The organism is Amycolatopsis sp. NPDC005232 (assembly GCF_040607795.1).
Lineage (GTDB): Bacteria > Actinomycetota > Actinomycetes > Mycobacteriales > Pseudonocardiaceae > Amycolatopsis.
This window is the reverse complement of the sequence record NZ_JBEXHL010000015.1, coordinates 1-56,365: the sequence shown is the minus strand read 5'-3', so window position 1 is coordinate 56,365 and position 56,365 is coordinate 1. Positions and strand designations below refer to the sequence as shown.

General features: G+C 71.5%; 55 protein-coding genes and 1 pseudogene (1 of these 56 cut by a window edge). 33 read left to right on the top strand and 23 right to left on the bottom strand.

Annotated elements, in window-relative coordinates:
- On the top strand, positions 1-149 hold the 3' portion of the coding sequence (locus tag ABZU76_RS27070; RefSeq protein ID WP_354874319.1) for a glycoside hydrolase family 95 protein. It extends 2,305 nt beyond the left edge of the window; the window shows 149 of its 2,454 coding nt (coding positions 2,306-2,454); its start codon lies beyond the left edge, outside the window; it ends in the stop codon at positions 147-149.
- 13 nt (positions 150-162) lie between these two features.
- Here the strand turns inward: ABZU76_RS27070 and ABZU76_RS27065 are convergent, their stop codons facing one another.
- On the bottom strand, positions 163-1,227 hold the full coding sequence (locus ABZU76_RS27065) for an FCD domain-containing protein (protein WP_354874318.1): 1,065 nt from the start codon (positions 1,225-1,227) through the stop codon (positions 163-165).
- 160 nt (positions 1,228-1,387) lie between these two features.
- Here ABZU76_RS27065 and ABZU76_RS27060 point away from each other — a divergent pair, with 160 nt between their 5' ends.
- The 6 genes from ABZU76_RS27060 to ABZU76_RS27035 are packed head-to-tail and all read left to right on the top strand — an operon-like array spanning position 1,388 to position 9,125.
- On the top strand, positions 1,388-2,659 hold the full coding sequence (locus tag ABZU76_RS27060; protein WP_354874316.1) for an extracellular solute-binding protein: 1,272 nt from the start codon (positions 1,388-1,390) through the stop codon (positions 2,657-2,659).
- A complete protein-coding gene (locus tag ABZU76_RS27055) occupies positions 2,656-3,546 on the top strand; it encodes a sugar ABC transporter permease (RefSeq protein WP_354874314.1) in 891 nt (296 codons plus the stop codon). Before ABZU76_RS27060 ends, ABZU76_RS27055 begins: the two co-directional genes overlap by 4 nt.
- Complete coding sequence (locus ABZU76_RS27050; RefSeq protein WP_354874312.1) at positions 3,543-4,460, top strand: carbohydrate ABC transporter permease; 918 nt, start codon at positions 3,543-3,545, stop codon at positions 4,458-4,460. Before ABZU76_RS27055 ends, ABZU76_RS27050 begins: the two co-directional genes overlap by 4 nt.
- Before the next feature lie 25 nt (positions 4,461-4,485).
- Positions 4,486-6,405 carry a hypothetical protein gene (locus ABZU76_RS27045; RefSeq protein ID WP_354874310.1) on the top strand — a complete coding sequence of 640 codons (1,920 nt, stop codon included), beginning with the start codon at positions 4,486-4,488 and terminating at the stop codon, positions 6,403-6,405.
- Between the two features lie 11 nt (positions 6,406-6,416).
- Positions 6,417-7,202 carry a ribonuclease activity regulator RraA gene (locus tag ABZU76_RS27040; RefSeq protein ID WP_354874308.1) on the top strand — a complete coding sequence of 262 codons (786 nt, stop codon included), beginning with the start codon at positions 6,417-6,419 and terminating at the stop codon, positions 7,200-7,202.
- Positions 7,203-7,238: 36 nt separating this feature from the next.
- Positions 7,239-9,125 carry a right-handed parallel beta-helix repeat-containing protein gene (locus ABZU76_RS27035; protein ID WP_354874306.1) on the top strand — a complete coding sequence of 629 codons (1,887 nt, stop codon included), beginning with the start codon at positions 7,239-7,241 and terminating at the stop codon, positions 9,123-9,125.
- A 37-nt stretch (positions 9,126-9,162) separates the two neighbouring features.
- Here the strand turns inward: ABZU76_RS27035 and ABZU76_RS27030 are convergent, their stop codons facing one another.
- Positions 9,163-10,044 (bottom strand): fumarylacetoacetate hydrolase family protein, encoded by an 882-nt coding sequence (locus ABZU76_RS27030; RefSeq protein WP_354874304.1) that lies wholly within the window; start codon positions 10,042-10,044, stop codon positions 9,163-9,165.
- Between the two features lie 94 nt (positions 10,045-10,138).
- Between ABZU76_RS27030 and ABZU76_RS27025 the strand changes: the two genes are divergently transcribed.
- From ABZU76_RS27025 to ABZU76_RS26995, 7 genes are read left to right on the top strand one after another with little or no spacing between them, the layout of a single operon-like run.
- Positions 10,139-10,897 (top strand): enoyl-CoA hydratase-related protein, encoded by a 759-nt coding sequence (locus tag ABZU76_RS27025; protein ID WP_354874302.1) that lies wholly within the window; start codon positions 10,139-10,141, stop codon positions 10,895-10,897.
- Between the two features lie 2 nt (positions 10,898-10,899).
- Positions 10,900-12,087: a CoA transferase gene (locus tag ABZU76_RS27020; protein WP_354874300.1), complete on the top strand. Its 1,188-nt coding sequence runs from the start codon at positions 10,900-10,902 to the stop codon at positions 12,085-12,087.
- Positions 12,084-13,094: a hypothetical protein gene (locus ABZU76_RS27015; protein ID WP_354874298.1), complete on the top strand. Its 1,011-nt coding sequence runs from the start codon at positions 12,084-12,086 to the stop codon at positions 13,092-13,094. Before ABZU76_RS27020 ends, ABZU76_RS27015 begins: the two co-directional genes overlap by 4 nt.
- On the top strand, positions 13,091-13,819 hold the full coding sequence (locus ABZU76_RS27010; RefSeq protein WP_354874296.1) for an SDR family oxidoreductase: 729 nt from the start codon (positions 13,091-13,093) through the stop codon (positions 13,817-13,819). Before ABZU76_RS27015 ends, ABZU76_RS27010 begins: the two co-directional genes overlap by 4 nt.
- Positions 13,816-14,853 carry an aldose 1-epimerase family protein gene (locus ABZU76_RS27005; RefSeq protein WP_354874294.1) on the top strand — a complete coding sequence of 346 codons (1,038 nt, stop codon included), beginning with the start codon at positions 13,816-13,818 and terminating at the stop codon, positions 14,851-14,853. The genes ABZU76_RS27010 and ABZU76_RS27005 overlap by 4 nt, the downstream gene beginning before the upstream one ends.
- Positions 14,793-15,692, top strand: a complete 900-nt coding sequence (locus tag ABZU76_RS27000; protein WP_354874292.1) for an amidohydrolase family protein — start codon at positions 14,793-14,795, stop codon at positions 15,690-15,692. The genes ABZU76_RS27005 and ABZU76_RS27000 overlap by 61 nt, the downstream gene beginning before the upstream one ends.
- Complete coding sequence (locus ABZU76_RS26995) at positions 15,689-16,486, top strand: methyltransferase domain-containing protein (protein WP_354874290.1); 798 nt, start codon at positions 15,689-15,691, stop codon at positions 16,484-16,486. Before ABZU76_RS27000 ends, ABZU76_RS26995 begins: the two co-directional genes overlap by 4 nt.
- Positions 16,487-16,490: 4 nt before the next feature.
- On the opposite strand, the gene ABZU76_RS26990 is transcribed toward ABZU76_RS26995, so the two are convergent.
- Positions 16,491-16,628 carry a hypothetical protein gene (locus ABZU76_RS26990; protein WP_354874288.1) on the bottom strand — a complete coding sequence of 46 codons (138 nt, stop codon included), beginning with the start codon at positions 16,626-16,628 and terminating at the stop codon, positions 16,491-16,493.
- 230 nt (positions 16,629-16,858) lie between these two features.
- Between ABZU76_RS26990 and ABZU76_RS26985 the strand changes: the two genes are divergently transcribed.
- The 7 genes from ABZU76_RS26985 to ABZU76_RS26955 all read left to right on the top strand — a co-directional run bounded on the left by ABZU76_RS26985 (position 16,859) and on the right by ABZU76_RS26955 (position 25,199).
- On the top strand, positions 16,859-17,752 hold the full coding sequence (locus tag ABZU76_RS26985) for an FAD binding domain-containing protein (protein ID WP_354874286.1): 894 nt from the start codon (positions 16,859-16,861) through the stop codon (positions 17,750-17,752).
- The gene (locus ABZU76_RS26980) at positions 17,745-18,251 is read left to right on the top strand and encodes a (2Fe-2S)-binding protein (RefSeq protein ID WP_354874284.1); all 507 of its coding nucleotides are present in this window, start codon (positions 17,745-17,747) and stop codon (positions 18,249-18,251) included. Before ABZU76_RS26985 ends, ABZU76_RS26980 begins: the two co-directional genes overlap by 8 nt.
- The gene (locus tag ABZU76_RS26975; protein ID WP_354874282.1) at positions 18,248-20,683 is read left to right on the top strand and encodes a xanthine dehydrogenase family protein molybdopterin-binding subunit; all 2,436 of its coding nucleotides are present in this window, start codon (positions 18,248-18,250) and stop codon (positions 20,681-20,683) included. Before ABZU76_RS26980 ends, ABZU76_RS26975 begins: the two co-directional genes overlap by 4 nt.
- A gap of 5 nt (positions 20,684-20,688) precedes the next feature.
- Positions 20,689-22,167: a CoA-acylating methylmalonate-semialdehyde dehydrogenase gene (locus tag ABZU76_RS26970; protein ID WP_354874707.1), complete on the top strand. Its 1,479-nt coding sequence runs from the start codon at positions 20,689-20,691 to the stop codon at positions 22,165-22,167.
- Positions 22,168-22,176: 9 nt separating this feature from the next.
- The gene (locus ABZU76_RS26965) at positions 22,177-22,950 is read left to right on the top strand and encodes an SRPBCC family protein (protein ID WP_354874280.1); all 774 of its coding nucleotides are present in this window, start codon (positions 22,177-22,179) and stop codon (positions 22,948-22,950) included.
- A 14-nt stretch (positions 22,951-22,964) separates the two neighbouring features.
- Positions 22,965-23,741, top strand: a complete 777-nt coding sequence (locus tag ABZU76_RS26960; RefSeq protein WP_354874278.1) for an IclR family transcriptional regulator — start codon at positions 22,965-22,967, stop codon at positions 23,739-23,741.
- A gap of 477 nt (positions 23,742-24,218) precedes the next feature.
- On the top strand, positions 24,219-25,199 hold the full coding sequence (locus tag ABZU76_RS26955) for a HEAT repeat domain-containing protein (protein ID WP_354874276.1): 981 nt from the start codon (positions 24,219-24,221) through the stop codon (positions 25,197-25,199).
- Positions 25,200-25,289: 90 nt separating this feature from the next.
- On the opposite strand, the gene ABZU76_RS26950 is transcribed toward ABZU76_RS26955, so the two are convergent.
- From ABZU76_RS26950 to ABZU76_RS26905, 10 genes are all read right to left on the bottom strand, one after another.
- Positions 25,290-26,717, bottom strand: a complete 1,428-nt coding sequence (locus ABZU76_RS26950; RefSeq protein ID WP_220239523.1) for a UbiD family decarboxylase — start codon at positions 26,715-26,717, stop codon at positions 25,290-25,292.
- An 82-nt stretch (positions 26,718-26,799) separates the two neighbouring features.
- Positions 26,800-28,068, bottom strand: coding sequence for a YeeE/YedE family protein (locus tag ABZU76_RS26945; protein ID WP_354874274.1), 1,269 nt, complete (start codon positions 28,066-28,068; stop codon positions 26,800-26,802).
- A 62-nt stretch (positions 28,069-28,130) separates the two neighbouring features.
- Complete coding sequence (locus tag ABZU76_RS26940) at positions 28,131-28,370, bottom strand: hypothetical protein (RefSeq protein ID WP_354874272.1); 240 nt, start codon at positions 28,368-28,370, stop codon at positions 28,131-28,133.
- Between the two features lie 25 nt (positions 28,371-28,395).
- Positions 28,396-28,584 (bottom strand): hypothetical protein, encoded by a 189-nt coding sequence (locus ABZU76_RS26935; RefSeq protein WP_354874270.1) that lies wholly within the window; start codon positions 28,582-28,584, stop codon positions 28,396-28,398.
- Positions 28,585-28,618: 34 nt separating this feature from the next.
- On the bottom strand, positions 28,619-30,349 hold the full coding sequence (locus tag ABZU76_RS26930; protein WP_354874268.1) for a hypothetical protein: 1,731 nt from the start codon (positions 30,347-30,349) through the stop codon (positions 28,619-28,621).
- Positions 30,350-30,408: 59 nt separating this feature from the next.
- Entirely contained in the window at positions 30,409-32,199 is a 1,791-nt protein-coding gene (locus ABZU76_RS26925; RefSeq protein ID WP_354874705.1) for a hypothetical protein, read from the bottom strand.
- Between the two features lie 360 nt (positions 32,200-32,559).
- Positions 32,560-34,302 carry a thiamine pyrophosphate-dependent enzyme gene (locus tag ABZU76_RS26920; RefSeq protein ID WP_354874266.1) on the bottom strand — a complete coding sequence of 581 codons (1,743 nt, stop codon included), beginning with the start codon at positions 34,300-34,302 and terminating at the stop codon, positions 32,560-32,562.
- A 10-nt stretch (positions 34,303-34,312) separates the two neighbouring features.
- Entirely contained in the window at positions 34,313-35,026 is a 714-nt protein-coding gene (locus ABZU76_RS26915; RefSeq protein ID WP_354874264.1) for a flavodoxin family protein, read from the bottom strand.
- 128 nt (positions 35,027-35,154) lie between these two features.
- The gene (locus tag ABZU76_RS26910) at positions 35,155-35,421 is read right to left on the bottom strand and encodes a hypothetical protein (protein ID WP_354874263.1); all 267 of its coding nucleotides are present in this window, start codon (positions 35,419-35,421) and stop codon (positions 35,155-35,157) included.
- Between the two features lie 121 nt (positions 35,422-35,542).
- Positions 35,543-36,760, bottom strand: coding sequence for a GAF domain-containing SpoIIE family protein phosphatase (locus ABZU76_RS26905; protein WP_354874261.1), 1,218 nt, complete (start codon positions 36,758-36,760; stop codon positions 35,543-35,545).
- Positions 36,761-36,860: 100 nt separating this feature from the next.
- Between ABZU76_RS26905 and ABZU76_RS26900 the strand changes: the two genes are divergently transcribed.
- From ABZU76_RS26900 to ABZU76_RS26875, 6 genes are all read left to right on the top strand, one after another.
- Entirely contained in the window at positions 36,861-37,313 is a 453-nt protein-coding gene (locus tag ABZU76_RS26900) for an SRPBCC domain-containing protein (RefSeq protein ID WP_354874259.1), read from the top strand.
- Positions 37,310-37,660, top strand: coding sequence for a metalloregulator ArsR/SmtB family transcription factor (locus ABZU76_RS26895; RefSeq protein WP_354874257.1), 351 nt, complete (start codon positions 37,310-37,312; stop codon positions 37,658-37,660). Before ABZU76_RS26900 ends, ABZU76_RS26895 begins: the two co-directional genes overlap by 4 nt.
- Positions 37,657-38,106 carry an SRPBCC domain-containing protein gene (locus ABZU76_RS26890; RefSeq protein WP_354874255.1) on the top strand — a complete coding sequence of 150 codons (450 nt, stop codon included), beginning with the start codon at positions 37,657-37,659 and terminating at the stop codon, positions 38,104-38,106. The genes ABZU76_RS26895 and ABZU76_RS26890 overlap by 4 nt, the downstream gene beginning before the upstream one ends.
- 92 nt (positions 38,107-38,198) lie before the next feature.
- Entirely contained in the window at positions 38,199-39,701 is a 1,503-nt protein-coding gene (locus ABZU76_RS26885) for a carboxylesterase family protein (RefSeq protein ID WP_354874253.1), read from the top strand.
- 51 nt (positions 39,702-39,752) lie between these two features.
- Positions 39,753-41,114 carry an MFS transporter gene (locus ABZU76_RS26880; protein ID WP_354874251.1) on the top strand — a complete coding sequence of 454 codons (1,362 nt, stop codon included), beginning with the start codon at positions 39,753-39,755 and terminating at the stop codon, positions 41,112-41,114.
- A 52-nt stretch (positions 41,115-41,166) separates the two neighbouring features.
- Complete coding sequence (locus ABZU76_RS26875) at positions 41,167-41,406, top strand: hypothetical protein (RefSeq protein WP_354874249.1); 240 nt, start codon at positions 41,167-41,169, stop codon at positions 41,404-41,406.
- A gap of 42 nt (positions 41,407-41,448) precedes the next feature.
- Here ABZU76_RS26875 and ABZU76_RS26870 read toward each other — a convergent pair whose 3' ends face one another.
- Entirely contained in the window at positions 41,449-42,291 is an 843-nt protein-coding gene (locus ABZU76_RS26870) for an SDR family oxidoreductase (RefSeq protein WP_354874247.1), read from the bottom strand.
- Between the two features lie 79 nt (positions 42,292-42,370).
- Here ABZU76_RS26870 and ABZU76_RS26865 point away from each other — a divergent pair, with 79 nt between their 5' ends.
- Together ABZU76_RS26865 and cynS are read left to right on the top strand one after the other, a co-directional pair.
- Positions 42,371-43,294, top strand: a complete 924-nt coding sequence (locus tag ABZU76_RS26865) for a LysR substrate-binding domain-containing protein (RefSeq protein WP_354874245.1) — start codon at positions 42,371-42,373, stop codon at positions 43,292-43,294.
- 120 nt (positions 43,295-43,414) lie between these two features.
- On the top strand, positions 43,415-43,861 hold the full coding sequence (gene cynS, locus ABZU76_RS26860) for a cyanase (protein ID WP_354874243.1): 447 nt from the start codon (positions 43,415-43,417) through the stop codon (positions 43,859-43,861).
- 64 nt (positions 43,862-43,925) lie between these two features.
- On the opposite strand, the gene ABZU76_RS26855 is transcribed toward cynS, so the two are convergent.
- Together ABZU76_RS26855 and ABZU76_RS26850 are read right to left on the bottom strand one after the other, a co-directional pair.
- On the bottom strand, positions 43,926-44,288 hold the full coding sequence (locus ABZU76_RS26855) for a VOC family protein (RefSeq protein WP_354874241.1): 363 nt from the start codon (positions 44,286-44,288) through the stop codon (positions 43,926-43,928).
- Positions 44,289-44,352: 64 nt separating this feature from the next.
- Positions 44,353-44,919, bottom strand: a complete 567-nt coding sequence (locus ABZU76_RS26850) for a dihydrofolate reductase family protein (RefSeq protein WP_354874240.1) — start codon at positions 44,917-44,919, stop codon at positions 44,353-44,355.
- A gap of 131 nt (positions 44,920-45,050) precedes the next feature.
- Between ABZU76_RS26850 and ABZU76_RS26845 the strand changes: the two genes are divergently transcribed.
- On the top strand, positions 45,051-46,076 hold the full coding sequence (locus ABZU76_RS26845) for a sigma-70 family RNA polymerase sigma factor (RefSeq protein WP_354874238.1): 1,026 nt from the start codon (positions 45,051-45,053) through the stop codon (positions 46,074-46,076).
- A 763-nt stretch (positions 46,077-46,839) separates the two neighbouring features.
- On the opposite strand, the gene ABZU76_RS26840 is transcribed toward ABZU76_RS26845, so the two are convergent.
- The 6 genes from ABZU76_RS26840 to ABZU76_RS26815 form a co-directional block, all read right to left on the bottom strand.
- The gene (locus ABZU76_RS26840; RefSeq protein WP_354874236.1) at positions 46,840-48,021 is read right to left on the bottom strand and encodes a hypothetical protein; all 1,182 of its coding nucleotides are present in this window, start codon (positions 48,019-48,021) and stop codon (positions 46,840-46,842) included.
- Between the two features lie 179 nt (positions 48,022-48,200).
- On the bottom strand, positions 48,201-48,590 hold the full coding sequence (locus tag ABZU76_RS26835; protein ID WP_354874234.1) for a hypothetical protein: 390 nt from the start codon (positions 48,588-48,590) through the stop codon (positions 48,201-48,203).
- Complete coding sequence (locus tag ABZU76_RS26830) at positions 48,587-49,114, bottom strand: SigE family RNA polymerase sigma factor (RefSeq protein ID WP_354874232.1); 528 nt, start codon at positions 49,112-49,114, stop codon at positions 48,587-48,589. Before ABZU76_RS26830 ends, ABZU76_RS26835 begins: the two co-directional genes overlap by 4 nt.
- A 180-nt stretch (positions 49,115-49,294) precedes the next feature.
- The gene (locus ABZU76_RS26825; protein ID WP_354874230.1) at positions 49,295-51,025 is read right to left on the bottom strand and encodes a ricin-type beta-trefoil lectin domain protein; all 1,731 of its coding nucleotides are present in this window, start codon (positions 51,023-51,025) and stop codon (positions 49,295-49,297) included.
- A gap of 220 nt (positions 51,026-51,245) precedes the next feature.
- Entirely contained in the window at positions 51,246-52,124 is an 879-nt protein-coding gene (locus ABZU76_RS26820) for an alpha/beta fold hydrolase (RefSeq protein WP_354874228.1), read from the bottom strand.
- A 306-nt stretch (positions 52,125-52,430) separates the two neighbouring features.
- Entirely contained in the window at positions 52,431-52,895 is a 465-nt protein-coding gene (locus ABZU76_RS26815; RefSeq protein WP_220239549.1) for a MarR family transcriptional regulator, read from the bottom strand.
- 206 nt (positions 52,896-53,101) lie between these two features.
- Between ABZU76_RS26815 and ABZU76_RS26810 the strand changes: the two genes are divergently transcribed.
- The 3 genes from ABZU76_RS26810 (at position 53,102) to ABZU76_RS26800 (ending at position 55,942) form a co-directional block, all read left to right on the top strand.
- The gene (locus ABZU76_RS26810) at positions 53,102-54,484 is read left to right on the top strand and encodes an FAD-dependent oxidoreductase (RefSeq protein WP_354874226.1); all 1,383 of its coding nucleotides are present in this window, start codon (positions 53,102-53,104) and stop codon (positions 54,482-54,484) included.
- Between the two features lie 147 nt (positions 54,485-54,631).
- Complete coding sequence (locus ABZU76_RS26805) at positions 54,632-55,525, top strand: SAM-dependent methyltransferase (protein ID WP_354874224.1); 894 nt, start codon at positions 54,632-54,634, stop codon at positions 55,523-55,525.
- Positions 55,526-55,648: 123 nt separating this feature from the next.
- A complete protein-coding gene (locus tag ABZU76_RS26800) occupies positions 55,649-55,942 on the top strand; it encodes a cyclic nucleotide-binding domain-containing protein (protein WP_354874703.1) in 294 nt (97 codons plus the stop codon).
- 190 nt (positions 55,943-56,132) lie between these two features.
- Here the strand turns inward: ABZU76_RS26800 and ABZU76_RS26795 are convergent.
- Positions 56,133-56,252 (bottom strand): annotated as a pseudogene (locus tag ABZU76_RS26795) (metal ABC transporter permease); the annotation flags it as partial.
- Between the last annotated feature and the right edge of the window lie 113 nt (positions 56,253-56,365).

The window sequence follows — 56,365 nt, the reverse complement described above, 5'->3', positions numbered from 1 at the left end:
GTGGCGACCTGAGGCTGCGCACCGCGTCTCTGGGCGGCGGGGCACGCGTCCACGCTGTCGGCGGCCCGACGCCGCACCACACGACGCACGCCGGCGAACTCGCGATGCCGACCCGCCGGGGCGCCACCTACACCGTCACCCCGGCGTGAGCCCGACTCCGCCTCAGCTCAGGCTCGCCCGGCCGCGGGCGTGGGCGGCGAACAGGCGGGCGGCCTCGTCAGGGTCGCCGGCGGCCAGGGCCGTGACGAGGTCGGCGTGGCGTTCGGCCATGGCGGACCAGTCGCCGTCGTAGAGGGGGTTGCTGACGACGTGCAGGCCCCACAGGTTGGGCTCCATCGTGCGCCACAGGCGGGCCAGGAAGGAGTTGCCGCTGGCGGCGCAGACGTCGCGGTGGAAGGTGATGTCGGCTTCGCGGAAGGCGCCGATGTCGCCTGCGGTCGCGGCGGTGCGCATGCGGTCCACGGACTCTTCGAGCAGCCGCAGGGTCCGCGGCTGCACGCGCACCGTCGCCTCGCGGGCGGCGAACTCCTCCAGCACCACGCGCACGGCACGGACCTCACGGGCCTGCTCGGCGGAGATCTCGGCGACGTAGTTGCCGCGGTGGGGCAGTGAGCTGACGAGACCCTCGTGCACGAGCCGCTTGATGGCCTCGCGCGCCGGGGCCTGGCTGGTGCCGAGCTGGCGCGCGATGGCCGACTCGACGAGCCGCAGACCGGGCCGCAGTTCGCCGTCGATGATCTGCTGGCGCAGCACCTGGTGCACCTGGTCGGACAGCAGGCCCTGGCCGCCACGGTCCGGAGTGGACAGTCGCGTCGGGGCCGGTTCCGGGGTGCGGTGCTCGCGCCAGATGCGTGACACCGTGGACTGCGAGAGGCCGACCGTGCGGGCCAGTGACCGCGTGGTCGGCACCTCGCCGCCGCGGCGGGCCTCGGCGATCGCGGACAGCACGAGCCGCTCGGCTTCCGCGCGGTCCGGGCTGCGGGGCCGGCCCGGCCGGGGTGCGTCCGCGAGCCCGTCGGGGCCGCGGCGCAGGAACCGGTCGCGCCACTTCGCGGCCGTCGCCTCGCTCACGCCGAGGCGCCGCGCGACCTCGGGCACGTCGAGGCCGTCCGCACAGCTCAGCACGATCCGGCTGCGCAGCCCGAGTGGGCCCGCGTCCTGGCTCGCCCACCCCAGCAGTGTCGATCTCTCGGCGTCGGTCAGCCGCACCGTGGCGTCCTCCGTCATGGCGCAAAGGATACACACTTATGACTCGCCAGTCGGACTTCTGGTTGATTCTGCGCGTTGACAAGGTGATTTGCCGAGAAGTACAAATCACTCAGCAGTCGTTAGCTGAACCAAAATCCCAACTCCACCCTTCCACGCGGTTTCTCAATGAGGAGGAGCGATGCGTCCATCACGTACCCGCGGGGGCATCGCCGTTCTCGGCACCCTGCTCTCGCTCACGCTCGCCGGTTGCGGCGGCGGCGGGTTCGCGGACTCCGGCGCCGCGGGCGGCGGCACCGGCTCGATCCGGATGCTCGTCAACGTCACTCCGAACCTCACCCAGGACTTCTGGGACCGCCTGGTCGCGCCGTTCGAGAAGGCGAACCCGGGCGTCGACGTCGTGATCGAAGCCCCGTCCGGCAAGGGCGTCTCCGACACCCTGCAGCAGCAGCTCGCCGCCGGTGACCCGCCCGACGTCGTCGAGACGCTGATGGCCGACCCCACGCTCGCGCCCCAGCTCGTGGACCTGACCGGCGAAGACTGGGTGAAGAACACCCCGCTCGCCCAGGAGGCCTCGCTCGGCGGCAAGATCTACAACGTCGGCGTCGGCGAGCAGGCGCAGTCCCTGGTGTTCTACAACAAGACCGCCTTCACCAAGGCCGGCATCCCCACACCACCGTCCACACTGGACGAGATGACGCAGGACCTCGGCAAGCTCAAGACCGCGGGCTACCTGCCGCTGCAGACGTCGGGCGACTTCGCCACCGGCTTGCAGCTGCTGCAGCTCACGGACCCGGCCCTCGCCGCGGCCACCCCGGCCTTCTACCAGGACGTGCGCGCCGGCAAGACCACCGTCGGCAAGGCGATGCTGCCGTACCTGAAGCTGTACCAGTCGTGGCTCGACCAGGGCTATGTCGACAAGAACGCGCTGGGCCTGAAGTACCCCGACGCGGAAACGGCCTTCCTGCAAGGCAAAGCGGGCATGTTCGTGATGGGCAGCTGGTTCACCGCCTCGGAGGCCAAGGCCAAGAAGGACTTCGAGGTCGGCGTTTTCGCCGCTCCCGTGTCGAGCGGTCAGAAGAGCCCCGGCGCGCAGGGCGCCACGATGGCCGCGCCGTACCTGATCATGAAGTCGACCCAGCACCGCGACCTCGCGACGAAGCTGGTGCACTGGCTCGTGACCGACCAGCAGGCTGTGGTCGCGCAGCTCAAGCAGGACGGCAACTTCCGCACCGGCGTGCAGCGTGAGTTCACGCCGCTGGAGCAGCAGGTGCAGAAGATCCTCGACGCCGCACCGGCCAAGGTCGCCCAGGGCGAGGGCTACGGCGACTCGACCTTGCCGCGCGGGTTCAACTCCGCGTGGAACACCGAGGTCCAGGGCCTCTACATCGGGCACTCCCCGGAGACGGTCGCCGACGCCGTCGACCGCTGGGTGTCGGCGCACGCGAAATGAGGCCGCCGGGAAGACGCCGCGACGGCGGCGTCGCCACCGCGGTGATGGTGCTGCCCGCGACCGTGCTCTACACCGTGATGCTGATCGTCCCGGTGGGGCTCGCGATCTACCTGAGCCTCACCGACTGGGACGGCTACAGCGCGGCCCCGGCGTTCGTCGGCGGCAGCAACTACGGCGAGGTGCTCAGCGACCCGGAGTTCCGGCGGGCCGCGTTCGTCACCCTGCTCGCGGCGGTGGTCGGCACGGTCGGCATGAACGTGCTGGGCCTCGGCTTCGGGATGCTGGTGAGCCGCACGACACGGGTGAGCTCGATCCTGCGGACGATCCTGTTCTACCCGCACGTGCTCTCCGCGCTCGTCGTCGGCTTCCTGTGGAGCGCGATCCTCGGCACCAACGGCGCGGTCAACAGCTTCCTCACCAGCCACGGCGCGAAGCTGCTGCCGTTCCTGTCCGATCCGGACTGGGCGACGGCCACGCTCATCGCGGTGCTCGTGTGGGCCCAGTTCGGCGTCTCCACTGTGCTCTACGTCGCCGGTCTGCAGACCGTGCCGCAGAACCTCCTGGAGGCGGCGCGGATCGACGGTGCGACGAAGTGGCAGACCTTCCGCCACGTCACGCTGCCGGCGATCGCGCCGGTGGTGACGGTGAACCTGGTGCTGAGCCTGGTCACGCTGCTCAAGACCTACGACCTGGTCGTGTCGCTCACCTCGGGCGGTCCGGCGGGCCAGACGCAGACGCTGGCCTACCTCATCCTGTGGAACTCCTTCCACGACGGCCGCCTCGGGTTCGGCTCCGCGCAGTCGGTGGTCCTCATGATCGTGACCGCCGGGCTCGCGCTCGTCGTCACCCGGCTGCGCCGCCGCGCCGACCAGGGAGCGCACGCATGACCACCGCCACCCGTACCGTCGCGTCGGCGGACCTGGACTCGCCCCCGCCTCCGGCCGCGCCGGCCCCGCCGAAACGCGCCGGGCGTGACCCTCTGCGGCTCGTCCTGCGGTCGCTGGTCCTGCTGGTCGTCGCCGTCGTGATGCTGGTGCCGCTGTACCTGTTGCTGGTCAACGCGTTCAAGGACCAGCAGGACATTCTGGCCGACCCGTTCGGCCTGTCCGGCGGTCTCACGCTCGACCACCTCGGTGCGGCACTGCAGAACCCGCGGTTCTCGATCGTCAAGGGCTACGCGATCACCGTGCTGTTCGTGGTGCTGGTGAACGTGTTCTCGGTGCTGCTCGCCGGCCCCGCCGCGTACGTGATCGCCCGCAGCACCAAACGCCTGTTCCGCGTGCTGATGGTGTTCTTCCTGGCCGGCACGTTCATCCCCAGCCAGGTGCTGGTGATCCCGGTCGTCTACGTGCTCAAGACGCTCGGTCTCATGGGGACGATCCCCGGTTACGTGCTGTTCGAGACCACGCTGACGCTGCCGTTCTCGATCTTCCTCTACGCCGGGTTCATCCGCACCGTGCCGCGCGACCTCGACCAGGCCGCGGCGCTCGACGGGTGCGGGCGGATCCGCACGTTCTGGCGGATCATCTTCCCGCTGATGCGCCCGGCCGTGGCCACCATGGTCATCCTCAACACGTTCTCGGTGTGGAACGACTTCGTGAACCCGCAGACGATCCTCGGTCCCAGCAGCGGTCTCTACACCGTGACCACCGGGATCTACGCGGCGGTCGGGCAGTACCAGACCGACTACACCGTGGTGTTCCCGACGCTGCTGCTCGCCATCGCCCCGCTGCTCGTGTTCTTCGTGATCATGCAGCGCCACATCATCTCAGGCCTCACGGCCGGTTCGACCAAGGGCTGAATCCCAGCCGCTCAGAAAGGCAGTCATGACCACCACCCCGACGGTGGCGGCGACCGTTCCGCTCGGCGCGCCACCGAGCTGGGCCGTGCTCGAACGCCGCCTGTTCGACGTGCTCGACACGGCGTGGCGCACGTTCGCCGCCCGCTACTGCGAACCCGACGGCCGCCTGATCTTCCGCGGCACCGGCGAAAGCCGTGACGGCGCCGACGACTTCTACGAGGCGTTCTTCAACTGGCCCGTGCTCTACCAACTCGGCGGCGCCGACGACCTGCTGGCGGCCGCCAAACACCACTGGACCGGCGTCACGGAGCAGCTCACCGAGGCCGGGTATCTCGTCGACGAGTTCGAACGTGGCTACGACTGGTTCCACCAGGGCGAATCGCTGCTGCTGTTCTACGGCATCTGCGCCGCGGACCCGAGGGACGCGGCGTTCCGCGACCGCGCCTGCCGCTTCGCCGACCTCTACCTGCCGGGTTCGCCGGCGGGCAACTACGACCCGGCCACGCGCACGATCCGCGCGCCGCACAACGGTGCCGGCGGCCCGCGCTACGGCATCAGCGACGAGTGGCAGTCCTACCACGCGGACCTGAAGTCGATGCGGCCCTTCGGTTTGCCACTGCCCGACGTGGCGGGTGTGCGGGAGTGGGCCGATCTCGCCGACCCGGCCAAGGCCCGCGCGATGGGCTCCGCGATGGACGAGCGGATCGGCCGCGGCGACACGGCCGTGAACCTCGCGGCGACCGGGCTCGCGGCCAATGCCTGGCTCTACGGCCACGAGGACCGCTACCGCGACTGGGTGCTCGAGTATGTCGACGCGTGGCGCGAGCGCGCCGCGGCGAACGACGGTGTGCTGCCGGACAACGTCGGGCCGCACGGCGTGGTCGGCGAGCTGCACGGCGGGCGCTGGTACGGCGGCAACTACGGCTGGGCGTGGCCCCACGGCGTCTACAGCGTCGGCGCGGCCGCGGTCATCGCCGCCCTCCACACGGTGCTGGTCACCGGGTCCGCCGACCGGCTCGACCTCGCACGCGGTCCCCTCGACGCCGTCGAGGCGCACGGGATCCGCGGCACGGTCGCGGGTTCCGACGCGAGCATCCGCGACCGCTGGGAAGCCGAGCTCGACGTCGAAGCCGAGACGCTGCTCGTGCCCAACCGGTACCGCGACGGGGGCTGGTTCGACTTCCAGCCACCGCAGCTCGGGCTGTCGGCATGGCTGTGGCAGGCCGCGGGGCAGCCGGCCGACCGCGACCGGCTCGACCGCCTGCGCAAGGCGAGCGGCTACGACTGGGCCGACGTCCGGGAGTTCCGCAACAAGGAAGAGGCCGGGCACGAGGCACCGTGGCTGGAGTTCCTCCGCGGCGCCAACCCCGGCTACCCGGAAGCGATGCTGCGAACCGCGCTCGGCCAGGTCGCCCGGCGGCTTGCACTCATCGAAGCGGACACCTCGGACCCCGCGGCCGTGCACGTGCACCACTGGCAGCGGCACAACCCGGTGCTCACCGAAGCGTTGCTGCAACTGGTCACCGGCACGCCGCAGGTGCTCTACAACGGTGGCCTGCTGCCGAGCCGGCTCGCGTACTTCGACGCCGGCAAGCAGCGGCCGGGACTTCCGCCCGATGTCGCCGCGCTGGTGGACCTCGCGACCGACGACCACGTGCGCGTCGAACTGGTCCACATCGGACTGTCGGACGAGCGCCGCGTGCTCGTGCAGGCGGGCGGGTTCGGCGAGCACCGCATCGACCGCGTCGCCTACACCGCCGCGGCGCAGGGCTACCCGGGTGACCCGCGCGCTTACACCGCACCGGATTCGCCGGCCTCGACGCGGACGGCCGACGTCGGCGGACCCCGCCTGGAGGTCGTGCTGCCGCCGGGGCACGGCGTCCGGCTGGACCTGTTCCTGACCCCGCGCGCCTATCCGGCCGCGCACCACAGTTTCGACGAGTGAGGAGCCGACCAGTGGAACGCAACGGCGACACAGCGCCGGCACCGGTGTGGGAGCTCCCGGTCCGCGGCGCGGACCCGGGCCCGGCCGATCCCGCGCTGGTGCGCGGGCTCGAGGCCGTCAGCTCCGCCACCGCGTGCGCCAAGCTGCACCAGCAGGGCATCCGCCGCACGTTCGTGGAGGGGCCGCGGCCGCTCACGACCGGGCACAAAGTGGCCGGCCGGGCCGTGACCCTGCAGTTCATGCCACAGCGCGAGGACGTCGCTTCCGGCGTCGCGCAGGAGTACGTGGAGCGCAGCACCGCGCTGTGGGCGGTGCTGGAGGAAATCCAGCCCGGTGACGTGCTCGTGGTGCAGGCCTACGGAAGCGCTTTCACCGGCTGTTTCGGCGACATGCTCGTGCGCTACTTCAAGCGCAAGGGCGGGGCCGGGATCGTCGTCGACGGCCGGATCCGCGACTCGCCCCGCGTGGAGCAGCTCGGCGTGCCGATCTGGTGCACCGGCACGACCCCGCACTACGCGTCGCAGGCCGAGCTCTTCCCGTGGGCCTACCACGTGCCCGTCGCGTGCGGCGGCGTGCTCGTGCTGCCCGGTGACCTCGTCGTCGCCGACGACGACGGCGCCGTGGTCGTGCCCAAGCTCAAGGCCCCGCACGTGATGGAGGCGGCCCGTGACCACGAGGAGTGGGAACGCTTCAGCCGGTCCCGGCTGGAAGAGGGCGCCCGCCTCTCCGACTACTACCCGCTGACCCCGGACTCGCGCGCCGAGTTCGAGGCCTGGCGGGACCGCCGCCACCAGTAGAGAGATCCGTTGCCCACCCCCCGCGAAGGAGATCGCATGTTCGGTGGAACGCGCAAGAAACTGATGAGAGTCTCGGTGGGGGTGGTGTTGCTGGCGGCGTTCGTCTCCGTCCAGTCCGCCTCCGCCGACGTCCAGGGGCACGGTTCGTGCACGCCGAAGGAGCTCTACGTCTCGACGCAGGGCAACGACAAGGCGGACGGCTCGGCCAAGCACCCGTGGAAGACCGTGCAGCACGCGCGCGACGAGATCAGCGGCCACGGCTGGAACTCGGACAAGCAGATGCGCTGCGACATCCACGTCAACCTGGCCGCCGGCGACTACCCGGTGACGCAGACGATTTCGTTCGACGAAGGCGATTCCGGCGCCAACGGCCACCAGGTCGTGTACCGCAGCGCCGACGGCCCGGGCAAGGCGCGCCTGCTGGGCGGCGCGCCGATCACGGGCTGGCAGCCGTACCAGGGCAACGTCTACAAGGCGGCCTTCGACAAGACGAAGCCGTTCTACACGATGTTCGAGAACGGCGAGCGCGCCACCGTGGCCCGCTACCCGAACCGGGCGACGCCCGACACGTGGGCGCCGTACCTGACCTCGGCGCTGCCGGACATCTCCAAGGAGGCCGTGCACAACTGGCTGTGGTCCAACCCCGGCGACTGGGACCCGAGCTGGGACCTCTCGCAGGCCTCGCTGACGATCTGGTCGGGCGGCAGCTGGAGCTGGTTCACCGACACCGTGCCGATCCTCGACGTCAACTTCACCAAGAACCAGCTGACGATGAAGTACAACACGCGCTACGCGCTGCACAACAGCGGCGGCGGCTCGCGGTACTTCCTGCAGAACTCGCTCGACTTCCTCGACCAGCCCGGCGAGTTCTACGTGGACTACAAGAACGGCGAGGTCTACTACTGGCCGAAGAACGGCGAGAAGCCCACCGACAGCTCGGTGATCCGCCCGACCGTGCAGACCGTGGTGAACGTGGCCGGTAGCTCACCCGAGCACCGCGCGCACGACCTCACCTTCGACGGGCTCGGCGTGCAGTACTCCGACTACGTCGACTGGTACCGCAACGGCTGGATCAACGACGGCGACTCGGGTGACATCCACCAGTACCCGCAGTACGACCGCCAGGTCGAGATGCCGCGCGACCGCTTCGGCGCGGTGCGGGTGACCAACACCTCGCACGTCACGCTCAAGAACGCGCACATCTCCGAGACCGGGTTCACAGCCGTGTACGCGCTCTTCGCCAACGACCACTTCTCGGTGACCGACAGCCTCATCGACCACATCGGCGCCGACGGGATCAAGGTGGAAGGCGGTTATCCCGGCGAAGGCGACATCTCCAACTACCACCTGTTCACCGACAACTACATCCACCACTTCGGCGAGCTGGTGCCCGGCGACGCGTCCGGCGTCGAGCTCATGGACACCGGGCACAACGAGGTCAGCTACAGCGTGATCGACCACAGCGCGCGGTACGCGGTGAGCCTCGAGGCGCGCCCGGAGGTGCAGGCGGCCGACGACTACGCGCAGAACAACACGTTCAAGTACCTCAACCTGCAGGAAGCCGGGCTCGACAGCGGCGACATGGGTGCGTTCTACACCTACGGCGTCGACAACTTCGAGCCGCACACACTGGACAACTACGTGTCCCAGGTGGTGATCGGCGACGTCCTCCCCGACGCGTCGATGCCCGACAGCGGCACCCGCGGCGTGCACATGGACGCGGGCGGCTGCGGGTTCTCGTTCACCGACATCGAGGTCGGCAAGGTCACCGACGACAAGTACCAGAGCTACCAGTGCAACACGGTGACCAACGCCAACTGGGCCACCGGGTTCGACCCGTCGCGGATGCAGTACGACAAGATCGGTGTGACCGCGGCGTTCCCGTACCCGCGGCCGCCGGCCACGGTGTCACCCACGAAGTGACCCCGCTGGGGGCCGGGCGATCCCGGCCCCCACGGGCTCACCGGGCTTCGAGCAGCTTGGCCACTTCGTCCTTTCCGGACACCACGGTGCTCGTCAGGGTGCCGATCTCGCCGACGGTGATCGCGACCCGGTCGCCGGCGGCGAGGGTGAACGGCAGGTCCGGCACCAGCGCGGTGCCGGTGGCGAGCACCACGCCGTCGGGGAATACGTCGGCGCGGAAGAGGTACTCCACCAGCTCCTCGAACGTGCGGCGCAGCAACGAGGTGCTGGTGGCGCCGGACCACACGAGGGCGCCGGCGCGGTGGATCTCCAGCTCGATCGGGAGGTTCGTCGCGTCGGCCACCTCCCAGGCCGGCCGGATTCCGGGGCCGACAGCGCAGCCGCCCAGGTAGATCTTGGCCTGGGGGAGGTAGAGCGGGTTGACGCCTTCGATGCTGCGCGAGCTCATGTCGTTGACGATCGTGTACCCGACGACCTCGGCGCGGGAGTTGACCACGAGCCCGAGCTCCGGCTCCGGCACGTCGATGCCGGAGTCGGTGCGGATGGCCACGGACTCGCCGTCGCCGGTCACGCGCCAGGCGGCGGACTTGAAGAACAGCTCGGGTCGCGGGGCCTCGTACACGAGGTCGTAGACGTCGGCGGCGCGCTCGCTTTCGGTGATCCGCGCCTCGCGCGAGCGCTGGTAGGTGACGCCCGCCGCCCAGATCTCGGTGCGCCGGTCGACGGGCGGCAGGAACCGGACGTCGGCGGCGTCGTGCGACGCGCCGTCCGCGCCGGCGCACAGGTCCTGCAGCTCGGGCAGCGGCAGGGCGAGCAGCTCGCCGATGGACGTCACCGGCAGCTCGAGGACGGTGTCCGCGGTGCGGACGCCGACGGCCGGGTGGGTTCCGCCCGGGGAAAGGAAACGAACGATGAGCACGGCTGACCTCGATCCTCGTGGGGATTCTGCGGCCCGTTCCGGGGCCGAAGGGGAACCTAGACACGGCAGCGGGTCCGGCGCAAGTGTGTCCGAAGTGGACTGTACGGTCACGCGCCGGGTCGCGGTGCTGACGCTGAACCGGCCGGCGAAGCGCAACGCGATCACTCCAGAGATGGCGGCCGCCCTGCGCACCCACGCCGCCGCGCTGGACGCGGACCCGGGCGTGCGGGCGATCGTGCTGACCGGCGCGGGCGACAAGGCGTTCTGCGCGGGCAGCGACGTCGGTGAGCTGGACCGCTACGCCACGCCGTGGGAGTTCCGCAACCGCGAGGACTACGGCGACACGATCCGCGCCCTGCGCACGCCGGTGATCGCGGCCGTCAACGGGTTCGCCTTCGGGGGTGGGCTCGAGCTGGCCTTGGCGTGTGACATCCGGCTCGCCGCCTCGACCGCGACCTTCGCCGCACCCGAGATCAAGCTCGGCTGGATCGGCGGCAGCGGTCAGTCGGCCCTGCTCGCGCACAGCATCGGACCGGGCAACGCGGCGACGATGCTGCTCACGGGTGACCCGATCTCCGCGGCGCAGGCGCTGGCGTGGGGCCTCCTCACCGAGGTGACCGAACCCGCCGATCTGCCGGCGAAAGCGTTTGCGCTCGCCGAGCGGATCGCGGCCCGGGCCCCGATCGCCGCGCAGACGGCCAAGGCCAATCTGCGCGCGGCGTACTCGATGCCGTTGGAGCAGGCCATCCGCTACGAGCGGGACCTGCAGACGGTGTGTCTGTCCACAGCGGACGCGGCCGAGGGCCGGGTGGCCTTCGCGCAGCGCCGCGAACCGCGGTTCACAGGGGAGTGACGATGGGAGTGCTGGACGGGTACCGCGTGGTCGACGTGTCGATCGCGATGGCCGGGCCGCTGGCCGCGATGCGGCTGGGCGACCTCGGCGCGGACGTGGTGAAGGTCGAGCCGCCGGGCGGCGAGTGGCAGCGCCACGCCCCGGCGGGCGGGGCGACCGGGGTGGCGGTGAACCCGTCGTTCCTGTCGCTGAACCGCAACAAGCGCAGCCTCGCGGTGGACCTCAAGGCGCCGGCCGGGCGCCGCGCCGTGCACGACCTGATCGCGACCGCGGACGTCGTGCTGCAGAACTACCGGCCGGGCGTGGCCCAGCGGCTCGGGCTGGACTACGAGACGGTGCGCGAGATCAACCCCGGCGTCGTGTACGTGTCGATCTCCGGCTACGGCGAGAGCGGGCCGTATGCGCGGCGGCCGGGGCAGGACCTGCTGCTGCAGGCCATGAGCGGCGCGATGTACAGCGTCGGGCGCGCTGTCGATCCGCCGCTGCCGGCGGGTACATACGCGATCGACGCGATCACGGCCTACAGCGCGTTCGAGGGTGCGCTGGCCGCGCTGCTGCACCGTGAGCGGACCGGTGAGGGCCAGTTGGTGACGGTGAACATGCTGGACGCGGCGATCGCGGTGCAGATGCAGGAGCTGTCGGTGTTCACCGTCGGCGGCGTGCCGCAGCGGCGGGGGAGCGAGGCGCACGGGCACACCTACATCAGGGCGCCGTACGGGGTCTTCGAGACGGCCGACGGGCACCTCGCGTTGGCGATGCCGCCGCTGCCCGCGCTGGCGGTCGCGCTGGACCTGCCCGAACTGTCCACGATGGACACCGAGGTGGACGGGCACGCGAAGCGCGATGAGATCACGGCGCTCGTGCGGGCGCGGCTGCCGCAGCGCTCGACCGACGACTGGCTCGCGCGGCTGCACGAGGCCGGGATCTGGGCCGGGCCGGTGTACTCCTACGCCGATCTGCTCGAAGATCCGCAGGTCGTCCACAACGGCTCGTTCGTGCGCTACGAGCACGCCACCGAGGGGCCGGTGACCACGCCGGGCTTTCCGTACGGGTTCAGCGCGACGCCGCCGTCGGTGCGCCGGGGCGCGCCGGTGACGGGGGAGCACAGCGGCGAGATCCTGCGCGAGCTGGGGTACGCGCCGGAGCGGATCGCCGGACTGGTGGACGACAAGGTGGTGCTCGCGCCGTGAAGGGGCTGACCTGGGACCACCCCCGCGGGTACGGCCCGCTGGACGAGCTGGCCCGCCGAGAGGGCGGTGTCGAGTGGGATCGCCAGCCGTTGGAGGGGTTCGAGTCCACGCCGATCGCGGCGCTGGCGGAGGAGTACGACCTGCTGGTGGTCGACCACCCGGGGCTCGGCGCGGCGGCCGGCCACCTCGTGCCGATGGAGGAGCTGCTGGACGCGGCCGAGCTGGCCGCGTGGCGGGCGGGGACGATCGGGGCGAGCTACGACTCCTACGTGCTCGACGGGCGGACGTGGGCGTTGCCGATCGACGCCGCCGCGCAGGTGTCGGTGGCGACGTTCGCCGACCAGCCGAAGACCTGGGACGACGTGCTTTCGCTGGCGCGCGAAGGCGGGGTCACGCCGTGCCTCGGCGGGCCGCACGCGTTGCTGATGTTCTTCTCGCTGTGTGTGGCCTACGGTGCGGAGCCGTTCACCAACGCGTCGGTGGGGGAGCGGGCGGTCGAGGTAATGGCCGAGCTGGTTGCGTCGGCGGATTCTTCGTTGTGGGGGCGGAACCCGATCGGAGTGCTCGCGGCGATGACCGACGGCCCCGTCCGGTACTGCCCTCTGGTGTACGGCTACACCGGCTATCCGCTGTTGTCGTTTCACGACGCCCCGGCCGGTCCGGCGGGGATCGGCAGCGTGCTCGGTGGCACCGGGATCGCCGTGTCCAGCCAGGCGCCTCCGGATGAGGCACGGGCGGTGGTGCGCCGGCTCATCGCGCCGGACGTGCAGACCGAAGTGTTTTCCGCACACGGTGGTCAGCCGGCCGACTGTCGCGTGTGGACTCGCCCCGGGTTCCACCACGACACGGCCGAGACTGTGGCGCGGGCGTGGGTGCGGCCCCGGGAACCGGGCTACGTCGGGTTCCAGACCGAGGCGTCACGGATTCTGCGCGACGGAATCGCCGGTCGTGAACCACGGGTCCACGACCGCGTCGTAGCCCGTTACCAGGAATGGAGGAAGGCATGACCACCGCACTTGTCACCGGCGCCGGCGGTGCGCTCGGCCGCGCCACCGTGCTGCGGCTGGCTTCCCAGGGCGAGTCCGTCGCCGCGCTCGACCGGGACGCCGACGCGCTGGCCGAGACGGCGCGCCTGGCCGGGTCGAAGGTGCTGCCGCTCGCCGTGGACCTGCGCGACGCCGACGCGCTGCGGGCCGCCGTCGAGCGGACGGCGGTCGAGCTCGGACCCGTCGGGGTGCTGGTCAACAACGCGGCCGTGTACCCGAGCCGGCCGTTCGTCGAGGTGGAGCTCGCCGAGTACGACGAGGTCCACGCCGTGAACCAGCGGGCGTACTGGGTCGCCGCGCAGGCCGTGGTGCCCGGAATGGTGGCCGCGGGTGGCGGCGCGATCGTGAACATCGCGTCGATCACGATGCACGGCGGCTGGCCCGACCTCGCCGCGTATGTGGCGACGAAGGGCGCGGCGGCCGCGTTGACGAAGGCGCTCGCGCGGGAGCTGGGGCCGCACGAGATCCGCGTGAACTGCGTGTCGCCGGGCGCGTTTCCCACTGCGGCGGAGGAGATCCACGAAAACCCGGAGGCGTACCGGGCGTTCGTGCTGGAGCGGCAAGCGCTCAAACGGCGGGGCCGGCCCGAGGAGCTGGCCGCGGTGGTGGCGTTCCTGACGGGCCCGGACGCGTCGTTCGTGACCGGGCAGACGATCGAGGTCAACGGTGGCTGGGTGATGACATGACCGACCTTTACGGACAAATGCACGACCGGCGCGAGCTGGCGGCTCGCGGTGGTGCGGGCGGAGTGCGGCTGGTGACGCTCGCGGACGGCGCCGAGCGCGGCGTGCGGGCGCTGGAGTTCCGCACGGGCAGCGGGCTGGCGTTCGAGGTGCTCGTCGACCGGGCGATGGACCTCGGCGCGGCCGAGCACGCGGGGCGCGCGTTCGGCTGGAACTCGCCCACCGGCGTGCGCCACCCCGGCCTGCACGAGCACGCCGACGAGGACGGCTTGTCGTGGCTGCGGTCGTTCACCGGATTGCTGGTCACGGGCGGCCTCGACCACACGCTGTTCGGCGGCTCGGTCGATTCGGCGGGCTACCGCTACCCGCCGCGCGAGACCGTGCGGCACGGGTTGCACGGCCGCGTCGCCAACATTCCGGCCCGTCTGCGCGGCTACGGCTCGACGTGGGAGGGCGACCGCTGCGTGCTGTGGGCCGAGGGGGAGGTGCGGCAGGCTGCGGTGTTCGGCGAGAACCTCACGCTGACGCGGCGGATCGAGGCCGACCTGGGCGGCAACGAGATCCGGCTGGTCGACACGGTGCACAACCCGGCGTTCGAGCCGATGCCGCACATGTTCCTTTACCACATCAACCTCGGCTGGCCGCTGCTCGACGAGGGCGCGCGGTTCGTCGCGCCGGTCGAGCGCACGGTGTGGCATTCGGACAGCGTGGCTTCGCAGGGGGTCGACCACCTGGTGTTCCCCGCGCCGATCCCCGGGTTCGTGGAGCAGGTGTACGAACACGAGCTGACGAGCGGCACCGCGGCGATCGTCAACGAGCGGCTCGGCCTCGCGGTGAGCGTGCACTGGTCTCAAGACGAGTTCCCGTGCTTCTTCGAGTGGCTCAACCTGCGGGCCGGCAACTACGCGGTGGGGCTGGAACCGTCGACGCACCACGTGGGCGGCGACGCGGCCGCGCGGGCGGACGGCAGCATGACGTGGCTGCAGCCGGGGGAGTCGCGCACCTACCGCACGGCTTTCCGCGTGGAGGAGCTCTGAACCACGTCGACGCCCACCACCACCTGTGGCACCCGGCGGCGCACCCGCAGCCGTGGCTCGACCAGCCCTCGCTCGCGCCGATCCGCCGCCCGTTCACTGTGCGCGACCTGCGCCTGGCGACGCTCGGCACCCGGGTCACGCGCACGGTGCTCGTGCAGGCCCTCGGCTCGGCGGTGGAGACGGAGCAGCTGCTGGCGCTGTCGGATCCGCTGGTGGCCGGCGTCGTCGGGTGGGCCGACCTGACGACGCCGGAGCTCGACTTGACCCGCTTCCGCGGCACGCGGCTGGTCGGCTTCCGCCACGGCGTGCAGTCCGAACCGGACCCGCGGTGGCTGTGCCGGCCGGACGTCCGCGCCGGCCTGCGCACCGCCGCCGCCGCGGGCCTGACGTTCGACCTGCTGATCCGTCCGGTCCAGTTCGACGCGGCGCTCGAAACCGTGCGGGCCGTGCCGGAGCTGATCTTCGTGCTCGACCACCTGGGCAAGCCGCCGATCGCGTCGGGGGAGGTGGAGCCGTGGGCTTCCCGGCTGCGCTTGCTGGCCCGTGAACCGAACGTCGTGGCCAAACTCTCAGGCCTGGTCACGGAAGCTTCGTGGCCACAGTGGACAGTCGCGGATCTGCGCCCGTACGCCGACGTCGCGCTGTCCTCGTTCGGCCCGTCGCGGCTGATGTACGGCTCGGACTGGCCGGTGTGCCTGCTCGCGGGCACCTACAGCCAGGTCCATTCCGCCGCCGACGCCCTCACCTCGCACCTGACGGCGGCCGAACGCTCTTGGGTGTTCGGTGGCACGGCGGAACGGGTCTACGCCCTGTCGCGTGTTGCACAATCACCGCCATGACCTCCCCGGACGAGGGCTACCTCCTCGACAACGCCCAACCGGAAGCGGGCTCGCGCTTCGACGCGCTCAGCTCGCTGTTCGACGCGTCGACGTTCCGGCACTTCGACGATCTCGGCGTCGCCCCGGGCTGGCGGTGCTGGGAAGTCGGCGCCGGCGGCCCCTCGGTGGTGACCTGGCTCGCCGACCGCGTCGGCCCCGGCGGCCACGTGCTCGCCACCGACCTCGACACCTCCTGGGCCGCCACCACCGCGAGCGACGTCGTGGAGATCCGCCGCCACGACATCGGCCTCGACGCACCCCCGCCCGGCGGCTTCGACCTCGTCCACGCCCGCCTGGTCCTGGTCCACGTGCCCGACCGCGAACGCGCCCTGCGCACCATGGTCGCCGCCCTGCGCCCCGGCGGCCGCCTGCTGCTCGAAGACGCCGACCCGACCCTGCAACCCCTGATCTGCCTCGACGAACACGGCCCGGACGAGGCGCTGGCCAACCGCCTCCGCCGGGCCTTCCGCGAGCTGCTCGCCTCGCGCGGCGCCGACCTCGCCTACGGCCGCACCCTCCCGCGCGTCCTGCGCGAAGCCGGCCTCACCGACGTCACCGCCGACGCGTACTTCCCGATCACCTCCCCGGCCTGCACCGCCCTGGAAGCCGCGACGGTCCGCCAGGTCCGCGACAGCCTGCTCACCGCCGGCCTGGCCACGGCCGCCGACATCGACCGCCACCTCGCCAACGTCACCTCGGGGCGCCTCGACCTGGCGACTTCCCCGATGATCTCGGCGTCGGGCCGGAAGCCGTAGGTCCTCAGCAGGAGCCACCCAGCGCCGCGACCAGATCCCGCAGGGCACGGTCGTAGTCGGGGCGGGCGAAGGTGAGCGTGCCGAAGCCGCGGTAGTCGTGGGCCGGGCGGTGGGATTGTTCGAAACCGGCCCAGGTGACCACGTCGTCGGCAACGGTGACGGCGGTCAGAAGCGGCCGGCAACCCCGGTGGCCGCCGGGGTGGCGCCCCCGCCCGAACCCGCCTGATCCTGGTCCGGCGACACGGGGCGTGGGGCGCGGCATCGACCGTGTCCGACTTGACATCCGTCCCAGGTCTTCAGAGACTCGTTCTGGAAATCGAACAGTGTTCAGCATTTCGAACACTGGCCAGAGCGAGCAAGAGGGGTGAATCGGTGAAACTGCCTGCTTTCGGCTACCACCGGGCCGAATCGCTGGGCGACGCGGTGGCGGTGCTGGCCGAGCACGGGCCGGACGCGCGGGTGCTCGGCGGTGGGCAGAGCCTCCTCCCGGTGATGGCGCTGCGCATGTCGAACCCTTCGGTACTCGTCGACATCACCACGGCGAAAGACCTGCAGGGCCACGCTTTCCGCGACACCGACGGCCTCGTCGTGTCGGCCGCGGTCACCACGCGCGCGCTCGAGACCGACCCCGAGACGCGCCGCCGCCACCCGCTGGTCGCCGAAAGCCTCGCGCAGGTCGGGCACCCCGAGATCCGCAACCGCGGCACGGTCTGCGGCTCGCTCGCCCACGCCGACCCCGCGGCTGAGCTGCCCGCGTTGCTGCTCGCGCTCGGCGGGTCCGTGCGCGTCGCCGGCGCCGGGCGGCGGCGCAGGATCGCCGCGCGCGACTTCTTCCTCGGCCCCTACCTGACCGCGCTGGACGACGGTGAGGTCGTCGCCGGAGCCGAACTGCCGCTCGTGCCCGCGACGGCCGGCTGGTCGATCCGCGAGATCACCCGCCGCAGCGGCGACTTCGCCCTCGTCGGCGTGATCTCCGTGCTGGACACCGATTCCGCCGGGCGCTGCACCGACGCGCGGATCGCCCTGTTCGGCATCGCCGGCGCGCCGCGCCGCGCCGGCGCCGCCGAGAAGATCCTGACCGGCGAGGTCCTCGACGACGCCGTGCTCGCCGAAGCCGCGGCGCGGGCGTTCGACGAGATCGACGTCGTCGGCGACATCCACGGTTCCGTGACCTACCGCCGCCGCGCGGGCACCCGGCTCGTCGCCCGCTCGCTCGCCGAAGCCGCCGCCCGTTGCCAGTCCGAAGTGGAGAGTGCCCGTGCTTGACGCCCACGAGCCGACGCAGGTTTCCCTCACGGTGAACGGGAAACCCGAGTCGGCGCGCACCACGCCGCGGACCACGCTCGCCGATTTCCTGCGCCACGACCTGGGCCTCACCGGCACGCACCTCGGCTGCGAGCACGGCGTCTGCGGCGCCTGCACCGTCCGGCTCGACGGCACGGCCGTGCGCAGCTGCCTCACCCTCGCCGTGCAGGCGCACGGATCCACAGTGGACACCGTCGAAGGCCTGGGCGAGACGGCCGGCGCCGAGGACGTGCTGCACCCGCTGCAGCAGAAGTTCTGGGAGCACCAGGCGCTGCAGTGCGGTTTCTGCACGCCGGGTTTCCTGATGGCCGCCGTCACCGCCGTCGAGGAGAACCCGGACCTCTCCCGCGACGAGATCCGCGAGCGGCTGTCCGGGAACCTGTGCCGCTGCACCGGCTACGCGCCGATCGTGACCGCGATCGCCGAATACGCCGAGCAGGTGCGGGAGGCGCGGGCGTGAGCATCACCGAAGGCTGGGTCGGCCGCCGCGTCAAGCGTGTCGAGGACCCGAAGATCCTGCTCGGCCGCGGCCGCTACGCCGACGACGTCACCCCGGCCCGCTGCCTGCACGCCGCGTTCGTCCGCGCCCCGGTCGCGCACGCGCTGATCACGGCGATCGACGTCGAGGCCGCTCGGCAGGCGCCGGGCGTGGTCGCCGTGTTCACCGCGGACGACTTCAACCCGATGTGCCGCTCGTGGAAGGGCCTGCTCGACTGGCCGGGCCTGGTCGGTGGCGACCAGCGGCCCCTGGCCACCGGCAAGATGCACTACGTCGGGGAGCCCGTGGTGATGGTCGTGGCCGAAAGCCGCGCCGTCGCGGAGGACGCGCTGGAGCTGATCACCCTCGACTACGAGGAGCTCGACCCGGTCGTCGACTCCATCGCCGCCCTCGACGCGTCGGCGGCGAAGGTGCACGACGAGCTGCCGTCCAACCTCGCCTTCGAAGGCACCTTCGGCACCGGCGACGTCGAAGCGGCCTTCGCCGAGGCCGCCGTGATCGTGGAGACCGGCATCAGCACCGCGCGTCACACGGCTGTCGCGCTGGAGCCCCGCGGCGTCGTCGCCGAGTTCGACCCGTCGGCGAAGTCGCTCACCGTGCGCCTGTCCACGCAGGCGCCGCACATGCTGCAGTCGGTGTTCGCCGAGCTGCTCGGCCTGCGCGAGAGCAACATCCGCGTGCTCACCGACGAGGTCGGCGGCGCGTTCGGGATGAAGGCGCACGTGTACTCCGACGAGGTCGCCACGTGCGCGGCCAGCATCCTGCTGCGCCGCCCGGTGAAGTGGATCCAGGACCGCGTCGAATCGCTGCAGTCGGACACACAGGCGCGCGACGAGCGGGTGTCCGCCGCGCTGGCCGTCGCGGCCGACGGCCGGATCCTCGGCCTGCGTTCGGAGGTCGTGAGCGACGGCGGCGCCTACTCCGTCTACCCGCGCAGCATGGTCACCGAAGGCATCCAGGTCGCCACGATCATGCCCGGCCCCTACCGGATCCCCGTCTACTCGGGACACTTGCGCGTCGCCATCACCAACAAAGCTCCGCTCGCGGTGTACCGCGGCGTCGGGCACCCCGTCGCCATCCTCGCGATGGAGACGCTGCTCGACGAGACCGCGCGCCGGCTCGGGCTCGACCCGGCGGAACTGCGCCGCCGCAACCTGATCGCGCCCGAGGAACTGCCTTACACCTCCGTGACCGGCCAGGTCTACGACAGCGGCTCCCACCAGGAGTCGCTGGAGAAGCTTCTCGCCATGCTCCCCTCGGGGCCGGACCTCGACAAGCGCAAGGCCGAAGCGCGCGAACGCGGGCGGCTGCTCGGTGTCGGGCTCGCGTGTTTCGTCGAGGTCACCGCGCCCGGCGTGATGTTCTACGGCAAGCGCGGCGCCCCGATCACCGCGCACGACCAGGTCGAGGTGCGGGTGGAGGCCGACGGTTCGGTCACCGTGCTGCTCGGCACGCCCGGCCAGGGCCAGGGCCTGCAGACGACGGCCGCGCAGGTCGTGGCCGACCACCTCGGGGTCTCGTTCGACCGCATCAGTGTGGTCAGCGGCGACACGGCGGTGGTGCCGCACGGCACGGGGGTGTGGGCCAGCCGTTCGGCCGTGGTCAGCAGTGGTGCCGCGGCTTCGGCCGCCCGCGAGGTGAAGGAACGGCTGCTCGCGATCGCCGGGCACCTGCTCGAGGTCGACCCGGCCGACCTCGAGATCGCCAACGGCGTGGTCCAGGTCGCGGGCGCGCCGAACGTCCACTTGGGAGTGGAAGAGCTCGCCGAGGTCGCGCACTTCCGCACCCACCGCCTGCCGCCGGAGCTGAGGATCGGGCTGTCGGTGGTGGGGGAGTACAGCGGTCCCAACGTCACCTTCAACAACGGCGCCCACGCCGCGGTCGTCGAGATCGAAGAGGACAGCGGGCTCGTGCACATCGTCGACTACGCGTGCGTCGAGGACTGCGGGGTGCTCATCAACCCCGAGATCGTGGACGGGCAGATCCGCGGCGGCGTCGCGCAGGGCATCGGCGGGGCGTTGTTCGAGCGGCTGTACTACGACGAGAACGGCCAGCTGCTCACCTCGACCCTGCTCGACTACCTCATGCCGACCGGCCCGGAGCTGCCGGACGTACGCATCACCCACCTCGAGACGCCGAGCCCGATCACCATGCTGGGCGTGAAAGGCGCTGGTGAAGCCGGGGCCGCCGGCGCGCCCGCGGCGGTGCACAACGCCGTGAACGACGCGCTCGCCCCGCTGGGCGCGCGGGTGTGGCACGAGCCGATCACCCCCGAACGCGTTGTGCGGGCCGTTGACGAAGCCGCCGGCCACCGCTGGCCCGAACCACCCGACACCCCACCCGTACCGGCCCTCCCGCACCTCGGCTCGACTGTCGAGAAAGGACACTTGTGAACACCATCCAGCACTTCGTCGGCGGCGCCTTCGTCCAGGACGAACCGCCCGCGTGGGCCGACGTGCACGACCCCGCCCGGGGCAGCGTCGCGGGCCGGGTCGCGCTCGGCGACGCCGGTGCCGTGGACCACGCCGTGAAGGTCGCACTCGACGCGCAGTCCGCTTGGGCCGAGGAGTCCCTCGGCGTGCGCCAGCAGGTTTTGCTGGAGTTCATCCGGCTGGTCGAGCGCTCGCGTGACGAGCTGGCCGAGCTCGTGACCGGCGAACACGGCAAGACGCTCGCCGACGCCCGTGCGGAGGTCAACGCGGGCCTGGACGTCGCGAAGTTCGCCGCCGGGATCCCGCACCTGCTCAAGGGGGACTTCAGCGAGAACGTCTCCCGCGGTGTCGACACGTACTCGATCCGCCAGCCGCTCGGGGTCGTCGCCGGCATCACGCCGTTCAACTTCCCCGTGATGGTTCCCATGTGGATGTTCCCGATCGCCGTCGCGTGCGGGAACGCCTTTGTGCTCAAGCCGAGCGAGAAGGACCCCTCGGCGTCGAACCGCCTGGCCGAGCTGGCGCTCGAGGCCGGGCTGCCTGCCGGCGTGCTCAACGTCGTGCACGGCAGCGCCCCGGCCGTCGACGCGCTGCTGGCCCACCCGGACGTCGCCGCGGTGAGCTTCGTCGGGTCGACGCCGGTGGCCCGGCACGTCTACGAGACCGCGGCCAAGCACGGCAAGCGGGTGCAGGCCCTCGGCGGCGCGAAGAACCACCTCGTGGTGCTGCCGGACGCCGACCTCGACGCGGCCGCCGACGCCCTCGTCTCCGCCGCCTACGGTTCGGCGGGGGAGCGGTGCATGGCGATCTCGGTCGCGGTGGCCGTCGGCGGGGTCGGTGACGCGCTGCGCGATCGTCTGGTGGAACGCATCGGCCGGCTGTCCACTGCGGACGGTCACGACGAGGGCGCCGACATGGGCCCGCTCGTCACCGCCGACCACCTGTGCCGCGTGACCGGATACGTGCAGGCCGGCGCCGACGCGGGCGCGGACCTCGTGGTCGACGGCCGCGACGTGCGTGTTCCGGGGCGGGAGAACGGGTTCTTCCTCGCGCCGACGCTGCTCGACCACGTGCGCCCGGACATGACCGTGTACACCGACGAGATTTTCGGCCCGGTGCTGTCGATGCTGCGCGTCGACACTCTGGAGGAGGCCGTCGGGCTGATCAACGGCGGCGAGTACGGCAACGGCGTCTCCCTGTTCACCCGCGACGGCGTCGCCGCGCGCAAGTTCCAGCACACCGTGCAGGCCGGCATGGTCGGGCTCAACGTGCCCATTCCCGTGCCGATCCCGTACTTCCCGTTCGGTGGCTGGAAGCACTCGCTCTTCGGCGACTCGGGCCAGTACGGCGAGGACGGCATCCGATTCTTCACACGCCGCAAGGTCGTCACGAGCCGGTGGGCGCCTTCGGCGGGTTCCCGTGTCGACATGCGGTTCCCGGCCTAGGGGGCGTTCGTGCGACTGGAGAACACCTTCACCGTCGGCCTGCCGCCCGCGCAGGCGTGGGTTGTGCTCACCGATCCGCGGCGGGTCGCGCCGTGCATGCCCGGCGTGCACTTGGACGAGGTCGACGGCGACGACGTTCGCGGCGGCCTGCGCGTGAAGGTCGGGCCGATCGCCGCCGAGTACTCCGGCTTGGCGCAGTTCCGCGAACGCGACGAGGACGCGGGGGTCGTGGTCGTGGCGGCGTCGGGGCGTGAGGTGCGCGGCCGCGGTTCGGCTTCGGCGACGGTGACGCTGCGGCTGGTGCCGGCCCCGGAAGGCACGCGGGTCGACCTGGCCACGGAGCTCGCGCTGACGGGACGGCTGGCGCAGTTCGGGCGTGGTGTGCTGGGCGAGGTCACGGGGCGGCTGGTCGACGAGTTCGCGCGGGCGCTGGCGGACGAGGTGGCCGGATCGCGGGCTCAGGCTGCGGAAGTGCCTCAGGCCGCGGTGTCGGGCGTGGCAGCGGTGCCGGCAGCCGAGCCGGTGGTGGAGGTCGTCGATCTGGCGGCCCAGGAGTGGCCGGACGACGAACCGGTGGGCGCTGCTCGGTCGGCAGAGCCCGCCGGTGAGGCTCCGGTCGTGAGTGTCGGCGGTGGCCGGCCGAGCCCGGAGGACCGGCCGCACACTCGCAACGCGGACACCGTCGTCCTGCGGGCCATCGCCATTCCGGTTGTCAAGCGCGTGGTCCCGGCAGTGGCCGCCGTCATCGCCGCGATCGTGCTCGCCCGCCGGTGGCGCCGATGACAGAATCTCCCGCGATGACCAGTTCCCCTTCCTCGGCGGGCTTGCCGGTTCCTTCGGTCGCCCGCGCCGCGTACGTGCTCGACGCGCTCGCGGCCGCCCCCGACGGGCTGCCGCTCAGCGAGCTCGCGCGGGCCATCGGCGCGCCCAAGAGCAGCTGCCTCGCCGTGTGCACGACACTGGTCACCACCGGGCTGCTCACGCGCACCCCGGGTGGGCACTACCGGCTCGGCTGGAAGGTCGTCCCGCTCGGGCGGGCCTACCTCGCGAAGTCCGGGTTCGTGCTGGAGTTCCGGCGCGTCGACCAGGAACTGGGCCTGCTGCCCGAGGACACGATCGTGCTGTCGCTGCTGGACGGACGCCACGTCGTCTACGTCGAGACGCGGCCGGGATTGCGGACGCTCGCGATGTCCTACGAGATCGGCCTGCGCCTGCCCGCCCACTGCACGGCGAGCGGCAAGTCGCTGCTCGCGTCGCTGGCCGACGACGAGATCGCCGGCCGCTACGCCGACGGCCGCTTCGAAACCCTGACCCCGCACAGCATTTCGCGGATGCCGCAGCTGATGGCGGAGATCGAGAGCACCCGCGCGCACGGTTACGCCGTCGACGACGAGGAGACCGCGCCGGGCATGATGTGCGTGGGCGCAGCCGTCGCCGGGCGCGGCGGGCAGCCCGTCGGCGCGCTGTCGGTGAGCATGGTCAAGTCCACTGTGGACGACGAGCGGCTGAAGCAGTCGACGTCCGCGATCCTCCGCCTGAGCACCGCCATCACCGAGCGTCTCGGCGGGCTGTAATGATTGCCCCGGCTCCGCCGGGGCGTGCGAGATCGCCTTTGAGCCGGCTTCTGGAGTGAGCGGTGCGATCTCGCCCTTGGGTGGCACGATGGCGCCGGAGAGGGGGGACGATGGCGACGGAAGAAGAACTGGACGCGCTCGCCGCCGGCGACTCGCGCGAGTGGCTGGCGTTCGACGAGTCCGAGCGACGCTGGTCCTGACGCCACGGCGAGGACCACCGGCGGGCCTTGCCGTGGCGTCAGCTGAGTCGTGTCCAGCTCGCCGAGGCGGTCTGCCACGCCGTCGGGTACGTCCGGGAGCCGGGCGTGCGCCGGCTGCGGAGCAGTGACGACCCGGAAGCGTTGCCCTGCTGCTGGTGCGCTGCGTCGACTGGGTGCCCCAGGTTCGGGAGATCGCCCGCGCGGCGGTGCTCGACTTGTTCTCGCAGGCGGACCTGGCACCCTGCTGCCGCTGGTCGTCGCACTGAGCCGGCGGGCCGTGGACGGCTGGGTGGACGAGCACCTGCTGCAGCCGACGCTGCGCTCGCCCGAGCTCCTCGACCTCGCGCTCGCGTCGCCGGACCTGCGGACCCGCCGGACGGTCCACGAGTCGGCCCTGCACGCCGGGCTGCTCTCCGACGAGCGGCCGGCTTCGATCGCGGTCCACGACCACGACGACGTGATCCGCACCCGTTTCGGCCACCTCCTGCTCGACCGCGGCGACCCCCGGTACGTGCTGCACCTGCTCGACGGCGGCGCACCCAAGGTGCGCGTGCGGGCGTTGCAGCTGCTGGGAGTGGAGACCGCCCGGGAACGGCTGGCGGAGAGCTCGTCGCTGGTGCGGTCCATGGCGCAGGCCTTGGTGCTGCGCTCGGGCGGCGACCCGGCGGCGTACTACCGGGACGCGCTGCGGTCGGGTGCCGTCACGCGAGCGACCGTGGCCGGCCTCGGCCAGACGGGCACGCCCGACGACGTCGACCTGCTGCGGGCGCAGTTCGCCGACGACCGGCCCCGGGTACGCGTCGCCGCGGTTCGTGGCCTGCGCCGGCTGCTGGCGAACCCCTCGGATCCGCGAGCCGCTCTCTACGGCCGCGAGCCGCTTGCCGACCCTTCGCCCGGCGTGGTCCGCGAGGCGGCCGCGCTGCTCGACGGCCGCCTTGGCCAGGCGGACCTCCCGCTCCTGCTCGACCTGGCGGACGCGTCGCACCCCCTCCACGTCCGCCGCGGGGCGCTCACTTTGCTGCGTGGGTTGAGCCGGTGGTCCCGGCTCGCGACCGACCTGGGGCTGCTCAGCGTCCCCGGCGAGCCGTTGGCCGACGCAGCCCGCCGCGACCTGGACGAGTGGCGCCAGGACGGCTCCAGCGCGTTCACCCGGCCGTCGCCCGACCTGGCGGCGCGGATCGGCGAGCTGCTGGCCGAGCTGGAGCCCCAGCTCGGCCCTGCGGTGACCGGGGAACTGCGGAACCGCGCCCAGGTGTGACGGCTGTCCGTCCGAAGTGGACAGCCGGCACGTCCGGCCACACAAGCCCGTCACGGCTGAGGCGCGTCGCCTACCTGTCACGCCCAGCCGTCACACCCACCCGGGCAGGTCGCTCACGGCCGTGATCGTCTCGACGGCGTCCACGTCCACCGCCTGCATCGCTTCTTCCGGCACTCGCGCGCGAGCCGGGAAGACGACCGGCGGGGCGGGTTTGGTGGCGTCGACGATCACGGCGGAGGAGCGTTGCGGGGTGCGCCCGCCCGCTTCGTCGTAGGACCAGTTGGTGGGCAGCAGGCCGCCGGGTCCGTTCCAGCGGGGGATGATCTGCAGGTCCTGCGACGCGTCGAAGCGGGTGCCGATGGCCCAGGCGACTTCGCGTTCGTCGTAGACGTCGATGTCGTCGTCGACGATGACGATGGCGCGCAGGTTCTCCGGCTCGGTGTTGAGGGCGGCGAAGGCGGCGCGCGTCGGGTCGGTGTCGGAGTTCTTGCGGATCGACAGGTAGCAGTGCATGCGGGCGTGCAGCGGGATGTTGACCGCGCGCAGGCCCGGCACCTTCTGCTGCACGGCCTCGTGGATGCTGGCGATGCGAGGCAGTGCGCCCATGAGCCGGTGTTCGCGGCCGGAGGCCTGGATGTCCTGGAAGATCGCGTCGCGGCGCATGGTGATGGCGTCGACCTCGATGACGGGTTTGCGGCCGCCGCCGACGTAGTGGCCGGGCCATTCGGCGAACGGGCCTTCCTCCTCGAGCTCGTCGGGCAGGATGTGGCCCTCGATGACGATCTCGGCGTGCGCGGGCACGGGGATTCCGGACGTCACAGTGGGGACGGTGGCGACCGATTCGCCCAGGTAGGCGCCGGCGGCGTCGTACTCGCCGCCGATGCCCGGGACCCGCGACACCGCGCCCATGAGGAACGCCGGGTGGTGCCCGATCACCAGCGCGATCGGGGTGGGCTCGCCGCGTTCGGCGTAGCGGCGGTGGATGGTGCCGCCGTCGTGGGAGCCGAAGAACCACACCCCGAGGCGCCGCGGGCCGTAGATGTGGTGGCGGTAGATGCCGGCGTTGATCGCGCCCGACTCCGGGTCGCGCGTCACGCCGACGGCGGCGGTGAGGAACGGGCCGCCGTCCAGCTCGTTGTGGGTGGGGATCGGCAGGCGGGTGAGGTCGGCGTCCGCACCGCGCCACACCACCTCCTGCACCGGCGCCGCGCCCTCGAACTCGACCGGCGGGTGCGCGGCCCGGCCCTGGCCCGCGACCGACGAACGCACGAGCGTCTCGGCCTCGACCCCGAGGGCCAATGCCATCCGCTCGTGTGTCGCGACGAGGTTGGTCAGGCACCGCAGCTCGCTGCCGGCGACGTCGCTGAACAGCAACGCCGGGTAGTCGCCGCGCTTGTCGTACCACGCTCCGTAGGCGGTGACACCGAACCGCGGGTCCACCTGCTTCGACACGTGCTTGACCTCGCCCGCACCGGTCGAGACCACCTCCGCGAGAAACGACCGCAGATCCTTCGTCACCGTGAGCCTCCCAAAAGACGTCAGACGTCTGACGCACTATAGGAAGACAGCTCCGGCCTCGACAAGGTGTCCCACCACCTGGTCAGCAGATGCTGTCGCTCGGCCGCGGGTTGACCAGCCCGAACAACGGCCGCAGCCGCAGGCCGACCCAGGTGCCGCCCAGGGCGAACAGGCCCCACAGCCAGCCGTGCAGGCTGCCGGTGGAGATGCCGGCGAGGTACGCGCCGATGTTGCACCCGCCGGCGAGCCGCGCGCCGATGCCCATCAGAATGCCGCCGAGCACGGCCGCCACCGCGGTGCGCCACGGGATTTCCGCCCGGATCCTCCACGTGCCGGCCGCCGAGGCCGCGACGGCCGCACCGAGGATGATGCCGAGGTCGGTGAGGCTCGTCTTGTCCGTCCAGATCGGGCCGGCGAGCGCCTTGGCGTTGGTGCTCGTCTGCCAGAACTCCCACGTCTCGGGGTGCAGGCCGACGAGCTGCAGCAGCTTCGCGCCCCACAGCGTGAACGCGAACGTGACACCCCACGTCGAGCCCGACACGAGGACGACCGCCGCCGCGAGCACGCCGAGCACGACGGCGCCGACGAGTAGCGGCCACGAACCCCGCAGCACGCGCGCGAAGCCGTGCGCGGTCGGGACGGGTTCGACCGGGGGCGGCGTGCGCCGCGCCTGCACGAGCCGGGTCACCACCACGACCACAGCGAGCGCGGCCAGGGTGATCGCCCAGGAACCGGCCCAGCCGACGTGGTCGGCGAGCAGGAACCCGGAGACCTGCGGCCAGCCGGTGAACACGGGGTAGGCCCAGCTGTAGAGCACCGAGCCCGCGATGAACCCGCCGAGCGTGAGCACGATCGTCGACTGGCCCGCGCCGACGGCGAACAGCGTGCCGGACGCGCACGCGCCGCCCAGCTGCATGCCGATCGCGAACACCGCCGCGCCGACGAACAACGGCAGGCCGATCGGCCCCGCGGTGAGCTTCGGCGTGGCACCGAACAACCCGGCGCCGGTGCCCGCGATGAGGGCGATGAGCGTGGTGGCCGTGCCGAGCAGCAGCGCGTGGGCCCGCAGGCCGGAACCGTTGCCGACGGCGATCAGCTGCCGCCACGCGGAGGTGAACCCGAAGCGGGAGTGGAACAACGCGACGCCGAGGGCGAGGCCCAGCACGAGCAGGATGCCGTACTTGCCGCCGTAGGTCGCCCAGACGTACCAGCTCAGCGCGACGCCGAGTACGGCGGCGACGGCCAGCGGCACCACGCGCACGGGCTCTTCTGGCGCGGCCCGGGGCGCCTCGCACGACGTCGGCGACGACAGCAGGAACTGGCTCGCCGGCAGGGGTTTCTTCACGGACATGGGAACTCCAGGGTCGAGGGGGACCGGCCACGGCGGCGGGCGAGCCGCCGTGGCCGCGGGGATCAGCCCCAGGAGGGCAGCAGCTTGCCCGGTAGGCCGCCGAGCGACTGGACGAGGCCGAGCGGCGGGACGCCGAGCGGGGCGAACGTCCAGATGTTGTTCAGGTCGCTCGTGTCGGGCTCGTCGACGACGACCACACCGGGCGTGTCACTGGTGGACGCCAGGGCGGGACCGGACGCGACGAGCGTGGCGGCGCCGGCGAACGCGGCGATCGCGGTGGCGCGGGCGAGGGTCTTCTTCATCGGGATTCCTTTCGGCAGAAGGTTTTCAGGACACGGTGGTGATGAGGCCGAACACCGGGGCGAGCAGGCCGACCGGCTGCCCCAGCGGTCCGAGCACGCCGCCGAGGTCGACGCCGGGCACCGCCCACACGGCGGGTTCCGCGTCGGCGACGCCGGCACCGAGGCCGGTGAACACCGCGGCCGCGGCGAGGGTGAGCAGGATCCTGCGTTTCATGGGGTTTCTCCTTGTCTCGGGGATTTCTGCGGGTTCAGCGAAGGACCGCGGAGATCGGCACGACGGTCCCGTCGGGGACCCACTGGCCGGCGTAGTCGCGGTCCATCACCATGCCGGGGGCGTGGGGCTCCCCGGGGTCCATCGGCATCGCGTTGACCTGCGCCGACGCGTAGATCTGCACCTCGCCGGTCGCCGCCGCGGGGCCGAGCCACCGCGCGAACCCGCCGACGGTCGGGCTCTCGCCGCCGAACTCGTCGCCGACCGCGATGGCGTAGGCCAGGGCCGTGGGGTCTCGTGGGTCGAAGCGCAGGGGCAGCGACGAGCTGGCGACCGCGTTCACGAGCGGGGCGTTGAGCAGCCACGGCGCCAGGTACAGGCCGTACTGGTAGGTCGGGCGGCTCTGCTGGGCTTGCTTGGCCTGCGTCAGCGCGCGGTAACCACCGGCCCAGCCGGCCACGACGACCAGCGCGGTGTCCGGTCCCGGTTCGGCCTGGACGCCCAAACCGTGGCGGGCGGCGGTGTCCCGCACGAGCCGGGACGCTGCCCGGCCGCGGGGCGATGTGTCGTCGACGAGCGTGAGCGCGGCGGGTTTGCGGGCAGCCAGGAAGTCCACCAGTTTCACCAGCGCGCCACTGTCTTCAGGGGACAGTGCGTCGGCCGGGCACGAGGTGAGCACGTCACGGCGGCCCGCGACGAGCCCGCCGAGTGCCGCGGACGCGCATTCCGGTGAGTCAGCCGTGACACCCGGGCCGGGCTCGGTGCCGGCGTCGACCTCGACGGCCGTGGTCGCGTCACCGCGGCGGATCCGCAGGTCGCTGCGCCCGGGCGGCAGGACGACGTCGGCCCACGTACCCTCGGCGCCGGGCCACGCGAGGGACTGGACAACGGAGCCGTCCGAGGCGGTCACCGCGAGGTCGGCGCCGGCACTGGCCGGGAAGTGGACCAGGTTGTGGCCCGGGCGCTGCGGGCTGACCAGGACCGGGTAGCCACCGGCGTCGGCGAGCAGCGGTACACCGGGCACGGGCAGCGGGGGAGGGGCCGGGATCGCCGCGAGCGTGGCCCACGCCAGGAACGCGAGCGCCACGCCGACCGCGCCGAAGCGGTACGTGCGGCCGGTGTCGCGCCGCAGCACCACGGCCAGCACCGTCACGACCAGGGGCAGCACCACGACGAGCAGGACCGTGAGGCCGAACAACGTGGTGTCGAGCCGCCGGTCGAACCCGGGGCCGGACAGCGCGAGCTCGACCCCGCCGGCCAGAACCAGGAGTCCGCCGAGGGTGAGGGACAGCGGTCCGGGCCTGATGGCGGTGGGCCGCCACTGCCCGTCCGACGAGGCGCTGAGCAGGGCGAACCCGAACCAGACGGTGGCGCCCGCCACGTACCCGAGGTCCGCCGCGAACCCGAGGCCCGAGCGGCCGGCCGACGTCTCGAGCACGACCAGCCCGACGAGCGCGACCGACGCCCACCGTCCGAACCGCGGCCGGCTCACCAGCAGCGGCACGGCGAGCGCGAGCAGGACGTGTACGGCGAGCGCGATCGGGTTGATCGGCACGGCGAAGAACGAGCCGACGGCCAGGAGCGCCGACGCGCCGCCGAGTCCGAAAAGGACAATACGCGGCCGTCGGCTGGGTGAGCCGGCCAGCGGAACGAGCAGGCCTGCGCCGGCGAGGAAGGCGGTGGTGAGCAGCAACGCGAGCCGCAGCACTAGCGCCAGCACGTCCACTCCGGACGAACCGGTGGCGGCCGTGAGGTCGTGGTGATCCATCGTGGACCTTCCGGGGAGGTCCGGTGCCGGGCCACCGAAGCGGCCCGGCACCGGAGGGGTCACTTGACGTCGGCGTCCGCGGCCACGAACAGCTCCGAGTGCGGCTTGGCGTTGCCGAAGTCGCCGTGGGGCCAGGACTTGCGGTTGAAGTTGATCCCGACCTGGCCGGTGAACTCGTCGCGGAAGTTCGGGTCCACGGAGATCTTCCCGTCCGGGCCGAGGTTCAGCAGGTTGACCTTGTGGTCACCGTCCAAACCGGACCGGGCGACGAAGTAGTTCGACACCGCGAGGTGCTGCGGCTGCGTCGTCTCGTGGTAAAACCCGTCGCTGCCGAGCGCGAGGTTGTCGTAGGCGCCCCAGTGTGGGCCGGCGCCCGGCGTGCCGGGGTTGATCGGCGCCGCGCCGACGACCGTCGGCAGGTCACCGCCGCCGCCCTGCTGCGCCTTGGCCTTCGTGTCCACGCGGCCCTGGATGTCCTCGATCCGGTCGCCGGCGTTGACCAGCTTCCGGATGTCGAGCACGTAGACGCCGCCGGTGGTGCCGGGGTCGTCCGCGCCGAGCGTGCCCTTCTGCCGCCCGACGATCGCGCGGTAGAGGTACTTGTCGTCCGGGCTGGTCTGGATCCAGCCGCCGTTGGAGCTGGCGCCGTTGGCGTCGTTGCCCGGGTAGATGGCCTTGTTGGCGGCCCCGTCGTCGAACACCTCGATCCAATGCGGATCCTTCGCCGTGATGTCCGGCGTGTAGAACACCGCTCCACCCTGCATGGTCTGGGCGAAGGCGCCCTTGTGGCCCGCCACGTTCGTCACCGTGGTCTCCATGACCGCGCGGCTTTCCGAGTGCAGCGGGTCGGCCGGGTCGGCGCGCGGGCCGTCCGGCAGGTAGGAGACCGCCTTGAGCTTCGGATGGTTGCGGTCGGAGATGTCCCACGTGCGCACGGTCGGGCGCCGCAGGTACGGCGACGGCTGCTTCACCGGGTCGAGGATGATGTTGCGCGGTTCGGCGTAGTCGCTGGTGACCAACGTGTTCAGGTCCTCGCGGGCCTGCACGCCGTGCGGGTTGGCGCACGTCGGTTTCCCGAGCTGCGGGAGGTTGTCGCACAGCTTGGGGTTGTCGCCTTGCGGTGTCGCGGCCGGGTTCTGCGACAGGACCTGCGCGTTCTGGTCGAAGTGCACGACCTCGCCGGGGCTGCCGGCGAACCCGTTGCCGGTCTGCGTGCTGCCGTCCTGGTAGGTGTACGGCCCGGGCACGACCGGCCCGCCCATGTAGGTGCCGTACGCCGTGCCGTCCTTGAGTACCCAGTACGCGTCGGGCACCGAACCGCCGAGTGTCTGTGTCGGCAGGCTGACGCCCTTGAGTTTCAGCTGTGGCAAGGAACTCACATCGAACGCATACGTCGCCGCGGCGAACAGCGCGCCCGCGTAGATCGTGTCGCCCTTGTGCCACACGTACTGCATGTGGTGCGGCTCGTTCTCGACGAGCGGGCCGACCGTCGCGGTGTTCACGACCTTGCCGTACGACGGCGAGCCCTGCGTCGCGTCGATCACAGCGAGGAAATCGGGACCAGGCAAGGCGTTCTTCACCTTGTTGAGGCCGCCGCCGAGTGTGCCCGGCAGGTTCTTGACGTCCTTCACCGCGGTGTCGGCGATGTTCTCATCACCGGCCCATACGAGCAGCCACTTCTTCGGTGTGCCCGACTTCGCGGCGAGATCCTTGGACACCAGGTGGTTCTGCACCCAGTACTGCTTGCCGTCGGCCGCGGTCTTGCTGTCGGTGAACACCTGGACATCCGCGTACGCACTCGTGCTCGCCCCGGTGTAGGTGACCGCCGCGATCGCCAACGCGGTGGCCATCGACCCCGTCACCACCTTCCGCCAACGCGGACTGGATCGCATGCACGTTCTCCTTGTTCGTCGTTCTCGCGCCCGTTTTCCGGGCAGGACAAAGACACCGTCGGTGCGGTGCTGGTTCTTCGAACCCGGGCGGCTTACTCGTTCCGAAACGCCACGGGTTCGGACATGCGCGAAATAGTTGCGCCATTCAGACCAACCGTCAATACGGTGATCAATCCCTGAGACGCCGCCGTATCGGGTGAATCCCCGGCGACGACGTCTGCCCAGCTGAGCAGGTCTGTGTCACCCGACCGTGTGACTGGAACAAAACAGAAGAGGCCCGGCCGAGGAACGGCCGGGCCTCTTGGACTGCGGAGGCGGTTACGCCTTTTCGTCGACGTCGTGCGCCGAGATCAGGGTCTCCTCGATCTTGGCGATGGCGAAGCCCCATGCCTGGCCGACAGTGGGCTTCGGCGGGATCACGATCTCTTCGGCATTGGTGACGACGTCGAGCAGCACCGGGCCGGGGTGGGCCAGCGCGTCGCGGACTCCGGCGTCGACCTGGCCGGGGTGCTCGATGCGGACGGCGTGGATGCCGCAGGCCCGGGCGACGCCGGCGAGGTCCGGGTTCTTGAGCACGGTGCCGAACTCGGGGATGCCGCCCTGTTCCTGCTCGAGCTTGACCATGCCGAGGCGGGAGTTGTCGAACACGAAGATCTTCACCGGCAGTTCGTAGGCCGCGACCGTGAGCAGTTCGCCCATGAGCATGGTGAGGCCGCCGTCACCGCAGAACGCGATGGTCTGGCGAGCCGGGTCGAGCTGGGCGGCACCGAGGGCGTGGGGCAGGGCGTTGGCCATGGAGCCCAGGTTGTACGACCCGAGCAGCTGCCGGTTTCCGTGCAGGGTCACAAAACGGGCGAGCCACACCGTCGACATGCCAGTGTCGGAGGTGAACACCGCGTCGGCGTCGGCGTGGCGATCGATAGCCGCCGCGAGCACCTCGGGGCGGATGGCGCGCTCGCGGTTGTCGAACTGCCTGCGCACGCGGCCGGTGACGGTGGAGTCGTAGCCGGGGTCGGCGAGGTGGCGCTGGCGGTCGCGCCAGCTCGTGTAGCGCTCGCGGGACGCGGTGAGGTGCGCGCGCGAGGGCTTCGCCTCCAGCAGCGGCAGCAGCGCGGCCAGCGTGGTGCGGGCGTCGCCGACGAGCGCGTGGTCCACGTGCACGCGGCGGCCGATGCGTTCACCCTCGTGGTCGATCTGCACCACCGTCTTGCCCTTCGGGTACCAGTCTCGGTACGGGAAGTCGGTGCCCACCATCAGCAGCACGTCGCCGTGGCTCAGCGCGTGCTGCGCCGCGGGGTTGCCGATCAGGCCGGTTTGCCCGACCTGGTAGTCGTTGTCCCGTTCGAGGGTTTCCTTGCCCTTGAGGGTCAGGACCATCGGCGCCGCAAGGGTTTCCGCCGTCGCCAGCACCTCGTCGCGGGCCGGGCGGGCGCCGGAGCCGACCAGCATGGTCACGGTGTCCGCGCCGTTGATCACGGCCGCCACCTCGGCGAGCGCCCCGGCCTCCGGGGTCACCGGCGGGTGCTGGCTCACGAACCGCGGTTCCTGCGTGCCGTGCGGCAGCTCGCGGGCCGCGATGTCGCCCGGCAGGGTGAGCACGGCCACCCCGTTGCGCGCGTACGCCGCGTTCACCGCCAGCTCCAGCAGATACGGGAACTGGGCCGGGTCGGTGATCGTGCGGGAGAACACCGACACGTCGCGGAACACGGCGTCGTTGTCCACTTCCTGGTGGTAGTCGCTGCCCATTTCGGCACTGGGCACCTGGCCGCAGATCGCGAGCACGGGGGTGTGGGACTTCTTCGCGTCGTAGAGGCCGTTGAGCAGGTGCAGCGAGCCCGGCCCGACGGTGCCCATGCACACGCCGATCCGGCCGGTGAGCTGCGACTGCGCGCCCGCGGCGAATGCGCCCGCCTCCTCGTGCCGGACTCCGATCCACCGGATGCGGGGCTCCTGGCGCAGCGCGTCGGTGATCGGGTTCAGCGCGTCGCCGACCACGCCCCACATCGCGGACACGCCGTGGTCGGCCAGGCTTTGCACGAGCATCTTCCCGACAGTGGTCATCGGTGTCCTCTCAGCGGTACTCGGGGTTGGGATGGGTGAAATCGAACCGCTCGCCCTCGTCCCAGGCCGCTCGCTGGTTTCCGTACGCGGGGATTCCGCCCGCGTCCTTCAGCATTTTCGCCAGGTGCATGAGGTTCCACGTCATGAACGTGGTGTTGCGGTTCGTGAAGTCGTTCTCCGGCCCGCCCGACTCCGGGTCCAGGTAGGACGGACCCGGGCCGATCGGCCCGAGCCAGCCGGCGTCGGCCTGCGGCGGGATCGTGTAACCGAGGTGCTGGAGGCTGTAGAGCACGTTCATCGCGCAGTGCTTCACCCCGTCCTCGTTGCCGGTGAGCAGGCAGCCACCGACGCGTCCGTAGTAAGCGTACTGGCCGGCGTCGTTGAGCAGGTGTGAACACGCATAGAGCCGTTCGATGACCTTCTTCATTTCGGACGAGTTGTCCCCGAGCCAGATCGGTCCACACAGGACCAGGATGTCGGCGGCCAGCACCTTCTCGTACAGCGCCGGCCATTCGTCGCTCGCCCAGCCGCGCTCGGTCATGTCGGGGTACACCCCGACGGCGATGTCGTGGTCGATCGTCCGGATCACCTCGACCTCGACGCCCTCGCGCCGCATGAGCTCCGCGCTCACCCGCAGGAGTCCTTCGGTGTTGCTCGGCTCCGGCGAGCGCTTCAGCGTGCTGTTGAAGAACACGGCGCGCAGGCCGTCGAATCGGGGACTCACAGGCACTCCAGGGTTCGGTGGGCGGTGGACCTCACCCTAGGGAGCAGCACGCGGAGTCACCATTATCGGGACGTTACGGCGGTTCTTACGGAAGTGTTGTGGCCGGTTTCGCCGGCCGGTGCAGAGACTTACGGCCGGCGCTGTTCGATCGAGAAGCCGAGCTTCCCCAGTACCGCCACCGCGCCCGTTTTGCCGCCTTCGAAGTCGCCGGGGGCGAGGCGCTCGCCGGTGGCGAGCTCGTACGCCGTACCGAGCAGGGCCTTGTGCGGGTACCGCTTGCCGTTCCACACCAGCTCGTAGGTGCGCGACGGGCCGAACCCGTGCGCCGCGAAGAACGCCTCCGCCCCGAGCCGGTCGTACTCCTGCGCGGCGCGCACCACGTCCGCCTCGCTCACGCGGCTCCACGACACCATCTCTGCCGGACCTCCCGGGCTGGGCGACACGTCGCGGCCCAGCGTGGGGCCGGCGGGGGGTGCTTCGCATCGGGGAACTCCCCGGTGGGCGCCCACCGGGCGACTACGGACGCGCCGGCCGTTTCGTCACCACCAGCAGCGCGACGTCGTCGTGGGCCGGGTTCGTGCCGACGAGCGCGGCCATCACGCGGGCGCACACGGCTTCCGGGTCGCCCGTGGTCATGGCGGTGGTCAGTTTGCGGAAGCCGTCGTCGAGGTCGGCGTCGCGGCGTTCGACGAGGCCGTCGGTGTAGAAGCCGAGCGTGCACTCCGGCGGCAGCGCGACCACGGTGTCGCGCCGGTCGGCGGGTGGCAGGCCCAGGCCCACGGGCAGGTCCGGCGGGACGTCCAGCAGGCGCGCGGGGGAGCCGGGCGTGGCCAGCACGGGCGGCGGGTGCCCGGCGAGGGACAGCACGAGGGTTTCGCGGTCCGGCGGCACCACGGCGTACGCGACGGTCGCCATGATGCCTTCCTCGAAGTGGTTCATCTTGCGGCTCAGTTTGCCGAGCGCCTCCGCGGGACTCGCCGCGTCGAGCGCGTAGGCGCGCAACGCACTGCGCAGCCGGCCCATCACCACGGCGGCGCCGAGGCCGTGGCCGGCGACGTCGCCCATGACGATGCCGAGGCGGTCGCCGGGGAGCGGGAACACGTCGTACCAGTCGCCGCCGACGGCGAAGTCCGCGCCGGGCACGTAGCGGGAGGCGAAGTCCAGGCCCGGCACCGAGGCGATGCGCGCCGGCAGGAGACTTCGCTGCAGCGCCGTCGCGGCCGCGCGGTCTTCGCTCGCGGCCTCGGCCACCATCGTCAACGCGAGGCGGGCCGCGGCGATGCGCAGGAGCTCGATGTCCTCCGCGCCGAACGAACGCTTCACTGTGGACCCGATGTGCAGCACGCCCACGAGCTCGTCGCGGGCGAGCATCGGCACACCGAGGAGCACTTTGAGACCGCGTTCCCACAGCAGTGCGTTGACCACGGTCGACTCGTCGACGTGGTCGATCAGCACCGGCGCGCGCTGCGCCGCGACCCGCCCGGCGAACCCGGCTCCGACCGACACCCGCACGCCCTGGAAGACCTCTTCCTCGATGCCCGCCGACGCGATCGCGGTGAGCTGTCCGGCGGCCTCGTCGTAGCGCAGCACGGTTGCGGTGTCGACGTCGAACAGCTCGCGGACGCGCTCCAGCAGCGTGCGCAGCAGCGGCTCCAGCTCGAGCCGGCCGAGGGCGGCGTCGCTGATCGACTCCAGCCGGTGCAGCCGGTCCCGGGCGCCGGGTTCGACAGGCATCGGACCAGGCTACTGGGCCACAGTACCTGCAACCGATGGTTGCGCGGCGAAGCGACGTGCCCTAACCTGCAACCATCGGTTGCGAATCGGAAGGACGGCCATGGAGTACGGCACCATCGAGCGCGAGATCCGGGTGGCGGCGCCGCCCGAAGTCGTATACGAGGTGATCACGCGGCCTGAGCACATCGCGGCGTGGTGGGGGTTCGACGCGGAGTTCGCAGGGACCGCGGGAACCCTGAACCGGCCGCGCCGGGACGGGAGCGGGACGGTCGTCGTGCCGGTGTCCGTTGTCGAGGCGCAGCCGCCGCGGCGGTTCGTGTTCCGCTGGGTGCAGCCGGCGGGCGAAACGGCGACGCCGGAGAACTCGTTCCTCGTCACGTTCGAGCTGGTGCCCGCGGACGGCGGCACGCTGCTGAAGCTGACCGAGGCCGGCTTCCGCGAGATCGGGTGGGAGGCGGCGCGGCTCGAGGCGTACTACCGCGACCATACCGCGGGCTGGGACGAACACCTGCCCAACCTGGCGGCATACGCGGCCGGCCTGGTGCGCTCGTGATCGACGACGAGCTGTGGGCCGCCCTCGGCGACCCCACCCGGCGACACCTGCTGGACCTGCTGCTGGCCGACGGGTTCGGCACGGCGACGGGGCTGAGCGAGCACCTGCCGGTGACGCGTCAGGCGGTCGCCAAGCACCTCGCCGTGCTGGAGCGCGCGGAGCTGGTCGTGGCCCGCAAGGACGGGCGTGAGGTCCGGTATGTCGTCAACGAAACGCAGTTCGCCCGCGCCGTCGCGCAGCTGACCTCCGTCGGCGCGGCGTGGGACGCCCGGCTGCGGCGGATCAAGACGATCGCCGAGTCGATCCAGGCTCTGCGTTCGGCCGAAGGAAAGGAATCCCCGTCATGACCCCGGACTACCAGAAGACCGTCTCGGTCAACGCGGCTCCCGACACCGTGTTCGACGCGCTCACGACTCTCGCCGGCCTCGGCGCGTGGTGGACCCGCGTCACGGGATCCGGCGACGCCGGCGGCGAGCTCCGGTTCTTCTTCTCCCATCCGGACCCGTGCGTGATGCGGGTCGACGAAGCCACGCGGCCGAGCGTGGTGCGCTGGACCGTCACCTCGTGCGACTTCCTCCCGGACTGGGTCGGCACGCGGCCGGTTTTCACCATCGTCCCGGTCGACGGCGCGACGGAGATTCGCTTCCGCCACCACGGCCTGACCGCGGAGCTCGATTGCCTCGACATGTGCACCCGCGGCTGGAACCACTTCACCGAAAGCCTGCGCGTCTACGCGGAATCCGGCGTCGGCATGCCGAGCGGCAGCCCGGCCGACCTGGCCCGGCGCAGGTGAGCAACGGAAATTGAGAGGTCCCTCCCGCTCGGCCCCCGTACGCTCGACGACCTCGCGCGGACTGCCGGACCAGCCGCGGGAAGGAAGCCGTGATGAACGCCCCCGAGATCCGCACGGAATCCGGATCGGTGGGGGGCCGCGTCGAGGACGGTCTGGCCGGATTCCGCGGCATCCCGTTCGCGCAGCCGCCGGTGGGGGAGCTGCGGTTCGCCGCGCCGCGGCCGGTGCGGGCGTGGGACGGCGTGCGCGAGGCACTCGCGTTCGGACCGCCGCCACCGCAGTCGCTGCTGCTCGGCCCGCCGTCGAACGCGGTGCCCGGCGACGACTGGCTGACGCTCAACGTCTGGTCGCCGCGCCCCGAGGCGGGCGCTGCGTTGCCGGTGCTGGTCTGGATCCACGGCGGCGCGTTCCAGTTCGGGCACGCGGCCGATCCGGCGTACGACGGCGCGAACCTGGCTCGCGAAGCGGGCGTTGTCCTGGTGACGTTCAACTACCGTGTCGGCGTCGAAGGGTTCGGGCACCTGCGGGGCGCGCACGACAACCGCGGCCTGCTCGATCAGATCGCCGCGCTGGAGTGGGTGCGGGCGAACATCGCCGCGTTCGGGGGTGATCCGGCGCGGGTCACGGTGTCCGGCCAGTCGGCGGGCGGTGGCTCGGTCGCGGCGTTGCTCGCGATGCCCGGCGCGGCCGGGCTGTTCCGGCGGGCCATCGTCCAAAGTGGATCCGGGACGTTCTTCACCCCGCCGCTGGCCGCCGACGTCATGACCGAGATCGCCGCCCGCACGGGGCGCGAGCCGACGGTCGAAGACCTGTGCGGTGTGTCGCCGGCCGAGCTGGTCGCCGCTGCCGACTCGGTGAGCGGCGAGATGCGGGCACACTCCGGACGCTGGGGCGCCGCCGCGCACGCCGCGGTCCCGTTCTCGCCGGTCGTCGACGGCGAGGTGCTGCCCCGCACCCCGGTCGAGGCGCTGGCCGCCGGCGCGGGGCGCGGGATCGAGCTGATCGCCGGCCACACCCGGGACGAGACCCGCCTGTCCCTCGTGCTCGAAGGCCGCCTCGGCACCGTCACCGACAAGGAGGCCGAGGCCGCGCTCCGGGCCCTCGCGCCGGAGCCGGACCGCTACCGCCGGACCTACCCGGACGCGAGCGCCGAGCGCCTGTACGAGCTCGTCACCTCCGACTGGCTGTTCCGCATGCCGAGCCACCGCCTGGCCGAGGCGCAGGTGGCCGGCGGCGGGCGCGCCCACGCGTACGAGCTGGTCTGGGCTGCGCCCGGCCTCGACGGCGAGCTCGGCGCCTGCCACAGCCTCGACGTGCCACTGGTGCTCGGAAACCGCCACGGGAGCCTGTCCGCCCTGCTCCTCGGTGCCGAACCGCCCGCCGAAACCGAAGTGGTTGCCCGGCACTTCGTCACCGCGTGGGCCGCCTTCGCCCACACCGGTGACCCGGGCTGGCCGGCCTACGACACCCGGCGGCGCGCGGCCGCGGTCTTCGACACCGACCTCACGACCACGTCGTACCCGGAGGAAGCGTCCCGCGCGCTGTGGGCCGAGCACGCCTTCGCGCCGCTGCCGCTGCCGGGTCTTGACCGGTGATCCACTCGCCTGCGACTCTCGCGCTCTCGGGGGAGACACAGGAACGGTGGCATGACCGGCAAATGGGGCGGCCTCGCGGCTCTGCTCGCGGGGTTCTTCGTGATCCTGCTCGACACGACCATCGTGGCGGTGGCGAGCCCGGCGATCCAGGCCGAGCTGAAGCCCGGCGTGGCCGGGTTGTTCTGGGTGACGGCCGGCTACCTGCTCGCGTTTTCGGTGCCGCTGCTGGTGTTCGGGCGGCTCGGTGACCGCTTCGACCCCAAGCGCGTGTACCTCTTCGGGATGGCGGGCTTCGGGGTCGCGTCGGCCTTGTGCTCTCTGTCGCCTTCGGTCGGCTGGCTGATCGCGTTCCGGATCCTGCAAGGACTGGCCGCGGCGGCGATGGCGCCCCAGCCGCTCACGTTGATCCGGCGGCTCTTCGCCGAGGACGAACGCGGGCGCGCTCTCGGCGTGTGGGGTTCGGTCGCCGCGGCGGGCACCCTGCTCGGGCCCGTCGCGGGCGGGCTGCTGACCGCGACGCTCGACTGGCGCTGGATCTTCTGGGTCAACGCGCCGCTCTGCGGTGTCGCGCTGCTGCTCGGCCTGCGCCTGATTCCCGGCAGTCCGGGGCGCGCCACGCGGTTGGACGCCCTGGGCGCGGTGGCGAGCACGGCGGGGCTGAGCCTTCTCGTGTGGGCGCTGCTGTCGTGGACTTCGCTGTCCCTGCTCGCACTGGCCTTGTCCGCCGTGCTGCTGGTCTTCTTCTTCCGCCGCGAGCGCGGCCAAGGCAAGGAAGCCCTTGCGCCGCTGGAGCTTTACCGCTTGCCCGGGTATTGCTCGGCCAGCCTGGCGATGGCGGCGCTCGGCGCGACGGTGCTCGCGATGGCCCTGCCAACCATGCTCTACGTGCAGGACGTGCGCGGGTTCGGCCCCGTCGAGGGCGCCGCGGTCCTCGCGCCGGACGCCGTCGTGGCGATGTTCCTGTCCCCCTGGACGGGCCGCTGGGTCGATCGCATCGGTCCGCGCCGGCCGGCGGCGGCCGGGATGGTGTTGCTGACAGCGAGCCTGCTCATCGTGGGCCTGGTGGTCGTGCTGCACCTGAACCCGTGGTGGGTCGCGGCGGGAGCCGCGGTGCTGGGCGCGGCCAACGCCCTGGCCTGGGCGCCGCTGTCGGTCACCGCGATGGCGTCGGTCGCCCCGTCGGCGGCGGGCGCGGCTTCGGGGCTGTTCAACACGGTGCGGCAGGTGGGCGCGGTCGCGGGCGTCGCGGCGACGGGTGCGATCCTCGCCGGGCTGGCCGCCCGGCCCGCGCTGGCGTTCGGCGTCGTGTTCGGCTTGATCACGCTCACCGCCGCCGCGGGCACCGTCGCGGCCCTGCGGCTGCCGAAGACCCTGACCGAGGCCGAGGTGGCTGCCGGAGAGCGGCTTTCGTGAGCGTGGTCGCGGTGTTGACGACTCCGCGCCCGGCGTCGTCCGCGGTGAGGCCGTGGAGGTCGGTCAGGCCGAACAGCGCCTCGGCGCTGATCACGACGGCGAGGTCGCGTTTGAGCTGGGCCAGGGCCGCGGGGGAGAGGTCCTTCAGTTGCGCCGGTGGGGCGAGCGCGTGGTCAATGAGACCGAAGCGCAGACCCGGGCGGGCGATGGCGTCGGCCGGGCGCGTGACGGTGGCCGCCGCTTCTGGTTCACGCGGCCGCCGGCGTCCGGGTTCAGCGTCCGCCGGCGGTAGCAAGTCCGCTCTCATGACGAGAGCGGACTTGCAGGAACCGGCTCACCGGCGCGCGGGCACGGCGTCGGCCGTGGCGGCGTCGGCGCGCTGGGATTCGACGTCGGCCAGCCGCTGCCGCAGCGCGGTGGTCATGAGCTGCCAGGCGTCCGACCCCAGCACGAGGCGGCGCGGCGGGTTCGCCGAAACCGCCGCGCGCACGACGGCGGCGATCGTGTTCTCCTGGCTGTTCGTCATCTCCGACACAGGGATCGGCTCCTGGTCGGCCGGCCCGCCGCGATACGGGGCGCTGACCGGCACGCGGTCGGCGGCGTCGAAGAAGCCGGTGCGGACCATGCCCGGCTCGATCAGCGTGGTGTCGATGCCGAACGGCGCGACCTCCTCGGCCAGCGCCTCGAAGAAACCTTCGATGCCCCATTTCGTGGTGTGGTAGAGCGAAAACGCGGGGAACGCCAGGTGCCCGCCCATGCTCGACAGCTGCAGCAGCCGGCCGGCGCCCTGGGCGCGCAGGTGCGGCACGACCGCGCGGGCGAGCTGGATCGAGCCGGTGAGGTTGGTGGCGATCATGCGGTCGATCTGCGCGTCGGTGAGGTCCTCCGCGGCGGCGAACACGCCGTAGCCCGCGTTGGACACGACCACGTCGATGCGCCCGAACGCGGCGAACGCTTCGTCGACGACGGCGCGCAGTCGCGCAGTGTCCGTGACGTCCAGCGCGCGTACCCACAGGCGTTCGCCGTGGCGGGCGGCGAGGTCGTCGAGCTGCTCCGGGCGGCGCAGGGTGGCAGCGACGCGGTCGCCGCGCGCCAGCACCTGCTCCACGAGCTCGCGGCCCATCCCGCGCGACGCTCCGGTCACGAACCAGATCTTGCTGTTCGATGTGATGTCCATACTGGGGAGAACCCGTTGTGCGGAGCGAAAAATCCATACGAGAGATGAGAGTCCCGGATAGAAGCGATACGGTTTGTGCATGAGTGAGCTGACTGTCGCGGGATTGCGGGTCGTCCGGGAGATCGCGTTGAGCGGATCGTTCACCGCGGCCGCGCGGCTGCTGGGGTACTCGCAGCCGGCGATCTCGCGCCAGGTGGCCGCGATGGAGGCGGCGGCCGGGCAGGCGCTGTTCGTCCGCGAAGGGCGCGGCGTGCGGGTCAGCGCGGCCGGCGCCGTCGTGGTCGAGCACGCGGGGCGGATCCTGGCCGGGATGCGGGCGCTGGAACAGGACCTCGCGGGCCTGGACGACCGGCTCGCCGGCCGCGTCCGGCTGGGCGCCTACCCGTCGGCGACGGCCGTGCTCGTGCCCCGCGTCGTCGCGCGGCTGCGCAGCGAGCACCCGGGCCTGGAGGTGGCGCTGACCGAAGCGGCGACGCCCACGCTGCTGCGACACCTGCGCGCCCGCCGGCTGGACGTGGCCGTGCTCGGCGTCGGCGCCGGGCTGCCGGACTACGACCTGGCCGGCCTCGACCAGGAGGTCGTGTCGGCCGGCGGCCTGTGCGTCGCGGTCCCTTCTGGTCATCGGCTGGCCGGCGTCGACGTGGTCCCCGTGGCCGAGCTCGCGGGCGAGGACTGGATCGCCGGCCCGGGCAGCGGTGACGACCCGCAGTTCCGCGCTTGGCCGACGCTCACCGAGCCCGTGATCGGCCACGCCGTGCGCGGCTGGCCGGCGCGGCTCGGCCTGGTCGCCGCCGGGCTGGGCGTGTGCCTGATGCCCGAGGTCGCCGCCCTGTCCATCCCGGCCGGCGTGGTCACCGTCGGCGTCGACGACCCGAACTGGCCGGGCCGCCGGACGATCGCCGTGTTCCCGCCGACGCGCAGCGCGGAAGCCGGGGCCGTCGTCGCCGCCTTACGCGAGGTAGGCGACGACCTTCGCGCCCGCCGGCTGGGCGACCCGGCCTGAGGTTCGGTGAAATTCGGTTACGGGCTTGATACACCGGTCCTATGGGCTCATAGGAAAAGACAGTGAACACGAAACAAGAACCGATGGCTCCCGCGCGACCGGGCCCTTACGCTCGATCGCATGACCACCAAGAAGCAGGCCGCCGACGCGGTGCTCGAGGCCAAGGTCCGGCTGGGGCTCACCTGGGCCGAAATCGCCGATACCCTCGACGCCCCCTTGGCGTGGACGACGTCGGCGCTGCTCGGGCAGCACCCGGTTCCCGCGGACAGAGCCGCGAAGGCCGTCGCGATCCTGGAGCTGGGCGACGACGTCGCGCAGGCGCTGCAGCTCCAGCCGACGCGCGGCGCGCTCGAGGAGGCCGTGCCGACGGACCCGACCATCTACCGCTTCTACGAGGTCCTGCAGGTGTACGGCCCCACCATCAAGGAACTGATCCACGAGCAGTTCGGTGACGGCATCATGAGCGCCATCAACTTCAAGATCGACGTCGGCCGCCGTGAGGACCCGGGTGGCGAGCGCGTGGTCGTGACGCTCGACGGGAAGTTCCTCAAGTACCAATGGGGCTGAGCGCCGCGCGGACGTGACCGGATCGCCTTGCCCGGCGCGGGCAAGGCGATCCGGCGCCGTGAAGCTACGAAGCCGACCACACGGCGAGCACGTTGCCTTCCGGGTCCCGGAAGTGGAACCGCCGCCCGCCCGGGAAGTCGTAGGCCGGTTCGACGATCGTGCCGCCCGCGGCGACGACGGATGTTTCGCTCGCACCGAGGTCGTCCGAGTACAGGATGCAGAGCGGCCCGCCCGGGGCGACCGCGTCGTCGACGCGGAAGCCGCCGACCTCCGGGTACGCCTCGGCCGGATCGGCCCGGATGCCGGCGTACCCGGGCCCGTAGGCGTTGAATCCCCAGCCGAACGCGTCGCGGTAGAACGCCGTCGCGCGGTCGAGGTCGGTCACGCCGAACTCCGTGTAGTCCAGGCGGTGGTGCGTCGAAGCCATGACGATCCTCCCGATCGGCTCAAGTGGCTTCGCCCATTCTGTTCGCCGCCACCGACAAAAAGCGTCAGGCCGGCCGGTAGGTGAGGAGAACGAGGCTTTCACCGACGGTCCTCGTGGCGACGAGCCGCATCGGTTTCACCCCGCTCGTCTCGCCGAAGAGCCGTTCGCCCGCGCCGACCACGACCGGGTAGGTCATCAGGCGCAGCTCGTCGACGAGGTCCTCCTCGGCCAGCCTGTGCGCCAGCCGGCCGCTGCCGTAGACGACGACGTCGCCGTCCACCTCCTGTTTGAGATTCTGGACTTCCTCGGCCTTCAGGACGGTGGAGTTGGTCCACTCCGGACCGTCGAGGGCCGAGGATGAGACGACGTACTTCGGCAGCTCGCGCAACCGGTCCGCCCAGGCGCCGTCGCGGGACCCCCAGCCCCGCGCGACGAACCACGCGTAGGTGCGCCGCCCCATCAGCAGGGCTGCGGCGCTCACCGCCTCTTCGAACTCGACTTTCGCCCACGCTTCCCGGTCCGCGTCCCCGATGCACGTGAACCAGCTGCCCCGCCCGAGGCCGTCTTCGCCGGTCGGATCCTGGATGACTCCGTCGAGCGAGACGTTCTCACTGATGACGATCTTTCCCATGGCCGTTCTCCCTTGTTCTCGGCTGTCGGGGATACCGACGCCGCGAGATCCGCAAAAGTGGCGCACCGCCCCCTTCGCGCCCCGGCCGGCGTCGAGACAGGATGAGAACGCAGACCGGAGAGAGGTGGCCGATGGAACGGGCGAGGATCGACCTGATCAGCCGGGCGCGGGGCGGCGACGGCGAGGCCTTCCGGGCGCTGACCGAACCGCACCGCCGCGAGCTGCAGGTGCACTGTTACCGGATGCTCGGCTCGTTCCAGGACGCCGAGGACGCGCTGCAGGACGCGCTGCTGTCCGCCTGGCGGGGCCTGGGCGGGTTCGACGGCCGCGCGTCGATCCGCACCTGGCTCTACCGGATCGCCACCAACCGGTGCCTCAGCGCCCTGCGCGCGGCCAAGCGCCGCCCGGCCAAGGAATGGGACATCCCGGGCGTCGAACCGCCGGAACCCACGCGGCTCGGCGAGGTCGTGTGGCTCGAGCCGTACCCCGACGCCCTCCTCGAAGACGCGATCGCCGTGCCGCTCGGCCCGGAAGCCCGTTACGAACAGACCGAGTCGATCTCCCTGGCCTTCGTGACCGCCCTGCAGGCATTGCCGCCGCGTCAGCTGGCCGTGCTGATCCTGCGCGATGTCCTCGGGTTCCCCGCCGCCGAGGTGGCGAGCATGCTGGACACGACCGTCGACTCGGTCAAGAGCGCCCTGAAGCGAGCGCGCGCCGGCCTGCCGCGACGGCGGCCGACCGTCACCGAACCCGCTCCCGCCGCCGGCTCGCCCGCCGAGGACACGCTCGTGGCGAGGTTCGTCAGCGCGTACGAGGCCGCCGACATCGACGCGCTGGTGACGTTGCTGACCGACGACGCGTTCATGTCGATGCCGCCGCTGCCTTTCGAGTACGAAGGTCGCGACGTCGTGGCCCACTTCTGCGCGAGCCTGTTCGGCGCGGGCCGCCGCTTCGACCTCGTGCCGACGCGCGCCAACGGCCAGCCCGCGTTCGGCGCGTACCTGCGCACCCGGGGTGGCGTCCGCCACGGGACCGGCCTCTACGTCCTCACTCTGACGGGCGACCGGATCTGTGCGATGAGCCGCTTCGAGAACAGCGTGTTCCCGGCGTTCGGGCTCCCGCGCTCGCTCCCGGGCCGGTTGGCGGGGCGGCCCTGAGTGGACGGTCACCGTCACCGGCACAGTCATCTGTCTGGCGCTGTGCCGGTCCCGGCCCGGCGACGATGGTCCCCGTCAACCAGGGCGAGCCCGGAAAGCCGGGCCGCCGAACGAACGGAGACCACCCATGCCGACGATCACCACCGACGACGGTGTCGAGATCTTCTTCAAGGACTGGGGCACCGGCTGAACTGCTCGATCCGCGGCTCCAGCTGCGCGATCCGGCGCGGCGAGAACAGCGGCGCGAGCTGCCGCCGGACACGGGAATGGCCCGGGGGATCGAAGTTCGAGAGCACCGGAGTGTTGCGCAGTCCGTTGTGGAGGATGTCCGTGGCTTCCTCGGTGAGACCGGATAGGGGGCCTGGGCGTTGGCCGCGGAGAATGTCGCAGGATCGCCGCGATGTCGGCGTAGCGCGTGACGAGCCAGTGGTCCAGCGACGGGACGTAGTGTACCGGCGCCTGGTCCCGCAGGAGGTTGAGTTCCGGGTAGGGGCTGCTCAGATAGCTCTCGGCCAGCGGGTCGAAATCGTGGGCGACGGGACAACCGGAGGGGCTCGTCATGGGTTCGGGTTCCCTCCGTTGTGGGCGGTCCCGAGGGCGTGGTTTCGCCGTTCGGTCCGCGCGGCGCCGTGGGCGGCTGGAGTCGGTGCCGGGGTGAAACGAGGTTAGGCCGCGTGAGCCATGCCCAGCCAATGCCTGAATCGCCACCTGCCATGCCCCCTCGCACATAGCGGGCCAAATCGTCTACTGTGGACTCCGCCGCTCAGATCGCGTAGTGCCAGCCGGTGAGGGCGTAGGCGCTGAACCAGCAGCCGACGAGGACCACGCCGGCGGTCGCCGCGACGGCGGTGCTCCTGCGGCGACCGGACAGTCCCTGGGCGAGCGGCAGCAGCAGGACGAAGCCGGGCAACAGGAACCGCGCCTTCGCGAACGGGATGCCCGCGGTGCCGGCCACGAGCACCACCATGCCCGCGCCGAAGAGGATCAGTGGCCACCAGCTCGGCCGCTCGCGTAGCCTGAGCAGGAGCAGCACGACCGCGATGATCGCGAGGAACACCACGAAGACGTTCCCGACCTCCATTACCGACCGGCCTTGGACGAGCTGCTGGCCGACGAAGCCGAACGTCTCCGCGCCGGCGTCGAAGCGGGTGTTCCAGCCGTGCCACTCGAGGTCGAACCAGCCGAACAGGCTGCCCGTCTGGTTCGCGACCCACAGCCAGTAGCCGATCAGCCCCACCGGCGCCGCGGCCGCCGCGATCAGCGGCGCCGGCCGCGGTGCCCGGGCGAAGGCGACCACACCGGCGAAGACGACCACCGCCACCAGCACCACCGCCGTCGGCCGCGTCAGCCCGGCGGCGACGCAGCAGAGCGCCGCGAGCGCCCACCGCTTCTCGACGAGCCCGACGAGCGCCCACGCCACGAACGCCGTGAACAGGGCTTCGGTGTAGACCATCGAGAGCGTGATCGACAGCGGCGCGCCCGCCCACAGCGCCACGAGCAGCAGCCCGGTCCGCTCCTGCCCGGCCCTTTTGCCCAGACGGTAGACGCCCAGCGCCGCCACGATCCCCGCGATGAGGCTGATCAGCAGCCCCGCAGTGGTGCTGCCGAGCCCTGTGCCGGTCGCCAGCGCGTGCATGAGGAACGGGTACAACGGGAAGAACGCCAGCGGCGTGTGCGGGGCGAAGTTCCCGGCGGCGTCGACGAGCCCGTGGGTGATCCCGCCGTAGCCGTCGTCCGCGATCGCCAGGTACCACTGCCCGTCCCACGCGGTGAGCCGGTCGAGCAACGGCTGCCCGGTACTCGACGCGAACAACGCCAGCACCACCACCCCGACCACCCGCACCGCGAGATACACCCCGGCGGCGCGCAGATAACCGAGACGCGCCGAGGCCACGGTGGGAGTCGAGGCCGGGGCCGGGGTGGGGGTGGACAACAACGTGGTCATGGCGGGTTTCCGTTCAGGGGCAGCGCGCGGTCGGCGCTGTTGGGCCGGCTCGGCGGTCATGGGGCAGCCGGGAATGGCGGGCGAGTGGGAGGTCTTGGTGGAGGCCGACGTGCTCGGGCTGGAGGTGGCTGGTTTCGACGGGCCGAGGCGTTCGGCGTGAGGTTCGGCCGGCGAGGCGGTCACGGGGTGCTGGTCGGCGACAGGCCGTCGTCGGTCGGCGAGAAGCCGGGGCTTGCGGGTGCGTGGGAGGTCGTCGAGACGGGCGCGGTGCCCGGTGGGGGCGGGGTGTGGGTGGTGCCCGTGACGGTGGGGGTCGTCGTGGAGGTGGCCGGGGGCAGGGGTGGCGCGGCGGGGCCCAGGTGCTCGGCGGGCTGCGCGCGCAGGAGCAGGGGGACGAGTACGAGGGTCGCGGTGGCCAGGGCGCTGCCGGAGATGGCCAGGCCGCGGCGGACGGCGCGGTGGCGGCGGCCCCGGCGCAGCACCGTGGAGAGGGTGGCGTCGAAGTCGCCTGCGCCGGAACCGTCGGGGCCGGCCAGGTGGATGAGGGCGCGTGCCTGGTCTTCGTTCATCGCTCGCTCTCCTCGGGGAACGGGTCGCGGAAGCCCAGAGGGTCGAGCGCGCGTTTGAGCGCGGCGAGGCCGCGGGCGGACTGGCTTTTCACGGTGCCTTCGCTGCACCCGAGGGCGGTGGCTGTCTCGCCGACGCTGAGGTCGTTCCAGAAGCGCAGCACGAGCACAGCCCGCTGCCGCGGCGGCACCTGCGCCAGCGCCGCGCGCACGGCGAGGCGGCCGGCGTGGTCGGTTTCGGGCAGGGCAGTGGTGTCGGGTGGGGCGGCCGAGGTCAGTTCCAGCTGCCGCCACTTGCGCCGGTTCTCCCGCACGAACGTGCGCACGAGCACGGTGCGCGCGTAGGCGTCCAGGCCGCCCTGGCGCACCAGGCGGGGCCAGATCACGTAGAGCTTGACGAGAGTGGTCTGCACCAGGTCGTCGGCGCGGTGCCATTCGCCGCTGAGCACGTAGGCGGTGGTCCGCAGCGCCGAGGCACGACTGTGCACGAAGGCGGTGTAATCCGCCTCCCAGTCCCGGTGACCCACTCGCTGCTCCTCGCTCGGACCGCCGTTCAGCAGCCCTCACTCCACAAAGGCCATGGACAGGCCCCGCGGTTGCACGCGAATCGGGTGACGCACGTCACTGCCGCGAACACAGCAGAACGCCCGTGACCGGATCAGCCCGGTCACGGGCGTGGCGGACGAAAAGTCGTCCGGCGTCGACTGTTACGCCGGGACCGACCAGCGCTGGTCGGGGCCGCCGGAGCAGGTCCAGATCTGCAGCTTGGTGCCGTTGGCCGTCGAGCCGTCCTTCACGTCCAGGCACTTGCCGCTGCCCGCGTTGACCAGCGAGCCGTTCGCGCCGGTCGACCACTTCTGGTTGGGGGCGCCGAAGCAGTCCCAGAGCTGGACCACGGCGCCGTCGGCGGTGCCGTTGCCGGTGACGTCGAGGCACTTGCCGCCGAGGCCGGAGATCGGGCCGGTGCGGCCGGCAGGCGGGGGACTGGTGGTGCCGCCGCCGCTGCCGGGCCAGGTGAACGTGGCCATCGAGCCACCGGGCAGCTGGTAGCCGAACGACTGGCCGCCGAAGGAGACCTGGAAGTTCTGCGTGCCACCGGTGTTGAGCGCGACGAGCACGATCGTGCCGTCCGGGTTGCGGAACGCGACGTTCTCGACGCCGCCCTCGCCGTAACCCGTCGAGTCGATCCGCACGGCGCCGGGCTGCACGAACTTGCTCAGGTGGCCGAGCACGTAGTACTCGGCGTTGTAGGTGACGTTGCCACCGCTGACGGTCACGACACCGTTGCAGTTGCCGCAGCTGCCGATCACCGGGCCGTGGTTGTTGTCGAGCGCCATGTTCCACAGTGCGACGGTGCGCGCGTAGTTGCGCGTGGCGCCGATCGTGAGGTTCATGCCCTGCCACCGCAACGTGTCGGCGAAGGTGTTCGCGACGTTGTCGGAGTCGTGGCCGGAGCATTCGGTGAAGAAGATGTCCTTGTGCTGGTCGCCGTACACCTTGGACTGGGCCGACGGATCACCGCCGTAGCAGTGCCACGCCGAGCCGGCCACGTTGTCGCCGGCCTGGTTGTTCACCTGCTCGGCGAAGTCCGTGACGTCCCAGTTGTGGTCGTAGCCCAGGATCTTCGCCGGCAGGCCCGCCGCGCGCAGCTTCGGCGCGAGGGTGTTGATGATGTTCGCCTGCTGGGCGGGCTCCATGTACATGCTGGGGTAGCCGGGTGCGGAGAACCGCGGCTCGTTCTGCACGCTCAGGTAGTCGATCGGCACCCCCGCCGCCCCGTAGGCCTGCGCGAACTTCACCAGGTAGTCGGCGAAAACCCCGTTCTGGTCGCTGCGCAGCGAGCCGCCGATGAGGTTGTTGTTGTCCTTCATCCACGCCGGCCCGCTCCACGGCGTGGCCATGACCGACAGCTTCGGGTTCAGGCTCTTGGCCTGCTTGACCAGCGGCAGGATGGAGGAGTTGTCGTGCGCCACGGAAAACCGCGAGAGACTTGGGTCCGCAGCGCCGTCGTCGTAGGTGTAGAAGCTGCGCGAGAAGTCCGACGCGCCGATGGGCTGGCGCAGGAAACTCAATCCGATTCCGCCGGACGTGGTGAACAGCGAGTTCATGATCTCGTCACGCCGCGGCGAGTTGGTGATGTTCCCCGCGGCCGAGTCGGTGAACGACGCGCCGAAGCCCACCATCGACTGGTAGGTGGTGGTGGGGTTCACCGTGATCACCGGTCCGCTTCCACCGGAGCCGAACGACACGTTTCCCTGCTGCTTCAACAGGTTCGTGCGGTCGGGGGAGGTGAGCCACACGCTCGCGGTGGTGGCCGCGTGCGCGACCGGCGCGGGCGCGGCGAGGTAGGCGCCGGCGCTCGCGGTGGCGACGACGGCCGCGGCCGTGATCCGCCAGCGCGCGCGAGCCGATCTCGGCCGGGTTGCTGTGCCTGACATTCCGCTCCTCGGTGGGATCAGGAGCACGCTCGCGGGGAGCGGCTCGTCTCCTGCCACAGTGGCGGCTGTCCGGCAGATTTCAGTGGCGCCTCGAGGCGAGGCGGGCGCCGGTCGGAGTTTCCCGGCCGGCAGCCCGGCAATGGTAAATTTCCATTACGAACGGTGTCAAGGCGCCGATCGACCGTTCCTCACGCGGCGGTGAGGAACGTCATCGGTCCGATCATGGAATTCCGCGGAAAGCGCCCGGAGAATCGGTAAGGACGTCCGCGACCTGGTCGGCCGCGGACAGGAACGCCGAATGCGCCGTGGTGAGCCCGAAAACCCTGGTGGGATTACCGGGGAACGCCGCATCGGCCTGGCTGACGAACAACGTCTGCAGCTCGACGGGAATGGTGCGGTCCTGCGTGCACAGGATGTACGTGCGGGGAACCGAACCCCAGCCCGACCCGGTGAGAGTGGTGCTCTCCACCACCATCGCCACGGGCGCGTCGCAGCTGAGCAGTGCGATCGCGGCCGCCGCTTTCCGTTCCTCGACGTCACCGTAGAACGCCTCGCGGATGGCCGTTTGGACCTCGGGGTCGGGGTTGCCGGGGTCGATCCGCAACGCGCCCGTGCTTTCGGGATCGCCGACCAGCAGCGCCATGAACCGGTTGCTCCGCCCTTCCGGCAGCGACGGGTAGACCAGGCACGGCGTGTCCGAGGCCGGCATGTACGCCGCGAGGTAGTACAGGTGCGCGAAGAGTTCAGGTTCGCGCTCCGCCGCCCTGGTCAGCACCGCGCCGCCCATGCTGTGGGAGACCACGGGAAGCCGCCGCCCGCCACCGATCGCCTCGATCCGGCCGATCAGCAGGTCGGCCGCGGCGTCGAGGCCGATCCCGGCGACCGGCGACGGCTCGGTGGCGAACGCGTCGGCGTCGAAGGGCCGGCGCGTGGCCGAGCCCGGTGCCACGGCGTGCAGTCCGTGCGCGGCCAGGTCCACCGCCACGGCCGCGCGTCCCCGTGCGGCGAGCTCGGCGATCACTTCCGTCCAGGCCCACGAGCCGTGGTAGAAGCCGTTCACCAGAACGATCGGGGCGTCCGCCGCCGTATTTTCCTTCACAACCGCACGATTGTGCACGGGACCGGCCGCCGAAACCACGCGTGATCGAGTCAGTTTCTGTCGCGGTCGGATCACGTGTCGACGCTGGTGCCGGGCGGTACGAACGCCGGTGAAGCTGTTGTACAGTCATGCCTATTGACGACCATCCCGCGTGCGGCTGAACCGGAGCTCACTCTGGCCCGCCGAAGTGGCCGCACCCGCGCGCGAAGACGCACACGCGGTTCACCGCCGAGCAGGCTCGGCCGGCCGATGCCCGAAACCACCGTCTTCGACCACGTCGGGCTCGCCCACGGCGGCGTGAGCGGGTCAGTCCGCGGAGACCGTGCGCCGCTGGTGCTCCGCGACGTCCATGAACACGCGCTTGAACGCGGCGTAGGACTCGCGGCCTACGCGGCGGGCGTGGCGGTCCTGCATGCTCGCCATGATGCGGTCGGCCGTGCGCATCTGGTCGAGGCCGCGTTCGGTCGGGCAGACGAGCTTGGCCCGGCGGTCGCCGGGGTCGGGCCGGCGGAACACGTAGCCCAGCGCCTCCAGCTCGTCCACGAGCAGGCCGATCGCCTGTTTGGCCTGGCCGGAGAGCCGCGCGAGCTCGGTCGCGCGCAGACCACCCGGATCGAGGTAGGCCAGTACCACCCCGTGCCGGGGGTGCAGATCGTCGAAACCCTGGGCGACGAGCTTCGCGAAGAGTTCGCGTTGAACGGCGAACAGGAGCCTCGCTGACAGCACCCCGAGGTCCGGATTCGTCGAGTTCCGCTCCGCCCGGGTAACCACTCACCGCCTCCTTCGCCCCGTGCGGCCGCCGAACGCCGCCGCGGGATGGCCGATCATAAACGTTCGACCTGGACCGGCTCCGGGCGGCGCGCCGCTGGACGGTCGGCCGAGGACGGTGCCGAGCCGGGCCAGGTTGATCCGATCTCGGCGAAAATTGATCTTTTCATGCGTAGTCGAGCCTCTTTGGGAGGCGAATGCTGGACCGTATGGACGACATGCACTTCGACCTGGTGGTCATCGGCTTCGGCAAGGGCGGCAAGACGCTGGCCGCGGCGTTGGGGAAGCTCGGCAAGCGCGTCGCGATGATCGAGCAGTCCGCGGCGATGTACGGCGGCACCTGCATCAACATCGGCTGCGTGCCCACCAAGTCGCTCGTCCACCACGCCGAGCACCCCGGAGCCGGCACTCCGCCCGAGCGCCACCGCAGGGCGGTCGAGGCCACGCGCGCGCTCACCACGGCCATGCGGGGCAAGAACTTCGCCATGCTCGACACGATCGACACCGTCACCGTGATCACCGGCAAGGCGACGTTCCTCGACCCCAAGACTGTGCGGGTCGCCGCCGGGGAGGACGTCCTGCGCGTCACGGCGGAGACGATCGTGATCAACACCGGCGCCGTGCCTACGGTCCCGGCAATCCCAGGCCTGCGCGAGAGCACCCGGCTGCTGACCAGCACCGACCTGATCGACCTCGACCACCTGCCCCAGCGCCTCGCGATCCTCGGCGGCGGGTACGTCGGTGTGGAGTTCGCCTCGACGTACGCGCAGTTCGGCAGCGCGGTCACGGTGGTCGACGCCGCGCCGCGGATCATGCCCCGCGAGGACGAGGACATCGCCGCGGCGGCCACCGGCATCCTGCGCGGGGCCGGCGTCGAGTTCGTCTCCGACGCCCACGTGACCGGCGTCCGTGACATCGACAACGGCGTGGAGATCACCTACGAGATCGACGGCGAGCCGCACACGCTCGCGGCCGACGACGTGCTGGCCGCGACCGGCCGCACACCCGCCACCGAGGGTCTGGGGCTCGCCCGCGCGGGCGTGCGCACCACCGCGACCGGTGCCGTCGAGGTCGACGAGCACCTGCGCACCAGCCAGCCGCACATCTTCGCGATCGGCGACGTCAACGGCGGCCCGCAGTTCACCTACATCTCGCTCGACGACTATCGCATCGTGGCCGACCAGCTCCTCGGCGGCGGCAAGCGGTCCACAAAGGACCGGAAGTTCATCCCGTACACGGTGTTCATGAGCCCGGCGCTCTCGCGCGTGGGCCTCACCGAACGCGACGCCGTGGAGCGCGGGCTGCCGGTGAAGGTCGTGGAGAAGGCCGTGGCCGACATCGCCGCCATGCCGCGGTCGAAGATCGTGGGCGAGACGCGCGGCGTGATGAAGTTCGTCCTCGACCGCGAAACCGACCTGATCGTGGGCGCGACGCTGCTGGGCGTCGACTCGCAGGAGCTGATCAACCTCGTCACGCTCGCGATGCGCCACGACGTGACCGCGACCGAGCTGCGCGACTCCGTCTACACGCACCCCTCGTCGTCGGAGGCGTTCAACGAGGTGCTCGGCATGCCGCCGGTCCGGACGCACTGAGCCGGGCGGTCGGCATGCGTCCTCTTCGGACAGCGGCGCCGGGGTGATCCGGTTCGGCTCGGATTTGATCCGTTCGCGCATGGCGGGGTCCTGCCCGCTGCGTGATGATCAAGACGCGCACCGGCACCACTGGCGAAGGGCGAGACCGTGACCGCACCCAGGCTTCCCGAAGGGGTCGGGCTGACCGCCCTGATCGCGTCCTACGCTCGGGCACAGGAGTCCCGCCGCCGGGATCGGCTGTTCGCCGACTCGCTGGCGGAGCAGTTCGTCGCGCGCGTGCTCGACGTCGACGTCTCCACAGCCGCTCTGCCGCCGCTGGGCCCGGCCCGGGAAGAGCACCCGTCGGAGTTCTGGAAGGGCCTGTCCGGCCTGTTCGCGGGCCGGACGGGCTTCTACGACCGCTACCTCACCGAGCGCCTGGCCGCGGGCTGCCGGCAGGTCGTGCTGCTCGGCGCCGGGCTCGACAGCCGGGCGTACCGGCTCGCCTTCCCCGCCGACACGGTGGTCTATGAGCTCGACTCGGCGCAGGTGCTGGCGTTCAAGGAACGCCTGGTGGCCGAAGTCGGCGCCGAGCCGGCCGTGAAGCGGGTGGCCGTGGCGGCCGACCTGCGCGAGGACTGGCGGCGCGAGCTGCTCGCCGCCGGGTTCGACGCGGGCGTGCCCACGGCCTGGATGGCCGAGGGCCTGCTCATGTACTTCGAGCCGGACCAGGCCGACGCGTTCCTCGGCGAGATCGGCGGCCTGTCCGCGGCGGGCAGCACGCTCGCGGGCGAGTACCTCAACCGGCGGACCCGGATGAGCGACATCCCCACCCCCGAGGAAGGCGACCGCGCCATGGCGGAGGTCTTCGTGTCCGTCGACCGCGGCGGGCCTGCGGCGTGGCCCCCGGCCGCGTGGCTCGCCACTCGGGGCTGGACCGGCGACGGTCCCGATCTCGTCGAGGAGTTCGTCTCGTCCGGACGAGGTGTGCCGGTGCTGTTCGACCCGCGCAAGGAAGACCCGCTGCGGCTGCACCTGTTCGCGGCTACGCGGAACGCGTGAATCACCGGTGCGGGTGCTTGCACTGCCGGGATGAACCCGGCCGGCGCCCTTCCGCCCGCGGAGCGATTCCGTTCCGGGCGGGCGGCGCGGTCGTGAGCCCGTTCTTCGCGGGGATGCCGGCGGATCTGGTGGCCGGCATCCCTCGAAAGCGGGACGGCGCGCCACTACCCGCGCGGTGAGGTCATCTTCCACACCGGAGAACACGCGGGCTTCGGTTACCTCGTCGTGGCGGGGAAGGTCGCGATGGGACGGACGACCCCCACCGGCCGCGAACGGCTCATGACGCTGTTCCTGCCCGGCGACCCGTTCGGCATCACCAGCAATTCCCTGCCGGACCGGCACGACGTCATCGAGGACATCGTCGCCAAGGGGGACCGCGTGTGGGCGGTGTGGTCGCTGAAGGCCATTCACCGGTGAGCTCTACGGCTTTCCCGCGACGGGGAACAAGATCGATATCACGGGAGATGGCAATCTGGTGGTTCGAGGACGGGCTCGTCGCCGAGCACTGGTACTTCGTCGACGACTTCGCGTTGCTGCGGCAGCTGGGCGCGCTCCCGGAGTTCACCGACTACGCCGAGCTGACCCGCGGCCGCCGGCGCACCGCGGCGAAGGCACTCACCGGTTTGCCCGGGGCCAGCGACAGGATGATGCCGCCCAGGGCCGCGACCTCCGCGAAGATCACCGACAGCACCGTCGCGCGCGGGCAGCGAGTCGCTTTCGCGCGTGATGGCGGCGGACCTGCGCGGTACCGGCGTGAACGGCACGCGCCCGTCGAGCTGGAACGCGTGCGTCAGCCGGCGGTCGAGGTCGTCGAGCTGAGGTGAATCCACCGGATCAGCC

Coding starts and splice junctions, on each gene's coding strand:
- ABZU76_RS26885 (WP_354874253.1), top strand. CDS start 38,199: ATGAACGCCCCCGAGATCCGCACGGAATCCGGATCGGTGGGGGGCCGC.
- ABZU76_RS26905 (WP_354874261.1), bottom strand. CDS start 36,760: ATGCCTGTCGAACCCGGCGCCCGGGACCGGCTGCACCGGCTGGAGTCG.
- ABZU76_RS27010 (WP_354874296.1), top strand. CDS start 13,091: ATGACCACCGCACTTGTCACCGGCGCCGGCGGTGCGCTCGGCCGCGCC.
- cynS (WP_354874243.1), top strand. CDS start 43,415: ATGACCACCAAGAAGCAGGCCGCCGACGCGGTGCTCGAGGCCAAGGTC.
- ABZU76_RS27035 (WP_354874306.1), top strand. CDS start 7,239: ATGTTCGGTGGAACGCGCAAGAAACTGATGAGAGTCTCGGTGGGGGTG.
- ABZU76_RS26840 (WP_354874236.1), bottom strand. CDS start 48,021: ATGACCACGTTGTTGTCCACCCCCACCCCGGCCCCGGCCTCGACTCCC.
- ABZU76_RS27065 (WP_354874318.1), bottom strand. CDS start 1,227: ATGACGGAGGACGCCACGGTGCGGCTGACCGACGCCGAGAGATCGACA.
- ABZU76_RS26850 (WP_354874240.1), bottom strand. CDS start 44,919: ATGGGAAAGATCGTCATCAGTGAGAACGTCTCGCTCGACGGAGTCATC.
- ABZU76_RS26960 (WP_354874278.1), top strand. CDS start 22,965: ATGACCAGTTCCCCTTCCTCGGCGGGCTTGCCGGTTCCTTCGGTCGCC.
- ABZU76_RS26835 (WP_354874234.1), bottom strand. CDS start 48,590: ATGAACGAAGACCAGGCACGCGCCCTCATCCACCTGGCCGGCCCCGAC.
- ABZU76_RS27045 (WP_354874310.1), top strand. CDS start 4,486: ATGACCACCACCCCGACGGTGGCGGCGACCGTTCCGCTCGGCGCGCCA.
- ABZU76_RS27055 (WP_354874314.1), top strand. CDS start 2,656: ATGAGGCCGCCGGGAAGACGCCGCGACGGCGGCGTCGCCACCGCGGTG.
- ABZU76_RS26930 (WP_354874268.1), bottom strand. CDS start 30,349: ATGGATCACCACGACCTCACGGCCGCCACCGGTTCGTCCGGAGTGGAC.
- ABZU76_RS26935 (WP_354874270.1), bottom strand. CDS start 28,584: ATGAAACGCAGGATCCTGCTCACCCTCGCCGCGGCCGCGGTGTTCACC.
- ABZU76_RS26810 (WP_354874226.1), top strand. CDS start 53,102: ATGGACGACATGCACTTCGACCTGGTGGTCATCGGCTTCGGCAAGGGC.
- ABZU76_RS26890 (WP_354874255.1), top strand. CDS start 37,657: ATGACCCCGGACTACCAGAAGACCGTCTCGGTCAACGCGGCTCCCGAC.
- ABZU76_RS26845 (WP_354874238.1), top strand. CDS start 45,051: ATGGAACGGGCGAGGATCGACCTGATCAGCCGGGCGCGGGGCGGCGAC.
- ABZU76_RS26865 (WP_354874245.1), top strand. CDS start 42,371: ATGAGTGAGCTGACTGTCGCGGGATTGCGGGTCGTCCGGGAGATCGCG.
- ABZU76_RS26880 (WP_354874251.1), top strand. CDS start 39,753: ATGACCGGCAAATGGGGCGGCCTCGCGGCTCTGCTCGCGGGGTTCTTC.
- ABZU76_RS26945 (WP_354874274.1), bottom strand. CDS start 28,068: ATGTCCGTGAAGAAACCCCTGCCGGCGAGCCAGTTCCTGCTGTCGTCG.
- ABZU76_RS26900 (WP_354874259.1), top strand. CDS start 36,861: ATGGAGTACGGCACCATCGAGCGCGAGATCCGGGTGGCGGCGCCGCCC.
- ABZU76_RS26920 (WP_354874266.1), bottom strand. CDS start 34,302: ATGACCACTGTCGGGAAGATGCTCGTGCAAAGCCTGGCCGACCACGGC.
- ABZU76_RS26925 (WP_354874705.1), bottom strand. CDS start 32,199: ATGGCCACCGCGTTGGCGATCGCGGCGGTCACCTACACCGGGGCGAGC.
- ABZU76_RS27005 (WP_354874294.1), top strand. CDS start 13,816: ATGACCGACCTTTACGGACAAATGCACGACCGGCGCGAGCTGGCGGCT.
- ABZU76_RS26855 (WP_354874241.1), bottom strand. CDS start 44,288: ATGGCTTCGACGCACCACCGCCTGGACTACACGGAGTTCGGCGTGACC.
- ABZU76_RS27060 (WP_354874316.1), top strand. CDS start 1,388: ATGCGTCCATCACGTACCCGCGGGGGCATCGCCGTTCTCGGCACCCTG.
- ABZU76_RS26940 (WP_354874272.1), bottom strand. CDS start 28,370: ATGAAGAAGACCCTCGCCCGCGCCACCGCGATCGCCGCGTTCGCCGGC.
- ABZU76_RS26995 (WP_354874290.1), top strand. CDS start 15,689: ATGACCTCCCCGGACGAGGGCTACCTCCTCGACAACGCCCAACCGGAA.
- ABZU76_RS27050 (WP_354874312.1), top strand. CDS start 3,543: ATGACCACCGCCACCCGTACCGTCGCGTCGGCGGACCTGGACTCGCCC.
- ABZU76_RS26870 (WP_354874247.1), bottom strand. CDS start 42,291: ATGGACATCACATCGAACAGCAAGATCTGGTTCGTGACCGGAGCGTCG.
- ABZU76_RS26825 (WP_354874230.1), bottom strand. CDS start 51,025: ATGTCAGGCACAGCAACCCGGCCGAGATCGGCTCGCGCGCGCTGGCGG.
- ABZU76_RS27020 (WP_354874300.1), top strand. CDS start 10,900: ATGGGAGTGCTGGACGGGTACCGCGTGGTCGACGTGTCGATCGCGATG.